The 57,671-nt window shown below is 46.2% G+C and carries 50 protein-coding genes and 2 pseudogenes (1 of these 52 running past the window's edge); 37 read left to right on the top strand and 15 right to left on the bottom strand.

Features of this window, described 5'->3' with window-relative positions; genetic code table 11:
- Nucleotides 1-2,895: the 3' portion of an efflux RND transporter permease subunit gene (locus QT984_RS12910; protein ID WP_333051505.1), read on the top strand. Its footprint begins 309 nt before the window's first position; 2,895 of the gene's 3,204 nt are visible here — the last part of the coding sequence; its start codon lies off the left edge, out of view; its stop codon occupies nucleotides 2,893-2,895.
- A gap of 286 nt (nucleotides 2,896-3,181) precedes the next feature.
- A complete protein-coding gene (locus tag QT984_RS12905) occupies nucleotides 3,182-4,210 on the top strand; it encodes a hypothetical protein (protein WP_333209264.1) in 1,029 nt (342 codons plus the stop codon).
- 161 nt (nucleotides 4,211-4,371) lie between these two features.
- Here the strand turns inward: QT984_RS12905 and QT984_RS12900 are convergent.
- The 3 genes and pseudogenes from QT984_RS12900 to QT984_RS12890 all read right to left on the bottom strand — a co-directional run.
- A pseudogene (locus tag QT984_RS12900) lies at nucleotides 4,372-4,518 on the bottom strand (transporter suffix domain-containing protein); the annotation flags it as partial.
- Nucleotides 4,519-4,761: 243 nt separating this feature from the next.
- On the bottom strand, nucleotides 4,762-5,580 hold the full coding sequence (locus tag QT984_RS12895; RefSeq protein WP_333051507.1) for a carbohydrate ABC transporter permease: 819 nt from the start codon (nucleotides 5,578-5,580) through the stop codon (nucleotides 4,762-4,764).
- 263 nt (nucleotides 5,581-5,843) lie between these two features.
- Nucleotides 5,844-6,011 carry a hypothetical protein gene (locus QT984_RS12890; protein WP_333051509.1) on the bottom strand — a complete coding sequence of 56 codons (168 nt, stop codon included), beginning with the start codon at nucleotides 6,009-6,011 and terminating at the stop codon, nucleotides 5,844-5,846.
- A 64-nt stretch (nucleotides 6,012-6,075) separates the two neighbouring features.
- Between QT984_RS12890 and QT984_RS12885 the strand changes: the two genes are divergently transcribed.
- The 8 genes from QT984_RS12885 (at nucleotide 6,076) to rdgB (ending at nucleotide 14,153) form a co-directional block, all read left to right on the top strand.
- Entirely contained in the window at nucleotides 6,076-6,768 is a 693-nt protein-coding gene (locus QT984_RS12885) for an aldehyde oxygenase (deformylating) (RefSeq protein ID WP_333051511.1), read from the top strand.
- Nucleotides 6,769-6,917: 149 nt separating this feature from the next.
- Nucleotides 6,918-7,943 carry a long-chain acyl-[acyl-carrier-protein] reductase gene (locus QT984_RS12880; protein WP_333051513.1) on the top strand — a complete coding sequence of 342 codons (1,026 nt, stop codon included), beginning with the start codon at nucleotides 6,918-6,920 and terminating at the stop codon, nucleotides 7,941-7,943.
- A 255-nt stretch (nucleotides 7,944-8,198) separates the two neighbouring features.
- Nucleotides 8,199-9,179: an acetyl-CoA carboxylase carboxyl transferase subunit alpha gene (accA, locus tag QT984_RS12875; protein WP_333051515.1), complete on the top strand. Its 981-nt coding sequence runs from the start codon at nucleotides 8,199-8,201 to the stop codon at nucleotides 9,177-9,179.
- 241 nt (nucleotides 9,180-9,420) lie between these two features.
- A complete protein-coding gene (locus QT984_RS12870; RefSeq protein WP_333051517.1) occupies nucleotides 9,421-10,146 on the top strand; it encodes an SDR family oxidoreductase in 726 nt (241 codons plus the stop codon).
- Between the two features lie 218 nt (nucleotides 10,147-10,364).
- A complete protein-coding gene (gene folE / locus QT984_RS12865) occupies nucleotides 10,365-11,099 on the top strand; it encodes a GTP cyclohydrolase I FolE (RefSeq protein WP_333051519.1) in 735 nt (244 codons plus the stop codon).
- Between the two features lie 244 nt (nucleotides 11,100-11,343).
- A complete protein-coding gene (locus QT984_RS12860) occupies nucleotides 11,344-12,771 on the top strand; it encodes a phosphoglucomutase/phosphomannomutase family protein (protein ID WP_333231306.1) in 1,428 nt (475 codons plus the stop codon).
- A gap of 158 nt (nucleotides 12,772-12,929) precedes the next feature.
- Nucleotides 12,930-13,550 carry a hypothetical protein gene (locus QT984_RS12855; RefSeq protein WP_333051522.1) on the top strand — a complete coding sequence of 207 codons (621 nt, stop codon included), beginning with the start codon at nucleotides 12,930-12,932 and terminating at the stop codon, nucleotides 13,548-13,550.
- Between the two features lie 15 nt (nucleotides 13,551-13,565).
- Nucleotides 13,566-14,153, top strand: a complete 588-nt coding sequence (gene rdgB, locus QT984_RS12850; protein ID WP_333051524.1) for an RdgB/HAM1 family non-canonical purine NTP pyrophosphatase — start codon at nucleotides 13,566-13,568, stop codon at nucleotides 14,151-14,153.
- A gap of 140 nt (nucleotides 14,154-14,293) precedes the next feature.
- Here rdgB and QT984_RS12845 read toward each other — a convergent pair whose 3' ends face one another.
- Nucleotides 14,294-14,632 (bottom strand): P-II family nitrogen regulator, encoded by a 339-nt coding sequence (locus tag QT984_RS12845; protein ID WP_006633346.1) that lies wholly within the window; start codon nucleotides 14,630-14,632, stop codon nucleotides 14,294-14,296.
- 350 nt (nucleotides 14,633-14,982) lie between these two features.
- Here QT984_RS12845 and QT984_RS12840 point away from each other — a divergent pair, with 350 nt between their 5' ends.
- The 8 genes and pseudogenes from QT984_RS12840 to QT984_RS12805 all read left to right on the top strand — a co-directional run bounded on the left by QT984_RS12840 (nucleotide 14,983) and on the right by QT984_RS12805 (nucleotide 23,264).
- Nucleotides 14,983-16,281, top strand: coding sequence for an MFS transporter (locus QT984_RS12840; protein WP_333051525.1), 1,299 nt, complete (start codon nucleotides 14,983-14,985; stop codon nucleotides 16,279-16,281).
- A 353-nt stretch (nucleotides 16,282-16,634) separates the two neighbouring features.
- Nucleotides 16,635-16,808: pseudogene (locus QT984_RS12835) on the top strand (RNA-guided endonuclease TnpB family protein); the annotation flags it as partial.
- Nucleotides 16,809-17,020: 212 nt separating this feature from the next.
- Complete coding sequence (ilvB, locus tag QT984_RS12830; RefSeq protein ID WP_333374138.1) at nucleotides 17,021-18,856, top strand: biosynthetic-type acetolactate synthase large subunit; 1,836 nt, start codon at nucleotides 17,021-17,023, stop codon at nucleotides 18,854-18,856.
- Nucleotides 18,857-19,195: 339 nt separating this feature from the next.
- Nucleotides 19,196-20,650: a serine/threonine-protein kinase gene (locus tag QT984_RS12825; RefSeq protein WP_333374136.1), complete on the top strand. Its 1,455-nt coding sequence runs from the start codon at nucleotides 19,196-19,198 to the stop codon at nucleotides 20,648-20,650.
- Nucleotides 20,651-20,936: 286 nt separating this feature from the next.
- Entirely contained in the window at nucleotides 20,937-21,146 is a 210-nt protein-coding gene (locus QT984_RS12820; protein WP_333241137.1) for a type II toxin-antitoxin system HicB family antitoxin, read from the top strand.
- Nucleotides 21,147-21,342: 196 nt separating this feature from the next.
- Nucleotides 21,343-22,617, top strand: coding sequence for an FGGY-family carbohydrate kinase (locus QT984_RS12815; protein ID WP_333374134.1), 1,275 nt, complete (start codon nucleotides 21,343-21,345; stop codon nucleotides 22,615-22,617).
- Between the two features lie 105 nt (nucleotides 22,618-22,722).
- Nucleotides 22,723-23,067 carry a hypothetical protein gene (locus QT984_RS12810; protein WP_106146328.1) on the top strand — a complete coding sequence of 115 codons (345 nt, stop codon included), beginning with the start codon at nucleotides 22,723-22,725 and terminating at the stop codon, nucleotides 23,065-23,067.
- A complete protein-coding gene (locus QT984_RS12805; RefSeq protein ID WP_333051533.1) occupies nucleotides 23,064-23,264 on the top strand; it encodes a hypothetical protein in 201 nt (66 codons plus the stop codon). Before QT984_RS12810 ends, QT984_RS12805 begins: the two co-directional genes overlap by 4 nt.
- 355 nt (nucleotides 23,265-23,619) lie before the next feature.
- On the opposite strand, the gene pcrA is transcribed toward QT984_RS12805, so the two are convergent.
- Both pcrA and QT984_RS12795 read right to left on the bottom strand, forming a co-directional pair.
- The gene (gene pcrA, locus QT984_RS12800) at nucleotides 23,620-25,968 is read right to left on the bottom strand and encodes a DNA helicase PcrA (protein WP_333231297.1); all 2,349 of its coding nucleotides are present in this window, start codon (nucleotides 25,966-25,968) and stop codon (nucleotides 23,620-23,622) included.
- 209 nt (nucleotides 25,969-26,177) lie between these two features.
- Entirely contained in the window at nucleotides 26,178-26,561 is a 384-nt protein-coding gene (locus QT984_RS12795) for a YkvA family protein (protein WP_333374132.1), read from the bottom strand.
- A 166-nt stretch (nucleotides 26,562-26,727) separates the two neighbouring features.
- Here QT984_RS12795 and QT984_RS12790 point away from each other — a divergent pair, with 166 nt between their 5' ends.
- Nucleotides 26,728-27,468: an SIMPL domain-containing protein gene (locus QT984_RS12790; protein ID WP_333374130.1), complete on the top strand. Its 741-nt coding sequence runs from the start codon at nucleotides 26,728-26,730 to the stop codon at nucleotides 27,466-27,468.
- A gap of 295 nt (nucleotides 27,469-27,763) precedes the next feature.
- Here the strand turns inward: QT984_RS12790 and QT984_RS12785 are convergent, their stop codons facing one another.
- Nucleotides 27,764-29,020, bottom strand: a complete 1,257-nt coding sequence (locus tag QT984_RS12785; RefSeq protein ID WP_333374128.1) for a hypothetical protein — start codon at nucleotides 29,018-29,020, stop codon at nucleotides 27,764-27,766.
- Between the two features lie 785 nt (nucleotides 29,021-29,805).
- On the opposite strand from QT984_RS12785, the gene QT984_RS12780 reads away from it, so the two are divergent.
- Together QT984_RS12780 and QT984_RS12775 are read left to right on the top strand one after the other, a co-directional pair.
- Nucleotides 29,806-30,105, top strand: coding sequence for a DUF1778 domain-containing protein (locus QT984_RS12780; protein ID WP_333051545.1), 300 nt, complete (start codon nucleotides 29,806-29,808; stop codon nucleotides 30,103-30,105).
- A complete protein-coding gene (locus tag QT984_RS12775; protein ID WP_333051548.1) occupies nucleotides 30,089-30,607 on the top strand; it encodes a GNAT family N-acetyltransferase in 519 nt (172 codons plus the stop codon). Before QT984_RS12780 ends, QT984_RS12775 begins: the two co-directional genes overlap by 17 nt.
- Here QT984_RS12775 and QT984_RS12770 read toward each other — a convergent pair.
- Entirely contained in the window at nucleotides 30,597-30,722 is a 126-nt protein-coding gene (locus QT984_RS12770; RefSeq protein WP_333231292.1) for a hypothetical protein, read from the bottom strand. The two genes, QT984_RS12775 and QT984_RS12770, sit on opposite strands and share 11 nt — an antisense overlap.
- Nucleotides 30,723-30,803: 81 nt before the next feature.
- Here QT984_RS12770 and QT984_RS12765 point away from each other — a divergent pair, with 81 nt between their 5' ends.
- The 7 genes from QT984_RS12765 to proB all read left to right on the top strand — a co-directional run bounded on the left by QT984_RS12765 (nucleotide 30,804) and on the right by proB (nucleotide 38,525).
- Nucleotides 30,804-31,985: a F420-0:Gamma-glutamyl ligase gene (locus QT984_RS12765; protein ID WP_333051551.1), complete on the top strand. Its 1,182-nt coding sequence runs from the start codon at nucleotides 30,804-30,806 to the stop codon at nucleotides 31,983-31,985.
- A 191-nt stretch (nucleotides 31,986-32,176) separates the two neighbouring features.
- A complete protein-coding gene (locus QT984_RS12760; protein ID WP_333051554.1) occupies nucleotides 32,177-33,502 on the top strand; it encodes a GNAT family N-acetyltransferase in 1,326 nt (441 codons plus the stop codon).
- A 278-nt stretch (nucleotides 33,503-33,780) separates the two neighbouring features.
- A complete protein-coding gene (gene ruvX, locus QT984_RS12755; protein WP_333051557.1) occupies nucleotides 33,781-34,239 on the top strand; it encodes a Holliday junction resolvase RuvX in 459 nt (152 codons plus the stop codon).
- Nucleotides 34,240-34,552: 313 nt separating this feature from the next.
- Nucleotides 34,553-35,131 (top strand): DUF3727 domain-containing protein, encoded by a 579-nt coding sequence (locus tag QT984_RS12750; RefSeq protein ID WP_333051560.1) that lies wholly within the window; start codon nucleotides 34,553-34,555, stop codon nucleotides 35,129-35,131.
- Between the two features lie 247 nt (nucleotides 35,132-35,378).
- Nucleotides 35,379-36,503, top strand: coding sequence for an endolytic transglycosylase MltG (gene mltG / locus QT984_RS12745; protein WP_333051563.1), 1,125 nt, complete (start codon nucleotides 35,379-35,381; stop codon nucleotides 36,501-36,503).
- Between the two features lie 149 nt (nucleotides 36,504-36,652).
- Nucleotides 36,653-37,174 carry a YqeG family HAD IIIA-type phosphatase gene (locus QT984_RS12740; RefSeq protein WP_333051566.1) on the top strand — a complete coding sequence of 174 codons (522 nt, stop codon included), beginning with the start codon at nucleotides 36,653-36,655 and terminating at the stop codon, nucleotides 37,172-37,174.
- A 241-nt stretch (nucleotides 37,175-37,415) separates the two neighbouring features.
- On the top strand, nucleotides 37,416-38,525 hold the full coding sequence (proB, locus tag QT984_RS12735; RefSeq protein WP_333051567.1) for a glutamate 5-kinase: 1,110 nt from the start codon (nucleotides 37,416-37,418) through the stop codon (nucleotides 38,523-38,525).
- 1 nt (nucleotide 38,526) lies between these two features.
- On the opposite strand, the gene QT984_RS12730 is transcribed toward proB, so the two are convergent.
- Nucleotides 38,527-39,285, bottom strand: coding sequence for a hypothetical protein (locus QT984_RS12730; RefSeq protein WP_333051569.1), 759 nt, complete (start codon nucleotides 39,283-39,285; stop codon nucleotides 38,527-38,529).
- 866 nt (nucleotides 39,286-40,151) lie between these two features.
- On the opposite strand from QT984_RS12730, the gene ndk reads away from it, so the two are divergent.
- On the top strand, nucleotides 40,152-40,601 hold the full coding sequence (gene ndk / locus QT984_RS12725) for a nucleoside-diphosphate kinase (RefSeq protein WP_333051572.1): 450 nt from the start codon (nucleotides 40,152-40,154) through the stop codon (nucleotides 40,599-40,601).
- A 153-nt stretch (nucleotides 40,602-40,754) separates the two neighbouring features.
- Here the strand turns inward: ndk and QT984_RS12720 are convergent, their stop codons facing one another.
- Nucleotides 40,755-41,501, bottom strand: coding sequence for a creatininase family protein (locus QT984_RS12720; RefSeq protein ID WP_333051575.1), 747 nt, complete (start codon nucleotides 41,499-41,501; stop codon nucleotides 40,755-40,757).
- Between the two features lie 535 nt (nucleotides 41,502-42,036).
- On the opposite strand from QT984_RS12720, the gene QT984_RS12715 reads away from it, so the two are divergent.
- A complete protein-coding gene (locus QT984_RS12715) occupies nucleotides 42,037-42,777 on the top strand; it encodes a response regulator transcription factor (RefSeq protein ID WP_333051578.1) in 741 nt (246 codons plus the stop codon).
- Nucleotides 42,778-43,156: 379 nt separating this feature from the next.
- Here the strand turns inward: QT984_RS12715 and QT984_RS12710 are convergent, their stop codons facing one another.
- From QT984_RS12710 to QT984_RS12700, 3 genes are all read right to left on the bottom strand, one after another.
- Nucleotides 43,157-43,912, bottom strand: a complete 756-nt coding sequence (locus tag QT984_RS12710) for a 4'-phosphopantetheinyl transferase superfamily protein (RefSeq protein WP_333374125.1) — start codon at nucleotides 43,910-43,912, stop codon at nucleotides 43,157-43,159.
- A 193-nt stretch (nucleotides 43,913-44,105) separates the two neighbouring features.
- Nucleotides 44,106-45,419 carry a dihydroorotase gene (locus QT984_RS12705; RefSeq protein ID WP_333374123.1) on the bottom strand — a complete coding sequence of 438 codons (1,314 nt, stop codon included), beginning with the start codon at nucleotides 45,417-45,419 and terminating at the stop codon, nucleotides 44,106-44,108.
- 234 nt (nucleotides 45,420-45,653) lie between these two features.
- Nucleotides 45,654-47,015: a histidine phosphatase family protein gene (locus QT984_RS12700; protein ID WP_333374121.1), complete on the bottom strand. Its 1,362-nt coding sequence runs from the start codon at nucleotides 47,013-47,015 to the stop codon at nucleotides 45,654-45,656.
- A gap of 215 nt (nucleotides 47,016-47,230) precedes the next feature.
- On the opposite strand from QT984_RS12700, the gene QT984_RS12695 reads away from it, so the two are divergent.
- The 7 genes from QT984_RS12695 to QT984_RS12665 all read left to right on the top strand — a co-directional run bounded on the left by QT984_RS12695 (nucleotide 47,231) and on the right by QT984_RS12665 (nucleotide 55,442).
- Entirely contained in the window at nucleotides 47,231-48,823 is a 1,593-nt protein-coding gene (locus QT984_RS12695; protein WP_333051590.1) for a CPBP family glutamic-type intramembrane protease, read from the top strand.
- Between the two features lie 352 nt (nucleotides 48,824-49,175).
- Nucleotides 49,176-49,388 (top strand): hypothetical protein, encoded by a 213-nt coding sequence (locus tag QT984_RS12690; protein ID WP_333051592.1) that lies wholly within the window; start codon nucleotides 49,176-49,178, stop codon nucleotides 49,386-49,388.
- Between the two features lie 94 nt (nucleotides 49,389-49,482).
- Nucleotides 49,483-49,830 (top strand): NINE protein, encoded by a 348-nt coding sequence (locus tag QT984_RS12685; RefSeq protein ID WP_333035309.1) that lies wholly within the window; start codon nucleotides 49,483-49,485, stop codon nucleotides 49,828-49,830.
- Between the two features lie 184 nt (nucleotides 49,831-50,014).
- Nucleotides 50,015-50,719, top strand: coding sequence for a helix-hairpin-helix domain-containing protein (locus QT984_RS12680; RefSeq protein WP_333209923.1), 705 nt, complete (start codon nucleotides 50,015-50,017; stop codon nucleotides 50,717-50,719).
- 140 nt (nucleotides 50,720-50,859) lie between these two features.
- Entirely contained in the window at nucleotides 50,860-51,342 is a 483-nt protein-coding gene (locus QT984_RS12675; RefSeq protein WP_333051598.1) for a DUF29 domain-containing protein, read from the top strand.
- A gap of 294 nt (nucleotides 51,343-51,636) precedes the next feature.
- Nucleotides 51,637-52,647 carry a chlorophyll synthase ChlG gene (gene chlG, locus QT984_RS12670; protein ID WP_333051601.1) on the top strand — a complete coding sequence of 337 codons (1,011 nt, stop codon included), beginning with the start codon at nucleotides 51,637-51,639 and terminating at the stop codon, nucleotides 52,645-52,647.
- Between the two features lie 239 nt (nucleotides 52,648-52,886).
- Entirely contained in the window at nucleotides 52,887-55,442 is a 2,556-nt protein-coding gene (locus QT984_RS12665; protein WP_333051603.1) for a penicillin-binding protein 1A, read from the top strand.
- A gap of 334 nt (nucleotides 55,443-55,776) precedes the next feature.
- Here the strand turns inward: QT984_RS12665 and QT984_RS12660 are convergent, their stop codons facing one another.
- Together QT984_RS12660 and QT984_RS12655 are read right to left on the bottom strand one after the other, a co-directional pair.
- Nucleotides 55,777-57,117 carry a 16S rRNA (cytosine(967)-C(5))-methyltransferase gene (locus QT984_RS12660; RefSeq protein ID WP_333051606.1) on the bottom strand — a complete coding sequence of 447 codons (1,341 nt, stop codon included), beginning with the start codon at nucleotides 57,115-57,117 and terminating at the stop codon, nucleotides 55,777-55,779.
- Between the two features lie 116 nt (nucleotides 57,118-57,233).
- On the bottom strand, nucleotides 57,234-57,581 hold the full coding sequence (locus QT984_RS12655) for a hypothetical protein (protein WP_333374118.1): 348 nt from the start codon (nucleotides 57,579-57,581) through the stop codon (nucleotides 57,234-57,236).
- Nucleotides 57,582-57,671: the final 90 nt, after the last annotated feature.

The raw sequence follows: 57,671 nt of genomic DNA, 5'->3' as shown, positions 1-57,671 counted from the left end.
GCCGCCGTCGATGTGCAGAATCGAGTTGCAGTCGCTCAGCCACAACTCCCCGATGCCGTACAACGCACAGGAGTTACAGTTACAAAACAATCTAACAGCCTACTGCTGGCTATAGGATTATTTACCGAAAATAAAGAATACGATACCATATTTTTAAGCAACTACGCCGACCTCTATTTAGCAGACACTTTAAAGAGAGTAAAAGGCGTGGGCGACGTGCGAATTTTTGGGGAAAGACGCTATGCTATGCGCCTGTGGATCGATCCCAATAAATTAGCGGCTCGTAATCTAACAATGCAAGATGTAACAAGAGCAATTAACGAACAAAACTTGCAAGTTGGAGTAGGAAGAATTGGTCAAGAACCCGCCCCAGAAGGGCAAATGTATCAGATTGATTTGAGTGCAGAAAGTCGTCTCAAAAGCCCCACAGAATTTGAAGACCTAGTTATTAAAAGCGAAGCAAATGGAACTTTAGTTAAGTTAAAAGATGTCGGTAGAGCAGAATTAGGAGCAGAAAATTATAACTCTTTTCTGCGATTTCGAGGGAATGACGCGGTGGGTTTAGGGATTTACCAATTACCCGGAAGTAATGCTCTAAATGTTGCCCAAGCCGTCAAAGCAGAAATGGAGAAATTAGCGAAAAACTTCCCTCCGGGGGTGATACATAGAACCGCACTAGATACGACTCAATTTGTCCAAGAGTCAATGGCAGAAGTAGTCAAAACTCTGTTTGAAGCAGTCTTGCTAGTGGTGATAGTTATTTTTGTTTTCCTGCAAGATTGGCGCACTACGATTATTCCCACCCTCACAATACCCATTTCCTTGATTGGGACATTTGCTTTTATCAAAGCATTCGGATTTACGATTAACAGTTTGTCTCTATTTGGTCTTACCTTAGCAACAGGTTTAGTGGTTGATGACGCTATCATCGTAGTCGAAAATATTGACCGTCTAGTCCGCCAAGGTATGAATGCCCGCCAAGCAGCTTCCGAGTCAATGCGGGAACTTTTTAGTGCTGTAATTGCCACTTCCTTAGTATTGATGGCCGTGTTCGTACCCGTGGCATTTTTCCCTGGGACAACGGGAGCACTCTATAAACAATTTGCCCTGACAATTGCTTTTTCAGTGCTGCTTTCTACCTTTATGGCGGTTACTCTTACTCCCTCACTTGCCGCTATATTACTGCGCCCAGGTAAGAAGTTTGGCGGCCCGTTGGGTTGGGTTTTTAACCGGATTAATATTTTTCTTGATTGGATGCAAAAGAAATATAGAGAGTCCTTAATATTCTTAACACGATTTAAAACCCTTGTTACCCTGTTGTTTATTGCTTCTCTGGGATTCACCGCTTGGCTTTATTTAGCAGTACCAACAGCATTTATCCCAGAGGAAGACCAGGGCTATTTTCTGACAATTATTCAAGGGCCTCAAGGCGTTTCGCTGCAATACACCCAGCAGGTGATGGATGGAGTTGAACAAGAAATCCTCAATGTTCCTGAAGTGGTGGGTACTTTTTCGGTAGGTGGCTTTGGTTTTAGTGGTAATAGTTCCAACCAGGGGATTATATTTACTACCCTTAAACCCTGGAAAGAAAGGAAAGGTGAAGCTCAAACCGTACAAGCGATTATTGGTAAATTGCAGGGTAAGTTTTTCGCGATTCCAGAAGCGAGAATTTTCCCGGTGAATCCGCCGGCTATTCAAGGTTTAGGTCAATTTGGCGGCTTCCAATTTCAATTGCAAGACCGCAAAGGGAACAGCGGTTTAGATTCTCTAGTTCAGGCGATGGGCGGGATTTTAAAGCAGGCGAATCAGACGCCCGGATTGCAGGCGGTATTTAGTACGTTTGCTGCGAATACGCCTCAGTTACTTGTGGAAGTTGACCGCAATCGAGCTAAGGCTCTAGATATTCCGATTAATGATGTTTTCAGTACGTTACAAACGGCTCTTGGTTCTCAGTATGTGAATGATTTTAATCTGCAGCAGCGCAATTATCGGGTGTATGTTCAGGCGGATAAACAGTTTCGTGATAACCCTGAAGATATTGGGAAATTGTATGTCCGCTCTGGAAAAAATGAAATGATTTCTTTGAGCAATTTGGTGAAAATAACTCCGGTGGTGGGAGCGCAAACTGTTAACCACTACAATTTATATAGGTCAATTGAAATTAGTGGCTCCCCGGCTCCGGGATCGAGTTCTGGACAGGCGATAAAATTGATGGAAAAGGTGTCGGCTGAAGTTTTGCCGTCGGGTTTTGGATATGAATGGTCGGGGAGTTCTTTAGAAGAAATTGAGTCTGGGGGTCAAGCACCAATTATTTTTGGTTTGGGACTGATTTTTGTGTTCTTGGTTTTGGCGGCTCAGTACGAAAATTATGTCGATCCTTTCATTATTTTGCTATCGGTTCCTCTGGCGATTTTAGGTGCACTTTTAGCTCAGTCGTTGCGGGGGTTGGCGAATGATGTTTATTGCCAGATTGGTTTGGTGATGTTGATTGGATTGGCAAGTAAAAATGCGATTTTAATTGTGGAGTTTGCTAACCAGTTGCGGGAGCAGGGATATTCAATTACTAAGGCAGCAGTTGAGGCTTCTCAAGAGCGTTTACGACCGATTTTGATGACTTCTCTATCATTTATTTTGGGGATTGCTCCCCTAATTAACCCGGAAGGTGCGGGGGCTGCAAGTCGTAGATCGCTAGGGAATGCGATCGCGGGGGGGATGGTTGTTTCTACTTTCTTGAGTTTGTTTATGGTGCCGGTGCTGTATGTGGTCATTGTCTCGACTCGCGATCGCTTTCGGAAGCGCGATCGATTAACAAATCTACCCGGTGATGGTACAACTTTGAACGGCAAAACGACTCCAGGCGAGGAGGTTGAACGCGATAAAGTATCGCCGCTGTAGTGGGTAATTAGTTCCTTTAACTATCCGGTTAGTGGTTATTGTTGCAAAATATCCGACTATCTGTGCCACGGGCTTTTTGATTGTTGCGACGCTGTGCGGTAACTCTCGGAGAAGATTTTTTGTACAGGTAGCGATCGCCCCCCATCGTGCAATAATGATATGACTTGCACAAAAGCTCTATTAGTAGGTAAATCTTGCCTACCTTACCGCTACATATAGCGTCTCAACTGTCAACCCGTGCTAGTTATCAATTAAACCGGCTGTTGCACTACACAAATTTTTTCTAATGGCTGAAGTCCCCCTAAATCCCGCAGAACTTGCAGAAGCCCTCAACGGCTTTACCGATATCAATTTCCAATTGCCAGACCCCGAAGACGAACAAATACCAGACTTTGATTTTGACAATCAGGTTGACAATGCCTGGAAAGTGTGCGATCGCTTCGACTTGCAAACCGACATTTGGCGGGGACGCATTCTCCGAACAGTCCGAGACAGAGAAAAAAAAGGCGGCGAAGGACGCGGCACAGGGTTTTTGAACTGGCTCAAAGAAAGAGAAATTGGCAAAAGTCAAGCGTATTCTTTGATAGAATTAGCTAATAGTGCCGACACTCTGATCCAGCAAGGAGATTTAGACCCAGATTCCATTAGAAACTTCAGCAAAAGAGCCTTTGTAGAAACCGCCAAAGCATCTCCCGAAGTCCAGCAAATGGTAACAGATGCCGCAGCAAATGGCGATCGCATCACCCGCCGCGAAGTCAAACAACTCTCCGACGAATGGATGGCAATGAACTCAGATTTATTGCCAGAAGAAGTCAAAGAAAAAGCATCTACAGGTTCTCTACCTTCCCGCTACCTCGCTCCTTTAGTGAAAGAAATGGAGAAACTCTCTCCATCTCACCAAAGCGAAATTCAAAAAGAAGTAGCAGAAAATCCCGACGTAGATACTGTTAAACAGCTAACATCCGACGCCAAGAACTTATCAAAATATCTCGACGCCGCCGCCCAAGTGCAAGCTCTCAATCAGTCTCACTTAGATATGGAAATGGCCTTAGAAGAATCTTTGCGAGTAGGCTGTTTGGGAACCACCGCCGACGTTGTAAAACAAGCCGCACAGCTAGAACAAGCAGTAGTCAAACTCTACACCATTTGGAAACGCTTAGGCAGTTTGGCAGATAGATTGTACGTGGATACAGGAGCAAGCACACCCAATTTGCGGTTGCTTTTGGGATGCTTGGACAGTCTTTCGGGAGAAAAGATTGAAGTGGATTTCGGAGACGGAGAACGCTCTATTCGCTTGCAAATTTTCAGCGAATAGCTCAACTTTGACCGCAGATAAAAGCCAACATCACGGCTCATTATCTGCGTCGATTCCTGTTCATCTGCGGTTAAAATTTTTGATTTTTTCCAAAGATATCGGGGATGCAAATAACGCCGATATTTGGTAACTACTTCTTTCCCCAACAGCACTACGCTAATCCAAAAACAAACTTCCGCCCCAACAGCCAGAACGAAAGATAAAGTAGTTTTTTGGGTAATGTCCAGCCCCAGGAAGGGCACAACAAATAAGACTGCCAGCCAGGGCAGAAAAGATAGGACAAATAAGAACAAACCGAGCTTTTGCATAGATTCACATAATACAGCTTTGATCTGCCCTTTATCTGTTAGTCCGCTTAAAGTGGACTTCGTTTGTATAGTAGCGATTTCAATCGCCTCCTTCACTACAAACTCACCTCTGGAACCAATGTCAGCAACAGGCTTTCCGGCCTGTTCCACAAGAACATTTAGTATTGGTGGAACAAGCATCTTGCCTGTTCTTGAGAATGGTTCAACCTCTGACTACAAACTTAATTGCCAAGCATTTCCAACTCAATTCTTAATCCCCGTTGCCGCAATCCCTCGAATAAACTGTCGCTGACCGGCCAAAAACAGCAACACCACCGGCACTGTTCCAATTACCACCGCCGCCATCAACAACTGCCAACTGCTAGTAAACTGTTCCTGAAATTCGGCCAGAACCAACTGCACAGTCCGCAACTGGGGCCGCGTCGTAAACACCAGCGGCTTAAACAAATCGTTCCACTCCCCGATAAACGTAAACAAAAACAGCGTCACCAAAGCAGGGCGGGCTAAAGGTAACATCACCTGCCACAAAACCTGCCAGCGGTTAGCCCCATCCAGCATTGCCGCCTCCTCTAACTCCGCGGGAATTGTCATAAAATACTGGCGCAGCAGAAAAATCCCAAAACCGTTAGCCGCCGTCGGCAAAATCAGCGCCCCGTAAGTATTCAGCAGATGGCCCCACTTCAAAACCAAGAAAATCGGAATCACCAAAAGCTGAAACGGAATTACCAGCGTCGCCAAAACCCCCAACACAATCGCCTGTCGCCCGCGAAACTTCAGCCTGGCCAAGGCGTAACCGGCCAAAGCAGAAGTTACAACCTGAAAACCCGTCACTGCGATCGCCACTAGAGTAGAATTAAGGAATGCCAACAAAAAATTGCCCCGTCGCCAAGCCTCCTGATAGTTTGCAAAAGTCAGGCCTGCAGCCTTGACACCGACACCAGATGGTGATAATGAAACCCAAAATACAGCAGCCAGTGGCAGCAGCACCAGCGCAGCACCCGCCAGCAACAAAATAAAACTCAGCAGTTCCAGCGCATGAGACCTGTCAAAGGATTTACCCATAAATTTGTGAATTAACCTAAAATAATAAGCCTGTGACGTTCTCCAACCCGATCGCATCCCCGATTCCCATACAACAACATAATAGTCGTAGAAGGAAAGAAGGAGTACCTAGGGAGGAAGTTGTGATTAGGATATAATGTTATAGATAGAGTTGGTACTGTAAAACCCTGAAAGGTGGAGACATAGACCGTATTTCTATCATCTATTTCCGGGCAAAAGATCGACTAACGACTAATTCAAGTAATTAGTAAATAGATAGCATTCTAGCGATAGTCTTTCTGGAGTGTTCGACGGCAAAAGTCCGGCAAACACGCACGCTTGACGCCAGTTTTTCCCGGAACGTCAAAGAAAAGTTCTTTGTCGAAAGCATCCTCAGCTATAATCTGTGATTTAGATGGGGTGCGTTCAAAATAGGTAAAGTGTACTGTCACTGACCCCCCATTTTAAAGGGGTTTCCCAACATCCCGCAAGCTTATATAAGGAGACTACATATCTATGCCCCAGCTTGAGGCCAGCCCAACAATTGACTTTCAAACCGAAACTTACAAAGATGCTTACAGCCGCATCAACGCCATTGTGATTGAAGGCGAACAAGAAGCTCACGATAATTACCTGACACTGGCCGAACTGTTGGCGGACAAAAAAGCAGAGTTAGTTGGCTTGTCCAAGATGGAGAACCGCCACATGAAAGGCTTCCAAGCTTGTGGCAGGAATCTTAAAGTCACGCCCGACATGGCATTTGCCAAGCAGTTCTTTTCGGAATTGCACAGAAACTTCCAAACGGCAGCGGCCGAAGGTCAGATTGTAACTTGCTTGTTGATTCAATCGCTAATTATCGAGTGTTTTGCGATCGCAGCTTACAACATCTACATCCCCGTCGCCGATGACTTTGCTCGCAAAATCACCGAAGGCGTCGTCAAAGAAGAATACAGCCACCTCAACTTTGGGGAAGTCTGGCTGCAGGCTCACTTTGAGGAATCCAAAGCCGAACTCGAAGCTGCCAACCGCCAAAACCTGCCCATCATCTGGAGACTGCTAAACTCTGTCGCAGACGATGCCCGCGTCTTGGGAATGGAAAAAGACGCTTTAATCGAAGACTTTATGATTGCCTACGGCGAAGCCCTAGGCAACATAGGCTTTAACAACCGCGATATCATGCGGATGTCAGCACAAGGCCTCGCAGCCTAGTTAACTTGGAAATAAGGAATGGGAAAAAAATTAAAAATTAAAAATTAAAAATGGGATAACTCATTTTAAAATATAAATTTTTAATCTTCCCATCTTCCATCTTCCATCTTCCATCTTCCACCTTCCATCTTCCTTCATTTGACAACTTAATGTTTGGTCTAATCGGTCACTTAACCAGCTTAGAACACGCCCAATCAGTAGCTAACGAGCTGGGCTATCCAGAATATGCCGATCAAGGTCTCGATTTTTGGTGCAGCGCACCGCCCCAAATAGTTGATCAGATCACGGTAACAAGCATCACTGGACAAAAAATAGAAGGTCGCTATGTCGAGTCCTGTTTTTTGCCAGAAATGCTAGCAACTCGCCGGATTAAAGCAGCTACTCGCAAAATCCTTAATGCGATGGCACACGCTCAAAAAAACGGGATTAACATCACTGCTTTGGGCGGCTTTTCTTCGATCATTTTTGAGACTTTCAACTTGCAGCAAATTAAGCAAATTCGCAATCTCAAGTTGGAGTTTGAACGCTTCACCACTGGTAACACTCACACAGCTTACATCCTCTGCCGCCAAGTAGAAGAAGCAGCCCCTAAATTGGGGATTGAACTTTCAAAAGCCACGGTAGCGGTTTGTGGTGCTACTGGCGATATTGGCAGTGCTGTGTGTCGCTGGCTCAATGTTAAAACAAATGTAGCAGAATTGTTGCTCATCGCCCGCGACAAAGAACGATTGCAAGATTTGCAATCAGAATTGGGTCGAGGGAAAATTATGGACTTGGAAGAAGCCCTGCCCCAAGCGGATATTGTAGTCTGGGTAGCCAGTATGCCCAAGGGAGTAGAAATTGACCCTAAGACATTGAAGCAACCATGTTTATTGATTGACGGTGGCTATCCGAAAAATTTGGCAACTCAGGTTCAGCATCCCGGAATTTACGTACTCAATGGCGGCATTGTGGAGCATTCCCTCGATATTGAGTGGAAAATCATGAAGATTGTCAATATGGATGTGCCGGGCCGACAGTTGTTTGCCTGTTTTGCTGAATCAATGCTGCTGGAATTTGAAAAAATGTATACCAATTTTTCTTGGGGACGGAATCAAATTACTGTGGAAAAGATGGAGCAAATCGGTCATATTTCTGTCAAGCACGGTTTCAGACCTTTATTAATGTCAGTTTGATGTTAAAAGTCAACTGTTAAATTTGAAAATTTAATAGTTGACTTTTTATTTGGCATCAGAATAATATTTTTCGGAGTGCAGCGCTAGCTTCCGGCTCGCGCTATATGATAATGATGATGTGACCAAATTTGATCTCATACAAAATTTAAAATTCAAAACTTCCAAATTTCCTCTCTTTTTCAGCATCCCCTGACAGGGTAGGATCGGGAAATAGTCGATCGACTTTCACCTTAAAACCTTATAGAAATTATCAGCGTGCCAAACCCAGACCGTAAACCCTTACTCTTAGATTTTGAAAAGCCCCTGGCCGAACTCGAAACCCGAATTCACCAGATTCGCGAACTCGCCGCCGAAAACAGCGTCGATGTCACCGACGAAATTCGCAAACTCGAAGCGCGTTCCGCCCAACTGCGACAAGAAATTTTCAGCAGCTTGTCCCCCATGCAGCGGCTGCAACTGGCCCGTCACCCGCGCCGCCCCAGCACCCTCGATTACATTCAGGCAATTAGCGACGAGTGGCTCGAGCTTCACGGCGATCGGCGCGGCGGAGACGACCCGGCCCTCGTCGGCGGAATTGCCCGCATAGACGGGCGTCCCACAGTCATCATCGGCCATCAAAAAGGGCGCGACACAAAAGACAATATCGCCCGCAACTTCGGCATGGCTGCTCCCGGCGGCTACCGCAAAGCCCTGCGCTTGATGGAACACGCCGATCGCTTCTCCATGCCAATTTTCACCTTTATCGACACTCCGGGGGCTTGGGCGGGCTTAGAAGCAGAACAGCTCGGACAGGGAGAGGCGATCGCCTGTAACCTCCGCGAGATGTTTCGCCTCGACGTTCCCATTATTTGCACCGTCATCGGCGAAGGCGGATCCGGCGGCGCATTGGGTATCGGCGTCGGCGAGCGGCTGTTAATGTTAGAACATTCCGTCTACACCGTCGCCACCCCCGAAGCTTGCGCGGCGATTCTCTGGAAAGACTCCGGTAAAGCTAACTTGGCCGCAGAAGCTCTCAAAATCACTTCCTGGGATTTGAAAAACCTCGGCATTCTCGATCAAATAGTACCAGAGCCGATCGGCGGCGCTCACTCGAATCCCCTCAAAGCTGCCTCCATACTCAAACAAGCTTTGTTAGAAAACTTAGCAGAACTAACCCAGCTTACGGGTCAGCAGCGACGCGAACTCCGGTATCAAAAATTTCGCCACATCGGTGTATTCACTGAAATTGCGGCTTGAGCCGATCGATTCAGAGTTATCAGTTATGAGTTAAAAATTCTTAACTTTAAACTCATAACTCACAGCTCATTATTCTGCGGATCTGTCAGCAGTGTTATAATTTCTCAGGTGACACGGCTTAACAGTTCTTAATGTTTATCTCATAATTAACTGTTATCACCCGCAGCAGACAGTTGTCTAATTTGCCGATGAAGGCTGCAACGCTGTAGGGAGTTGCCGAGGGAAAGTATTAGGACATTGAATGAACCATCCAACAACAAAGCAGGCTCTGATTACCGGAGCCAGCAGCGGTATTGGCAAAGCGACGGCTCTAGCGTTCGCCGCCGAAGGCATAAATCTGGCCTTAGTTAGCCGAGAGTCGGAAAACTTAGAAGCCGTTGCCGCAGCGGCCCGAGCAGTCGGAGTGAAAGCAGAAGCTTATCCCTTAGACTTGGCAAAAATTGAGCAAGTGCAAAGCAGCATCAGCGCGATCGCAGCTCAATTGGGTGCCGTAGATATCCTGGTAAACAGCGCTGGCATGGGCTACACCGGCTCCTTGACGGAAACTTCCCTAACCGACTGGCAAAGCGTTCTAGACCTCAATCTGACTAGCGTTTGGCAGTGCATTTTAGGAGTTTTGCCCTCAATGCGCGATCGCCGATCGGGAATCATCATCAACGTTTCCTCGATCGCCGGCACCCAAACCTTCCCCAACTGGGGAGCCTACTGCGTTAGCAAATTTGGTCTCATGGCTTTGTCTAAAACCTTAGCCGCCGAAGAACGGGCTCACGGAATTCGCGTAACAGCAATCTGTCCGGGTTCTGTCAACACTCCTATGTGGGACACAGACACCGTGGACGCCGACTTCGATCGCAGCGCCATGTTAACCCCAGAAATCGTCGCCCAATCAATTCTGCACGCAGTTCAGTTACCAGCGAGTGCAGTAATTGAAGAAATCACGCTCATGTCCAACGCAGGAGTTTTGTGAACTTGAGATTTTAGACTGCTGGATTTTTCTCGAATTCAACAATCTTTGAATCTCTAGCTATAGCGGTTCTCAGATAAATGAGGTATACAGAAACCCTGTAATGTCAAGCTTTCCAGGTCAAAATTCGTACCTCACATTTTTGAGAAAGGCTATATATCCCCCAATCGAAAATCTAAAATCGAAAATCGAAAATCGATTCACCCTCACACCAACTTGTTATGACAATTGCATCTTCCGCCGATTCCAATGGGTCGAACTCTCTCTCGACTGACAGCATGAAACTGTTACAAACCGCAGACAACAACACCCCGCGCATCCCAACTCGACCCGATCGCAATTCCTCCCACGGTCAAGAATCCAGCGTGCCCAAACCATCAGAAGTAGGCATGGAAGAAATGATGGAGGCTGTTCGCACAATGCTGCTGGGAGTAGGAGAAGATCCTGAACGGGAAGGATTGCTCAAAACCCCAAAACGGGTAGCAGAAGCAATGCGGTTTCTCACCAGCGGTTACAGTCAATCCCTAGAAGAACTCCTCAACGGCGCTATCTTTGACGAAGGCCACAACGAAATGGTACTGGTACGAGACATCAGCGTATTCAGTATGTGCGAACACCATATGCTGCCGTTTATGGGTAGAGTTCATGTCGCTTACATTCCCAACCAAAAAGTAGTGGGATTGAGTAAATTAGCCCGAATTGCTGAAATGTACAGCCGCCGATTGCAGGTGCAAGAACGTTTGACACGCCAGATTGCTGAAGCAGTTCAGACAATATTGGAACCGCAGGGAGTAGCTGTAGTAATGGAAGCCAGCCATATGTGCATGACGATGCGGGGTGTGCAAAAACCTGGTGCTTGGACGGTTACGAGTGCCATGTTGGGCGTGTTTCAAGAGGAACAGAAAACTCGCGAAGAATTCCTGAATTTGATCCGCCACCAACCGGCATTCTTTTAGTCATTAGTTATTAGTCATTAGTCATTAGTCATTAGTCATTCACTTTTTTCTTGGTGGCTGTAATCAAGCATGAGGTCCAGAAACCGGGTTTTTTTTACGATATATTTCGTTACGCACCGTAAATTCGGTAAAAAACCCGGTTTCTTTGTCGGAGTGCGTCCAGGACCGATCTAAAATCTAAAATCGGATGACGATCGACTGATAAACCCATAAAATAGACGGGTGACTCATGACTTGTGACTAAATGAATCCTCCTATCAAATTCGGTACAGATGGCTGGCGCGGCATCATTGCTGACGATTTTACATTCGATCGCGTAGCGTTAGTCGCTCCCTTAGCGGCACAAGTTCTCGCACAAACCGGCAGCAGCGATGGCAGCAGCGGTACCGTAATTGTCGGTTACGACCGCCGATTTCTGGCTGAAGAATTTGCCTTCACAGCGGCTGTTGCCGTCCAAAACGCAGGATTTGACGTGCTGCTGAGCGAATCCTACGCCCCCACTCCAGCTTTCAGTTTAGCTGCCAAACAATTAAATGCTTTGGGTGCGATCGTCCTGACAGCCAGCCACAATCCCGGTGCATATTTAGGGTTAAAAGTCAAGGGCGGATTTGGCGGTTCAGTTTCGCCCGAAGTTACTCAACAGATAGAAGCAAAACTCGAAAATCCGGCGGCAATTTCAGCAACTCCCGGCAAATTGGATAATTTCAATCCTTGGCCAGCTTACTGCAAAACCTTGCGGGAAATGGTAGATATTGAGGCGATTAAAGAAGCGATCGCCAGCGGCAAAATTACAGTATTTGTAGATGTAATGCACGGGGCCGCAGCAGGAGGACTAGCTCAAATTTTAGAAGAAACAGTACATGAAGTCAACAGCGATCGAGATCCGCTGTTTGGTGGCGGTGCACCGGAACCTTTGCCGCGCTACCTGTCGCAGTTATTTCGGGTGATGCGTACTCACCAGCGAAAAAGTTCTGGTTTGTCCATTGGATTTGTATTTGACGGAGATAGCGATCGAATTGCAGCCGTTGACTCTAGCGGCAACTTCCTCAGTTCACAAATCCTAGTTCCCATCTTAATCGAACATTTAGCTTCACGGCGCGGCTGGACCGGGGAAGTCATCAAAACAGTCAGCGGTTCAGACATAATTCCTAAAATTGCCAAGCTGTACGACTTGCCATTATTTGAAACGCCGATCGGTTACAAGTATATAGCCGATCGAATGTTGACCACCCAAGTCTTAGTCGGCGGCGAAGAATCGGGAGGAATTGGCTACGGTACACACATACCCGAACGAGATGCTTTGCTGTCAGCGCTGTACTTATTAGAAGCAGTTGTCAAATCCGGCGAAGACTTAAGCGAAATTTACAGCCGACTGCAACAAGAAACAAGCTTTACTTCAGCGTATGACAGAATAGACTTGCACCTAGCAAACATGGAAGAAAGGTCGCGTTTGCTGTCCCTGCTGCAAAATCAACCCTTAACAGAAATCGCCGGCAAAGCAGTTGTAGATTGCAACAAAGTGGACGGATATAAATTTCGTTTAGCAGACGGAAGTTGGCTGTTAATTCGGTTTAGCGGAACCGAACCAGTGTTGCGGCTGTATTCAGAAGCAGCGACATTGAAAGAAGTCATGAAAAACTTAAACTGGGCGAAAAATTGGGCGCATAATTAATCGGACTTTTCCACCGCAGATCAACGCAGATGAACGCAGATGACTCGATCTCAAATCTCTCTTTCTCTGCGTCCTCTGCGCCCTCTGCGGTCAAAAAATCTTGTTCAGAAATCAAATAGTATGGCGGCTATATCAGGTTAATTTTAGGATAAAAGCAAATGGCATACAGCGATTTCAGCCTTGCGAGAGTCAAAAAAGATTTTGGATTAACCTTAGATGAAACTCGCAATTTATTTGCCGACACAAAACCAGTTTCACCATCAGAAATTTTAACAACAATCCTGATTGATTATGTACCGCTAGCAACTTTTATTTCCACAGAAAAAGCTCGTTCAGAATTTTTGATTGCGCCGATATTAGCAGAAGTCCGGCGATTGTTAAACAAACGAGTTTCTCTTTTTTCCGGTAAGGATTTTACTGTCGATCCAGAAAGAGGTTTGCAAGGATTTTGCGATTATATTATTAGCGGTTCTTCAGAACAATTGTTCATCAGTGCTCCGGTTATAACAATTTTTGAGGCAAAAAAGGAAGATATCATTGGGGGTTTGGGTCAATGCGTAGCGGCAATGGTAGCGGCCCAATGTTTCAATCAAAACCAAGACACTGAGGTCGATCGCATTTACGGCGCGGTGACGACGGGAACTAACTGGAAATTCTTGATTTTGGAGGAAACTACTGTTTATATCGATCCGATTGAATACTATATTCAAGATGTTGATAAGATTTTGGGAATTTTGTTGCAACCATTTTTCCAATCTTTTGTTAATATAGAGCCGTAAGTTTTAATAGAAATAATGACCGATCGCAAATTGCTAGTTGTCGCTACGGGCAATCCGGGTAAACTCAAGGAAATGCAAGTTTATCTTCAGGATTTGGGATGGAAATTGGATCTCAAACCGGAAGAGTTGGACATCGAGGAAACAGGCGAAACTTTTATTGCTAATGCTTGCTTGAAGGCGTCTGAAGTCGCAAAAGCAACGGGCAAATGGTCGATCGCCGATGATTCTGGTTTAATGGTAGATGCACTCAACGGCCAACCTGGGATTTACTCCGCGCGCTACGGGAAAACCGATGCTGACAGGATATCTCGACTTCTCAAAGAATTGGGAAGCGAACAAAACCGGGAAGCACAATTTGTTTGCGCGATCGCGATCGCCCGTCCCGACGGTACAATTGCCCTGCAAGTAGAAGGAATTTGCCGAGGCGAAATCCTGCACACTCCTCGCGGTACGGGAGGTTTCGGATATGACCCCATTTTCTACGTACCCGCACAGCAACAGACTTTTGCCGAAATGACACCGGATATCAAGCGATCGCACTCTCACCGCGGCCGAGCCTTCCACGCTCTCATACCACAAATGGCGAACCTTGTCAACCCCTAACGAGTAAAAAAGCCAAAACCGGGGGGAACTGTGGCATTGGATATTGACACTTAGGTATCAGAACTAAACAGGAAATAGGTTTTTCCTGGGCAAAGACCAGTTACCAAAGACCAATGCCCAATGCTCAATGCCCCAGTATCTTAGATAGCCTCCAAGTTCTTTTCTCCAGTCCGAATCCGAATAATTTGTTCTACAGGAGAGATGAAAATCTTGCCGTCGCCAATCTCGCCCGTGCGGGAAGCCGCGATAATTTTATCAACCACCATGTCAACCTGATCGTTTTCCACAACAATCTCGACCTTGAGCTTTTGCAAGAACTCAACGGTGTACTCAGAACCGCGATAGCGTTCTGTCATGCCCTTCTGACGGCCAAAACCTCTAACTTCAGAAACAGTCATCCCCACAATACCAGCATTGACGAGTGCGATTTTCACTTCGTCTAGTTTAAAGGGGCGAATAATAGCTTCAACCTTTTTCAAGTTTTTCACTCCTAACAGTTAGTACCTTCGTTATATTACTTAAATCGCGTGACATCTTTTAATATCACTGCTAGTATTAAGTATTTTGTAAAATATACTACCTTATTTTGTACTCGCGATGAGAGGCACGCCAATCTTTAACAATATTCTCCCATTGGCCCGAGGCGCGGGCTCTCCGCTCCGATAGATCGCGGTAGAGTGAAAAAGACCCAAGCCCTCCGCCACGGATCTGCTAAAACAGAAAAAGAACCCAGGAGACAGGAGTTTTCCGAGTTTCCGCTTTGCTATGTCAGATTTGCACATATTGCTGAAAACTATAATTGCCAGAGGCGGTCAGTTAAACTATTCTTATGCACCCAGCCAGCCCTCCCCCTGACCGCAGCGGGCTTGATGCCCTACTGAGAAATCGCCCCTTCCTCGCCTTGTGGACGGGCCAGTTATTGGCCCAAGTGGCGGATAAAATCTTTTACGTATTGCTGATTATTCTGCTGAAAACCGGCGACTACCGACCCTGGCCGGTTTCTTGGCAACATTCGGAAAATTCTATGCTGTCAGCGGTGATGATCGCCTACACCGTGCCAGCGATCGTCTTTGGTTCCGTAGCCGGTATCGTGGTAGACCGCTTTTCCAAAAAGCAAATGCTGGTCGCCTGCAACGTGATTCGAGCCGGGTTGATTGTAGCTTTGCCGTTTTTGCCCAAAGCTTTTGTGGTTTTGTTGACAATGACGTTTTTAATCTCTACCGTAACGCAATTTTTTGCTCCTGCAGAAGCGGCCGCCGTCCCCCTGGCTGTGGGGCGAGAGGGACTGATGTCGGCAAATGCTCTGTTCGCCTCGTCCACAATGGGCGGGATCATTATTGGGATGACGATCGGCGAACCGCTGTTTAGTTGGGTCAAACACAGCTTCGGATCAGCTTCTCAAGAGTTTTTGCTGGGCGGGTTGTACCTGATATCAGCAGGTTTGATCTATGCCATGCAGATCAAAGAAGGTCATGTCGGCAGCAGTGGCAAAAACGTCCATCCTTGGCAAGACCTCAAGGAAGGTTTGCGGTATGTGAAACACAATCACCTTGTCAGCAACGCGATGGTGCAGTTGACCATTTTGTATTCCGTGTTTGCGGCGCTTCAGGTGCTGGCGATCGCGCTTTCAGGCAAAATAGGTCTCAAAGAAACTCAATTTGGCTTTTTACTCGCTGCAGCGGGAATTGGAATGGTCTTCGGCGCAGCCTTTTTGGGACATTGGGGTCATCGAATGCACCACAAACCTCTGCCTTTAATCGGTTTCTTGATGATGGGTTTTGTATTAGCAATGTTTGCCTTTGCCAGACACCTTTGGGTGGGATTCGGATTGAGCGCTCTGTTCGGTTTTGGTGCTTCCTTAATTAACGGCCCGATGCAGGCTCTGATTCAAGAAAAAACTCCCGAATCTATGCGGGGTAAAGTCTTTGGATTTGAAAACAATGCGATTAATATTGCTCTGAGCCTGCCTTTAGCACTGACTGGCCCGCTAACGGATGCTGTCAGTAATGCCGTCGGCGACGATGACTTGGGCTTGCGGATCGTGTTGCTGGGTTTGGGCTTTTTGGTCTCGGTGATGGGCATGGCAGCTTGGAAACATACTCGCAAAGTCTTGCAGGATGTTCTCTGAACTTTGCCAAGAAGGAAGAAGCAAGAGGGCTTGGTTTTCGCGATCGATCCATAACATAGCAACCGCCCTGATGATTAGGACGTTCTTAATTGCTCAAACGATTAGTTTTTCTTGTCGAATGCCGAATCAAGAATGCTATAGAAGCGTCATATCACGGTAAACCGACATAGAGGCAGCGATTTCCTCTGTGTCTTTCTTCCTCTGCTGTTCCACAATTTATCGCTCGGACACCGCCCGCTCGCCAAACTTTTTGTAAAATATCAGCAGTCAAATTTTCAGAATTTGACTATTGAGATTAAAGTAGTATTATAAAACATCATTAAGATTGTAAACATCAATAGACAATGGTAGTATCATATAGTCAGATGATTAATGCCGATGCTAACGGGTCTTATAATATTTTGAGAAAAGCAATCCCAAATGCGTTTAGCGATGGGATAGGGAGCTGCGTAGTTCAGCCGAGGCGGGTTAATCCGCTTAAAGTAAAAGCGAAAGGGGAGGGACTTCATGCCTCCCACGTCATGTAATATAGCAATCCTCGCATCAGTTGTAAAAATATGTAGGGGTAGTGCTACCCCTACTCCCCGTGCCTACCCCAGCCTGCATCGGTGCAACCGGGCGTGGGGAGATCCCCTACAAGAATTACACAAATCATTTAGGATTGCTATAGATGACTATAGTTTTACAAGCTATAAAAGCTTTCATTAAAAAACATAATTAGTTTAAGGAAGGAAATACTGTGCAACTAAAAACTAAAGTGACAATCAGGCGTGCAACTGGTGGATTTGCTCTGATTGACAGCTTGATCCGCCACGGTGTCAAGCATATTTTTGGTTATCCCGGCGGCGCAATTCTGCCACTTTACGACGAACTCTACCGCGCCGAAGAAACTGGCGCTATCAAACATATTCTGGTGCGCCACGAACAAGGCGCGGCTCACGCGGCTGACGGATACGCCCGCGCTACGGGCAAAGTTGGAGTTTGTTTTGCTACTTCGGGCCCCGGCGCAACTAATTTAGTGACGGGGATTGCGACGGCCCACATGGATTCGATCCCGATGGTAATTATTACCGGTCAGGTGCCCCGTGCGGCGATCGGCACTGATGCGTTTCAGGAAACAGATATTTACGGGATTACCCTGCCAATTGTCAAGCATTCCTATGTAGTACGCGACCCCAGAGATATGGCGCGAATTGTGGCAGAAGCTTTCCACATCGCCAGTACAGGGCGGCCGGGGCCAGTCTTGGTTGATGTACCCAAGGATGTGGGTTTAGAAGAATTTGACTATCTGCCCGTGGAACCCGGATCGGTGAGAATTCCGGGCTACCGCCCGACGGTGAAGGGAAATCCTCGGCAGATTAATCAAGCAATCTATTTGCTGCAGGAAGCAAAGCGTCCTTTGCTGTATGTGGGCGGCGGGGCGATCGCAGCGGGGGCCCACGAGGAAATTAAGGAACTCGCCGAACTTTTCCAATTGCCGGTGACGACAACGCTGATGGGCAAAGGTGCCTTTGACGAAAACCATCCTTTGTCGGTGAAAATGCTGGGGATGCACGGCACTGCTTACGCTAATTTTGCCGTTACCGAGTGCGATTTGCTGATTGCTGTGGGGGCGAGGTTTGACGATCGCGTGACGGGCAAATTAGACGAGTTTGCCGCGCGCGCTAAGGTGATTCACATCGATATCGACCCGGCGGAAGTCGGCAAAAATCGCGGCCCTGACGTGCCGATTGTCGGAGATGTCCGCCAAGTTTTGCTCGATTTGCTGCGCCGCTGTCGGGAAACTGGAGTTTCGGGGAAGGCCGGACAGACTGCGGAATGGCTGCACAGGATCGATCGCTGGAAACAGGACTATCCGTTAGTTGTGCCTCATTACCCAGACATTTTGTCTCCGCAAGAGGTGATTTCTCAGTTGGCTACTCAAGCGCCGGATGCTTACTACACAACAGATGTCGGTCAACATCAAATGTGGTCGGCTCAATTTTTGAACAACGGGCCGCGCCGCTGGATTTCGAGCGCTGGTTTGGGCACGATGGGTTTCGGGGTGCCGGCGGCGATGGGCGCGAAAATGGCGCTACCCAATGAGCAAGTGATTTGTATTGCTGGCGATGCTAGCGTGCAAATGAATATTCAAGAATTGGGCACTTTAGCACAATACGGCATTAATGTCAAGATTGTGATTGTAAATAACGGCTGGCAGGGAATGGTGCGGCAGTGGCAGCAGGCGTTCTACGGGGAGCGTTATTCGTCGTCGAATATGACCGTGGGGATGCCGGATTTTGTGATGCTGGCTGAAGCTTATGGCGTGAAGGGGATGCTGGTTTCGCGGCCGGAGGAACTCAAAGATGCGATCGGTCAAATGCTCGCTCACGAGGGCCCGGTGCTGATGAACGTGAAGGTGACGAGGGACGAAAACTGCTATCCGATGGTAGTTCCAGGTAAGAGCAACGCTCAAATGGTTGGTTTGCCCGATCGTAGCAAGTTGCAATCTGCGGAGTTGATTTATTGTCCAAGTTGCGGCGCGAAGAATGTTTCGACGAATAAGTTTTGTCCTGAGTGCGGGACAAAAGTTTAACGAGTTTTGAGTGGGGACTTAGGCAGTGCCTATTAGTCTCAACTTAAGGTCAAACGTAGTCATAGACTGCTGTTTATCATCGAGGCCAGATCCCCCCTAGCCCCCCTTAAGAAGGGGGGGACAAGAGTCCGATCAAAGTCAACCCCTACTCCCCTTTTTAAGGGGGATTTAGGGGGATCTGGCCTCGGATAAAAGCGAGAGATATCAAAGGTTTCAGACTTAAGTTGACACGATGAAAGGCAATGCGATGTCCTTACCCGGCTCTGCTGTTTCACGTTTAACACCATATCCGCTGGCATCGCATCGAGAGCTTTAATCTCTAATCTCTAAGCATATTTTATGAGCCAGTGTCTCAACCCTGATTGCCTATTCCAAAACCCGTCTGGCTATACAAAATTTTGTCAAAAATGCGGGAATAAACTGCTATTGGGCGATCGCTACGGAGCCCAAAAAATTATTGGACAAGGGGGATTTGGGCGCACTTTTCTAGCTATTGACGAGTATAAACCATCAAAACCTCCCTGCGTTATTAAACAATTCTACCCCCAACTTCAAGGCACTTCTAGTATCCAGAAAGCTGCTGAGTTATTTGAGCTGGAAGCAGTACGCCTAGAACAGTTGGGTAAACATTCTCAAATTCCCGACTTATTAGCATATTTTAGTCAAGATGGACGGCAGTATTTAGTCCAAGAATTCATCGACGGTGAAAATTTAGCCCAAACACTAGAATCTAAGGGATATTTTAGCGAAACGCAGATTCGCGACTTGCTTAATAATTTATTGCCAGTATTAGAGTTCATTCATTCCCGCCAAGTAATTCACCGGGATATCAAGCTAGAAAATATTATTCTCAGACAAGATGGGCAACTGGTTTTAGTTGACTTTGGAGCCGCGAAATATGCGACACAAACTGCTTTATCTGTAACGGGAACGGTGATCGGGACTGCTGGATATACGGCACCGGAACAAGCAGCGGGCAAAGCCATTTATCCTAGTGATATTTATAGTCTGGGTGTCACTTGTCTGTATCTGTTAACTCAGGTTGAACCGATTGATTTATTCGATACAAGTGAGATGGAGTGGGTGTGGCGACAACACTTAAAAGCATCTGTCAGTTCGGAACTGGGTCTGATTTTAGATAAAATGATACTACCTGCTAGTAAGCGACGTTATCAATCTCCTACTGAAGTTTTGCAGGCTCTTGGTACTCAATCACCTCAACCATCACCTCCAATACCTCCACCGCCACGTCACACATCACCTCAGCCATTACCTCAACCATTACCAGACTCCCTTAAATCGGCCCGGGGTGTTGACTATACTGATCTGCGGGATTTATTGGCGGCGGGGGAGTGGGAAGAGGCGGATTGGGAAACGCTGAAGGTGATGCTGAAAGCTGCTAGACGGGAGAAGGAAGGTTATTTGGAGCGGGAATCAATTGATAATTTTCCTTGCGATGATTTACGGACGATCGACCAGTTGTGGGTAAAATACAGTCAGGGTCGTTTCGGCTTTAGTGTCCAGAAACAAATCTGGTGGGAAGTACGCGGTAAAGAAGATTGGGAGGTTGAAGACGACCTGGCCGATCGCCTCGGTTGGCGAAAAGGAGGAACTTGGTTGGACTTAGAGTACCTGACCTTTAATCTCAGAGCAGAGCATGGCCACCTCCCGACGGGGTTGGCGGTCTGGGCGGTCCGGCCGTGGCAGGGCGGCGTGCTCGTTGGGCGTACGTTGATGGTAGGGTTATTGGATTGGGAAGGATTCTTCTCTCGCGTCGAGAGTTGTAATCTGTAACCTATAACGATTTCAGCCCCTTGTCAAGTCTTTTTTATCGAACCTTTTTTTACGAAGTTATAGGCTTTTCGTCATTTCATTACCTGCTACGTCACTCGTATAACTGTACTCATCTATTGAATTACCTGAAAGAGGGTAAGGTAGGCTCACTCATCAAACAACAGAGTCGCGAATTTTGGGTCATAGCAGTTAGCCAAAGAAACCGGGTTTTTTACCTAATTTGTGGGTGACAACGAAAGATTTTCGTAAAAGAACCCGGTTTCTGACCACCCGTGGGTATCAACTAATGCGCTATGCCATTGTGATTGAAAAAACACCCAATAATTATTCAGCTTACGCACCCGATTTGCCCGGATGTGCAGCCACAGGCGCTACCCTTGCGGAAGTACAGCAGCAAATTAAAGAAGCAATCGAATTTCACTTAGAAGGATTGCGAGAAGAAGGTTTACCGATTCCCGAACCAACTACGCTTTGTGACTATGTAGAAGCACGGTAGTAGGGCACAATATTTCATAAATTAAGCAGAAATAAAAGCTGATTTAGGCGCAAAACAAGCAGCGCAATAAATCCGAGGACTTGCATTCCTCACTACAAAAGTTTTTTATTAATAGTAATTGACCGAACATAAAATCAAACATAAGTATTTGATGCCAATAAAGTTTTTATATGAAAAAAAAATGCAGGAGTAACAAATGAATCTTTATTTGGGAATAGATTTCGGCACGAGTGGCGCGCGATCGACTGTCATAGACTCCCACGGTACAATACATTGTGAGACAGAATATACTTTTGCCAACAACGGGCAACAACAGCCTGAATTGCCCTCGGTGTGGCAAAATGCGCTGTGGGATTCGATCGAGCAAATTCCCCCAGCAATCCGCAATCAGGTAAGGGCGATCGCCCTTGACGGCACATCTTCCACTGTCATGCTGTGCAATACCGACGGTATACCAGTATGCGAGCCGATTTTATACAATGATGCGCGCGGTGCAGCGGTGACAGAGAGGTTGCGGGCGATCGCCCCCGACAACCACACAGTAATAAGCGCTACATCGAGTCTGGCAAAACTCCTGTGGTTGCAGGAGGGCGGGCACGGGGGCACCGCCCCTACATTTTTCCTGCATCAAGCTGACTGGCTGGCCTTTCTGCTGCACGGAAAATTGGGAATTAGCGACTATCACAATGCTTTGAAACTCGGTTTCGATGTTGATACTTTGTGCTATCCGAATTGGCTGATAGAGGGAATTGCGGGCGCTGCAACTCCTGAATTGCCACAAGTTGTCGCACCGGGCACGCCTGTGGGGGAAGTGAGTGCTCAAGTGGGCGATCGCTTCGGTTTTTCCCGCGATTGTATGGTTTGTGCTGGTACAACCGATAGCATTGCCGCATTTTTAGCAAGCGGTGTCAATTTACCAGGGGAAGCAGTAACTTCTCTCGGTTCTACACTAGCAGTCAAACTGTTAAGTCATACCCGCGTAGATGATTCTAGATACGGGATTTACAGCCATAAATTAGGCGATTTGTGGTTAGTTGGAGGTGCTTCTAATACCGGAGGTGCGGTGCTGCGACACTTTTTTACTGATGTTGAGTTGGATAATTATAGCACACAAATTGATCCAGAACAAGAGAGTTTGCTGGATTATTACCCATTGTTGAAAAAGGGCGATCGCTTTCCGATTAATGACCCGAATTTGCCGCCACGACTCGAACCGCGCCCAACTGATTCAGTGGAATTTCTGCACGGTTTGCTAGAAAGCATAGCGCGGATTGAAGCGCGGGGATATCAATTATTGCAAGAATTGGGTGCAACTCCTTTAACAAAGGTTTATACTGCTGGCGGCGGGGCGAAAAATTCGGTTTGGAGTGCGATTAGAAAGCGTTATTTAAAAGTGCCTGTAGTAACGCCAATTCATACTGCGGCTGCTTATGGAAGTGCGTTATTGGCGAAGCAGGGAACGCAAATTTAAAGGTGGTAAATTTGGACTGATATCGCTATCGATTAAAACTAAAATGAGAGGAAGCAAACATTCTGATATATTGTTTTAAGTTGTTATCCCTAAAAATTAAGGACAATGGCAAAGCTACCTGATGACATCCTGAACACAATTTTCACATTGCAGCGGCGGCTAGTGGAAATCCTCAACGAAACAACCGCCACAGAATATATATTCATGCAGCAGTTTGGCGAGACAGAAGCGACACTCCCCGAACTAGAATCCCTGGATAATATTAAGGAAAGGTTGAGAACCTCTTACAATCGTTTGTACAGGCTTTTGCAGCAGGTGGCAGAATCTCAACCCGCTGCGACTGCGGATACGTTAAACTTTCTGTATGGAACGATAGAAGACGGAGAGGCAATTGTCGATGCCTCAGCAGCAAGCATTCAAGAAATCAAAATGGATTGGAACTTACGATGAATCAACAACCTAGAATCCCCGACGCTGAAACCAGAAAGCGACACGTTGAAAAGATGCGTGAAGTCTGCCGACAGTTGGACGCTTTCAATTTGAAGTTAGATGAAGCGATTGCCATATTTGAAGCTGATAACCGCCGCCAGCGTCGAGAACGTTTGGCGGGTAAATACAGGCGTGTGGAATCTCAGGTAGTCGAATAAGATATGAGATGTTGCATCATTGTTAATAAGTCTTTTATGAACAGGCTTTTCGGCCTGTTCCACAAAGAGTGAATTTTCTTGTGGAACAGGCATCTTGCGATGTTGCATTATTGTTAATAAGTCTTTTATGAACAGGCTTTTCGGCCTGTTCCACAAAGAGTGAATTTTCTTGTGGAACAGGCCGAAAAGCCTGTTCTTGAAAATGGTGCAAGATGTGAGATAAGATCGATCGAGGGGCGATTCCCTACGGGAGAGTCTTGAATCATTTCTTTTGAGTCCCCTCTGTTCGGACGCAAGGTTGTGTAGTAACGGTTTTAACCGCCGACTCCTATCGGGAGTTTTCAACACTTTTTTATTACACTCGCTGCAACTTAGCTGTTCTCGGATCGATGATTTTTCGACCCAAACCCGAAAACTTAATTGCCAGATTAGTTCTCTCGCCTTCCCCCAAAACATGGGTAATTTCTCCAACTCCAAAAGCATGATGAAAAACCCGATCGCCCGTTTTCCACTCTGCCGATTGAGAATTCCCAGAATTAGCTGCTGAATTATTAGTTTTTCCCTTGGAAACAGCCGTTTTCCCCGCTTTAGTTTTCTTCGCACTTCCCGCCAGCAAATGTGTCGGCAATTCCCCTAAGAATAGCGAAGGGGTGCAGTGTTCCCGGTAGCCTCCCCAGAGGCGGCGTTCGCGAGTGTGGGTAAGAAATAGCAATTCCTGGGCGCGAGTGATGCCGACGTAGCACAAACGGCGTTCTTCTTCGATCGCTTTCGGGTCGTCCAAACTGCGGAAATTCGGAAATAAACCCTGTTCCATCCCGACTAAAAATACCACGGGAAATTCTAATCCTTTTGCGGAGTGCAGCGTCATCAGCGACACGCGGGAATCTTCTTCCTGCAAGTCATCTAAATCGGATGCTAAAGATGCTTTTGCTAAAAACGATGTCAGCGTCGGTTCTTCGTTTTGTTCTTCAAATTGCAGCACTGCATTGTACAATTCTCTGACGTTTTCTATGCGATTTTCTGCTTCCTCGGTTCCTTGATTTTTCAAATCTTGAATGTAGCCTGAATCTTGGATAATTCCTTGGACAATTTGCGAAGCCGGCAGAGTTTCAACTTGCGATTGCCAACGACCAATCATTTCGGCAAACTTAATAATAGCTTTTGCCGATCGCCCTGCTAGAGTATTGACAGAAGATTCATCGCTGAGGATTTCCCACAACGGAATGCCCAATTGAGTTGCAGCGTCTTCGATTTTGGAAAATGTGGTATCACCAATGCCGCGACGGGGAGTATTGATGATGCGTTTGAGGCTGACGCTATCGTCGGGATTGGCAAGCGCCCGCAGGTATGCTAGGATATCTTTGATTTCTTTGCGATCGTAAAACTTGAGACCGCCGACAATATTGTAAGGAATGTCTAAACGCATTAACGCTTCTTCAAAGGAGCGAGATTGAGCGTTTGTGCGGTAGAGAATCGCAAAGTTACTGCCGTTTTCGTATTCGGAGTTTTGGCGCTTTAAGGAATGAATTTGACCTGCTACAAATTCCGCTTCATCTAATTCGTTGTCGGCGCGCCAGACAACAATCGGAGCTCCCGGTTCGCGAGTCGGGCGCAGAATTTTTTCGATGCGTTCGGTATTGTGTTCTATCAAGTGGTTTGCGACTTGCAGGATGTTTTCGCGCGATCGATAATTTTCCTCTAATTTTACCATCGTCTGAGTTTTCTCGTCAGACAAACCATCTCCAAAATCCTCTTGAAATTCCAGCAATATGGTATAATCTGCCATCCGAAAGCTGTAAATTGATTGATCGACATCGCCCACGACAAAAATCGAGCGGTTTTGCCATTTATCGAAGTTTTTCGGGTCGGCGTTATTTGTCACCAACATCCGAATCAAATCGTATTGAGTGCGGTTGGTATCTTGGTATTCGTCAACTAAAATATGGCAAAACTTTTTATGCCAGTAACTTAATACTTGCTCGTTTTGGCTCAAAAGTTTAACGGGAACGAGGATTAAGTCGTCAAAATCAAGGGCATTGTTGGCTGCTAAAGCGTCTTGATAGCGACTGTAAACATCCGCAATCACCCGACCTCGATAATCCGGTTCTGCTGCTTGGTACTCTTGAGGCGAAAAACCTTTATTTTTAGCGTTGCTGATGATATAGCGGACTTTTCGAGGGTCAAATTTCTTGTCGTCAAGGTTCAGGATTTTGGTGACGATTTGTTTAACGAGACTTTGAGCATCTGACTCGTCAAAAATCGAAAAGTTTTTCTTCCACTGCCGGCCTTTTTCGTCTTGGTATTTTTCAATATCGTAGCGGAGAATGCGGCCGCACAAAGAGTGAAAAGTCCCCATCCAAATGTGTTTGGTAATTCTTTGGTAAATTTGCGATCGCAATTTCGTTTGCACATCCGGTGCTAAGTCTACCAAAGGTTTGCCATATTCCGCTTCAGCTTGCTGAGTTGCCAGCAATTTCTCAATTCTTTCTTTCATCTCCCTGGCGGCTTTATTTGTAAATGTCACCGCCAGAATATTTTCGGGATCGACTCGATGGGTGCGAACTAAGTTAGCAACTCGGTAAGTTAGAGCTCTGGTTTTGCCGGAACCAGCGCCCGCTACTACTAACAGCGGCCCGTTATAATGGGCGACTGCTTGGCGCTGAGATGGGTTGAGGTGGCTGAGGAAATCAGTGGTTTGAGTCATAGCTAGAAAGTTAGTTTAATTTTTTAAGGGGTAAATAATACTTGGTATGCGATACCGCGAGTTCTTTTAACCTAATGTGTACCTAGCGCACCCTATATTATAACTAGAATGGTAATTTTTAAAACTTTAAATATTTTTGGAGCCAGCGAGTTGTTTCAGGTAAGGTGCTGGGCGCGCACGCTACACAATAACTAGATAGGTAATTGTTTTTAACGTTTAAATATCCGTGTCAGCCACATTGCTGCTAATATTCCTAAGCCAATCCAGATGGCAATAATTACAACAGCGGCCGCCCTATTTATCGGTTTTCCTCGCTCTATTTCTGCGGCTGCTTTTTCCCGACACTCTGCTAAAACCTGTGGCGGAATCATCTTGAGTACCAGCCAAATTCCCAAAGGTACAATTATCAAATCGTCTAAGTAGCCGAGAATCGGTATGAAATCAGGAATTAAGTCGATCGGGCTAAAAGCGTAGGCCACCGTAAGCCCTGCTAAAATTCTGGCGTACCAAGGTACTCTCTGGTCTGTACTGGCTAAATAAACAGCGTAAGTCTCTTTTTTGAGTCGGCGGGTACCTTGTTTTAACCATTGCATATAATGACTAATGACTAATGACTAATGACTAATGACTAATGACTAATCACTAATCACTAATGACTAATACTTTTTTAGTTGCTAAAAATGTAACAACCCGGATATTTAGCACTTTCAGTGGGAAGGTAAAGTATAGCATCTGTTGTATGTGAGGAGAATCAAGTTTATGAGTTCAAATTTGCAACGTGGCGATCGCATTAATTTCCGCAGTCTGGTAACAGCGTTGTGTTTAACCTTAACTCTCGTTAGTTTTGTGAGATTAGATCCGGCGGTGGCTCAAGAACAGCGGATCAGAACGCTGAGTGTTACTGGGCGGGGTGTGGAAGCGATTCCCACAACCCAAACGCAAGTGCGGCTGGGGGTTGAGGTGCAGGGGAAAACGGCTGCCGAGGTGCAGCAGGAAGCGGCGAGGCGATCGTCCGCTGTGGTAGAGTTGCTGCGATCGCGCCAAGTCGAAAAACTCGAAACTGCCGGCATCACCCTCAATCCCATTTATAACTACGACAACAACCAACAGCGCTTGACAGGTTATACGGCGACGAATACCGTCAGTTTTCGGATTAATACTGCATCTGCCGGCACTTTGCTCGACGATGCGGTGAATGCCGGAGCCACACGCATCGACGGCGTGAGTTTTGCCGCCACCGAAAGTGCGATCGAATCTGCTCGAAAACAAGCACTCAAAAAAGCCACTCAAGATGCTCAAGCCCAAGCGGATGCAGTCTTTAGCGCCCTCAACCTGAAGCGGGGAGAGATTCTGGGCATTCAAGTCAACGGTGCGATCGCGCCGCCTCCTATGTACCGGCAATTGGCTGGTGATCGCATGGCTGCTGCTGATGCTACAACGCCTGTGGTGGGAGGGGAACAGCAGGTAGAAGCTTCTGTGACTTTGCAATTTGGATATTAATAATATAGTTAGGGGTTGAACTGGCCACCTCAGCTTGACCCTAACTATTTCTCGATTTATCAAGCAGCTTTTTCTACAAAAAACTTTAGCCGTTTTAACCACTTCTGCCAGTAGTCTAGAAACGAAATCTCTCCTTCTTCAGGGGGAGAGTTCCTCAATAAATAGACTCTCTGTTAAACCGTAGGCGATCGCATTTCTCATACACAGAAAAGAGTGGACTCTTTTCTCAGATCCACTCTTTGTTAAACTCTCTTAGCCCTAGCTTTAACAAGCTAGAGTTAAGTCCTTACTTTACCTAGTCCTTAATGATTCTCTTGTCATGAATGACCACTTGATCCTTGAGTTTAGGAGTGCCGGAGATGTGAATATCCGTATCCATATTTTCCTCGGTGGATTCGGCTAGATATTGGGCAGATGACTTAAAATCGTGCGCTGCACGTTTAGCAGATTCGGCTGCATTTTGGGCCGATGAGTTAAAACCATGCCCTGCACCTTGAGGAGATGGGGTTGCATTTTGGGCAGAGGACCTAAAATCAGGCACTGGAGGTTTAGCAGATTCGGCTGCATTTTGGGCAGATGATTTAAAATCATGCGCTGCATCTTTAGCAGATTCGGTTGCATTTTGGGCAGATGACTTAACATCCTGCTTAACATCCTGCGCTGCACGTTTAGCAGATTCTGCAGCATTTTGGGCAGATGACTTAACATCCTGCGCTGCAACTTTGGCAGATTCAGCGGCGCTTTGAGCAGATGACTTCATTGATTCCGCTGCACTCTTACCAGATGACTTAAGCGATTCGGCTGCGCTTTTTATAGATGGCTCAACTGCTTTCGCTGTATCTTTTACAGTCGATCTCAGATCCTTAGTTGCCCCCTCAATTTCCTGAGCTACAGCTTTGGCAGAAGGCTTAACTTCATCAGCAGTACTCTTAATAGAATCCGCTGCACTTTGTATAGAAGGCTTGATACCTTCGACTGTCTGCTTGACTGAATCTTTTACTTCTCTAATCGTAGGTTTGACTTCCTCGGATGCGCTCTTGACTGCATCTACTACAGAAGGCTTGGCTTCCTTAACTGTCCGATCGACAGATTCGGCTATACTTTTAATCGAAGGCTTGGTTTCCTCAACAGTCTCCTTGACTGCTTCTGCTGTAGCTTTGATAGATGGTTTAACTTCCTCAGCCGTTTCCTTTACGACTGTCCCTAGGTCTTCTACAGTGTGTGTAATACCGTCTGCTACAGCGTGTGCTGCATCCCCTAAATTATCTACAGCACGGTTAACAGTATCAGCAGTACCTTTACCAATCATAGCGCCAGCAACTGAGCCTGCTACAGCACCAACAATGCCTCCAGAGCGAGCACCGAGTATACCACCGACTGCTGCTCCAGCTATCCTCGCACCAAGGCCTGAGCCTGATGATTGCTCTTCCTTTGATTCTGAATTTTCGTTAGTCTGAGCCTGAAGCTGCGCGTTTTCGCTATTGTCAACATTCTTTTCCCGGAAGTCAGGATTTGCTTCAGGTTGGTTAAAAGGCTGCTTATTATCAGTCATAGATATCCTTGGGTCTTACTGCTACATTTACTAGGCTAACTATATACTTCTCAGAAAATCTACTGCCTGAGAACTAGATTTGGACTGTTACTTAAGAAGTAGATTCTTAAAGGTATTGACCGCTAGCGCGGTAGCGGCTCGCAGGGTAAGCTCATCTAATTTGGTATAAATTGTACTTGACAAAAAGGGCAAGATATAAAGGAATATCCTGTCAATAGCGGTTCTTTTTAACTCATTTGAGATATTTTGACGATGGGCAGACAACGAGCGAAAATAACTCATGTATACAGAGTTGTTAAGAGATTAAGTATTGATATGTAAAACTAAGGAAAGTTTATGAAATATCTATTATAATGACAGGTGTAAATGCTTAATAAGTATTGGATTAAAAAGTTGATTGTCGATTATAAATTAACGTTTAAAAAAAATAAAACTATATTTGTTATAAAAAATAATCATAATAAATGATTTAATTAACAGATTTGTTTTGTAGACGTTGCTGATTTACGGTAGGAAAGGCTAAATATGCAAGCCAGAGAAACCAGTATCCACAAAGCTTCGTGATTTTCAACTTATTTTTTTCATACCCTGATTAAGCAAGGCCAGATTTTGGAGTGATCTAACTCACGAGGAGAGCTCTTTGAACAGCAACTTGACCGCTTTAGCCGCCAGAGGCGATCGCACTTACGTGTAATTGGGCATAAGTGCGATCGATCCCTAACTTTTAGCGTGACATACGGCACTTTGCCGTATATAATGGATAAATGAGATAAACCGTATTTTGTATGACTAAAACTACTAAATCGGAACCGTCAGCCCGATTGGAGGCTCGTATCAGTCCAGAGATTAAAGCCCTTTGGCAAAAAGCCGCTGACTTAGAAGGACGTACATTAACAGATTTCGTCATCGCCAGCGTTCAAGCAGTCGCTTCCAAAGTTATTGAACAGCACCAAAGACTGAAACTTGACCTTGACGACAGCGAGGCTTTCGTAAATGCCCTCCTGAATCCAACCCAGCCGAATCAAGCTCTCAAAGCAGCAGCCTTGCGCTACAAACAAGTGATGGGCGATGGTACTCACAATTGAACTCTTAGATAGCAGCAGACATCACAGAGAGCTTTTTTGTTGTGGACAAGATAGTTTGGACAACTACATCCGTAAACAAGCTTCTCAGGATCTCAAAAAGAAAGTCGCAATCGTATTCGTTTTAGTGGAGTCTCCAAACACTGATGTGATTGCCTATTATACGCTTTCTGCATACACCATTGAACTCGCAGATTTGAATGAATCTTTTGCAAAAAAGCTGCCCCGCTATCCCCTTCTACCTGCTACATTGCTAGGTCGTTTGGCAGTCGATCGTACTTATCAAGGTCAACATCTCGGCGAGTTGATTCTGATAGATGCTTTGAGAAAAGCACTCTTGGCAACTGCACAAGTTGCATCTCTCGCTGTCATTGCAGAAGCTCTGGATGAGCCAGCAGCCAATTTCTATCAAAAATATGGTTTTCAAAAGTTTAAACAAAACCCGATGAAGCTTTATCTACCAATGAAATCGGTTGAAGAACTTTGTCAAACTTCTAACATTTAGTTGATTTTGTTAAAAACCGATCGCCAATCCCACTCTCCAACCCCGCCACCGCAGACGCGCGATCGCACTTACCTGTAATTGGGCTAAGCTCGATCGCCCCCAACAAACTCAACACAATCCAATTACTACCGGATCAGCGCTCAAAGTACCCGATATCGACTACAGTAAACACAAAATATTATTGGCGGTGATTTGAGTGATTGAGACTTTAGCAACAGGAATCGCAGCAGCCGGTTCGCTGCTAGCATTGGGCGGATTGGGCCTAGAGTTGAACTATCGCCGGACTGGGAGTGCAAATAAACTAGAACTAACAGCCGGAGAATGGCACTTAGCCATCTCCGAACCCAACCGCTATCTTTTAGTCGGGGAAATGGAGTTCCGCAACCTGACACAGCGGTTTGAGATTATGTTGCCGGAAGTGCGGGCACAAGTGAAACTGCTGTCAGACGGAAGTTTGGATGGCGTTACCTCCGAGACAAAGGTGATTCCTTGCCACAAAGACGCAGCAGCCAGAGCAGACGATTACTGGTTCGGCTATATTGTTAAAGCCCAAAAAAACACGAAAATTAAAGTTTCTGTAGACATTCAAGGGCAAGATTTAACCAAATTGCAGTCAGCTTGGGTGCAAGTACATTACGTCACCTACGGCCCGGGCGGCCGCATCCCCAAAGTCCGTAACGTAGTAGTTCCCCTGCAATTTCCCAACTCGGAGACAGTACCTAATGCCCGAAATGTAGGAGTTGCCGAAGTTTTGCCGATTCGCACCCACATCCTGACGGAATTGGACAATCCCGTCGAAATTGTCAAGCGGTACGTGCTGCCACGCGCCCAGAAAGGCGATATTGTCGCCCTCGCAGAGACTCCCTTGGCTTTGATGCAGGGACGCTATCGCCATCCCAGCGAAGTCAAACCCGGATGGGCGGCAAAGCGAGTGTGCTTGTTTTTCTTGCCGATGTCGAGTTTGGCCACGGCTTGCGGGATGCAGACGTTGGTTGATGTAGTAGGCCCTTGGCGCGTAGTCGCAGCATTTGCGATCGGCGCTGTGGCTAAAATATTCGGTAAACCGGGAGTCTTTTACCAACTTGCAGGGGAACAAGCCAGACTGATTGACGACGTTACCGGGACTTTGCCTCCCTTCGACCAATTTATTGTCCTAGGCCCGGACAATCCCCAGCAAGTTGTAGAAGAAATTCAACGAGAAACCGGACTTGCGGCGGCGATCGTAGACGCTAATGACTTGAAAGCAGTTAAGATATTAGCAGCGACCTCCGATTTATCGGTAACATTCTTAGAGCAAGCCTTGCGAAGCAACCCCGCCGGGAATGCTGACGAGCGCACACCAGTCGTTGTAATTCGACCTCTGCCACAAAAATCTTGAGTTGAAAACAGAAAATTAAAAATTCAAAAAGATGATTTGCAATTTTTAATTTTCGATCGAGCAAGAAAGGGAGAAGAATCAAAAGTTATAAGTTTTGAACTCAAAATTTACCCATTCAAAACTCAAAACTTCTCTAACTCTTCCCCTTTCTGAATTTTTATTTTTAAATTTCCATTCTCCACTTTTATGCTATGACTTCATTTCCCTCCCAAAACCAAAACCAGGTTGTGATTCGCCCGTTTCAGTATCGCGACATCGAGGTGATGGAACAACTGTGCGCGGAAACAGCCGAAGAGCCAGAAAACCGCAAGGGCGCAAGCTGCGACGTGGTACTAGGTAGAAAGTTGCAGCAGATACGTCGCTGGTACGGACTACTAAAGATTTTTAGCTTGTTTCCCAACCCCTGTCAGTCCCTGTTCCGGGCCCACGTTGCCGAAGAAGAGGGGAAAGTTAAGGGCATAATTCAGATTTCTCCTTTCAACCGCACCCGCAGCACTTGGCGGATCGATCGCATAGGAGTAGACCCGGAAGCCCGCAGCAAAGGAATTGGTTCCATGCTGCTGCGGTACTGCTTTGAGGCAGTCTGGGAGGCGCGGACGTGGCTGTTGGAAGTGAATGTCGGCGACAAAACTTCCTTGGCTTTGTATCGGCAAAACGGGTTTCAGCCTTTGGCCCAGATGACTTACTGGACGATCGCCCCAGAACGCCTGCAAGAAATGGCTTCCTCGACGCCAGATTTGCCCAACCTGCTGCCGGTGAGCAACGCCGACGCTCAGTTGCTATACCAACTGGATACCGCGTCTATGCCGCCCCTGGTGCGCCAAGTATTCGATCGGCACATTCAAGATTTCAAAACCAGTTTTTTCGGCGCTTTAGTCGAAGGTGTCAGACAGTGGCTGGCCAAAACCGAGGTAGTCAGCGGTTACGTGTTTGAACCGCAGCGCAAAGCCGCGATCGGCTATTTTCAGGTGCAGCTATCCCGCAACGGCCAGCAACCGCACGTCGCCCAGTTGACTGTACACCCGGCCTACACTTGGCTTTACCCGGAACTGCTGTCTCAGATGGCGCGCCTTGTTCAAGATTTCCCGATTCAAAGCCTGCAACTGGCTTCCGCTGACTATCAGCCGGAACGGGAAGCTTATTTAGAGCAATTTGGAGCTGTGCGCGTGGAACACAGTTTGCTGATGTCTCGATCGGTGTGGCACAAATTGCGCGAGTCCAAGTTGGTCTCTCTCGAAGGACTCCAGCTATCAGAAATGCTGCAAAGCTTCCAGCCAACTCGCAAACCCGTACCGGGCCGGATGTCCTGGCTCGGCCCGATGGCTGGGGAAGCAGCAGCAGGGCCCGCATCCTCCGAGATAAAACCCCTCTTGACTGACTCAGGAAACAGCCAAACGAATCAAGTTAACCCCTTGAACTTCCAAAATTCCGAATCCTCGGCAACAGATAGCAGCAGCATTTTGCCTCTAAAATTGCCCGAATTGCCTCTAGACGAAGGCTCCCAAGACAAAAGTTAATACTTAATAGTTAAAAGCAGAAGGTAAAAGGTAGAAGGCAGAAAAAAAGAGAATTAATCATCAAAGAAATTCCTTTTTTCTGTCATAATTCCAAAACCTCCCTTCTGCTTTTAATCTTTTAATTATTAATATCAACCTAAGATTACCTATCTTATTCTTACTTTCTTCACTTCTTCCTTCGCGTCCTTCGCGTCTTCGCGGTTCGTTAAATAAGATTATTTCCGCAAAAAAATAGTAAATCTAAAATCTAAAATCTAAAATCTAAAATCTAAAATTGAATGTCCAACGATAAATTATGGATTTCAGCACTGGGATTAGATATCGGCCTCAAACGAGTCGGCATCGCCGGATGTGACGGCACCGGTTTAATAGCTACGGGAATTACAACACTGGTACGATCGTCCTTCGATCGAGACGTAGCTTATCTCCGAGAACTCGTGCGAGAGCGGAGAGTGCAAATTTTAGTGGCAGGCTTGCCCTACTCCCTGAGCGGAGAATTGGGTGCTCAAGCCCGACAGGTGCAGAAATATGCCAATCGCATCGCCACAGCCTTAGAGCTCCCCCTAGAGTACGTGGACGAGCGCCTGACTTCGGTTGAGGCAGAGGAATTGATGAAAACACAAGGGATTTCGGTGTCGCAAAATAAGGGTGCGATCGATCGCAAAGCAGCAGCCCTGATTTTGCAGCAGTGGCTAGACGAACGGAGGCAAAATATCTCCGCCCTTCCCAATCCTTGATAGCTGGTAACAAAGGCGTGATATCCTGGTTGTGCAAGTTTGCTACGCACACCTGTAACCCTTGACAAACTGGAGAAAATTCTGCTGTACCCTCGGTACTGAAGAAGCACAAAATCGTGATTTGTCCTCAGTGTCGCTTGCTGACTCGACTGAGATTTAAACGCTGCACTCGGAGCCTGTCGAAAAGGCAGCGAGTCTCGCGGTTTAAGCTGGTGGACTGGCGATCGCCCATTTAGCCAGAATATCGCCACGAAAATTCCCAATTGTCAAGCCAACGTTACTGAATTATTGACGGAAAACTAAGATACACGCGATGTCCTCATCCCCATACCGCAAAAAAGAGAATGGCAATTCCAACGAAGAGTCCGTCACCTTGACGGATGAAGTTGGGCGATCGCTAACTTGCAACATAGAATATTCTATGAACCTAGAAGGTCAAGAATACGCTTTGCTGCTTCCAATTGACTCACCCGTAGAAATTTTTACCTGGCAGGGAGACGAGACGGACGAAGCAGCAATTCCTGTAGAAGACGAGACCGAAATTGACAAAATTTTTGAGACTGCTAAAGTTGTCCTGCAAGAGCAGAACTTGACGCTCCGACGCACAGCGGTGACGCTGACTGTAGTTGGCGAATTGCCGGAATTTCCCGAAGAGGATATGGCATCCGATGTCGATCCTGATGAGGAGTCGGAGTTCGAGGAGCTGATGTGGCTGACCAGTTTCTACCACGAAGAACAGGAATATGCGATTTATACGCCTCTAGACCCGTTCTTTATCTTGGCTAGAATGGATGATGACGGCAAGCCAGAATTGCTCTCGGAAGAGGAGTTCCAAAGGCTGGAACCGATGTTACCTATGCTGGAAGACCAGTTTTTTGACGAGCTTGATTAGATATGAATTGCAGGCAAAAAACCTGATGGCAAAAAGCAGAATTTTTTACTATTTTATAAAACAGTAAACTGCTCGCCCGATCGAACTTTTTCGAGGTGGCAGCTTCTGCCTTCGCGATCGGGCTTTTGAATTGGGCCGCGTGGATTGGGTCTTTTAAAGGGCTTGTATTCGTAACTTTTCGGTCATCAATCGCAGGTCATCAGTCATTAGTCGCTAGTTAACCGCCGCTTATCCAGGACAACGGACTATGAATAAAGAACAAATGACAAAAGGCAGCGCGCGCGAGAGCCGAAAAGGTACTCCGCAAGTCTCTAAATGGTTGTTTTATCTGGCTTTGCTGCCGGTAATCTGGGGAGTTTGCGCTTGGCAAGGCTGGGCTTGGTGGAGCTGGGCTTCGGCGCCTCCTAAAATAGCTGAAACGTCAACTTCCACGGCAGAGGAGGATGCTGTTTCTATCCAAATCCCGGAGGGTACTCCCAGTCAAAAAATCGGCCGGGATTTAGAGGCTGCGGGGTTGATTCGATCGAGCTCGGCATGGAATATGTGGGCCCGCTGGATGACTCTGCAAAACCGCGAGGGAGGTTTTCAAGCAGGAACTTACCAACTGTCGCCGACTCAGCCTCTGAGTGCAGTTGCTGACAAAATTTGGAAGGGCGAAGTCGCACAGCAGAGTTTCACGATTCCCGAAGGGTGGTCGCTGCAACAAATGAGCACTTATTTTGAAGCGCAAGGCTTTTTTCCGGCTAAAGAGTTTATGGCGGTCGCGAGTCAAATTCCTTACGCTCAATACCCTTGGCTGCCGAGCGGATTGCCTCATTTGGAAGGTTTTTTGTACCCGGATACTTATCAGCTAGACGGCGATAGAATTACTCCTCAAGCTGCGATCGCACAAATGCTCACCCGTTTCGAGCAGACAGCTTTGCCGGTATATCAAAAAAATCAGAATAATACAACGCTATCTCTCAAAGAATGGGTGACTTTGGCCAGTATTGTAGAAAAAGAAGCTGTGGTTGCTTCCGAGCGGAACCGCATTTCTGGAGTGTTCAACAACCGTCTGAAAAAGGGTATGGCGTTGGGATCTGACCCGACAGTTGAATACGCTCTCGGTATCAGGCAAACTAAGGAAAAGCCTCTGACTTTTAAGCAAGTAGAAACGCCTTCTCCTTACAATACTTATATAAATCCAGGACTACCCCCAACTCCGATCGCATCTCCGGGAATAGCAAGTTTGGAGGCGACTCTGACTCCAGAAAATACAGAATACCTGTATTTTATGGCGCGGTATGACGGCACTCACATTTTCAGTCGCACTCTGGCCGAACACAATGCTGCTGTGGCTCAAGTTGACCAAAAAGTGCGATCGGGTCAATAGATGGGCAATGACTAATAAAAAAGTAAAAAGTCAAAAGTAACCCAGGAAAAGCAATAATTATTCACTTTTGATTTTTTACTTTTTCAATCTTTAACTCCCAATTTCTTATTTCTCAATCTAAAATCTAAAATCTAAAATCTAAAATCATTATGACTTGGGGTAAATTACTACAGCCTGACTTAGTTCTAGGCGATTCAGTCATGAAGTTAACGGCTGATATTCTGCAGAAATATCAGATAAAAGGATTAGTATTGGATGTGGACGAAACTCTGGTTCCCATTACGGCAATGAATGCTTCTCCTGAACTCAGCTTGTGGGTACAAGAAATTAAACCGGTGGTATCCCTATGGTTGGCGAGCAATAATTTAAGTCAAAATCGGATCGGTCGAATTGCTGAGTCTTTGAATTTACCATACATCACTGGTGCGGCTAAACCGTCCCGCCGCAAGTTGCGAACAGCAGTGACGGCGATGAATTTGCCGGTGGAACAGGTGGCGATGGTGGGCGATCGACTTTTTACTGATGTTTTAGCAGGCAATCGTTTGGGTATGTTCACTATTTTAGTGGAACCAATGGTTGATGCTGGGTATGCGCTTCGCAAGTATCCGGTGCGCTCTTTTGAAGTTTGGGTTTCTCAAGCTTTGGGGGCTTCTCTGAAAATTAAAGATTAGTCATTAGTCATTAATGCGGAGGGGGGGTTTATAAATATCCAGGACGTGAATCATAGAAGTTGGTGAACCCGCCCCTACAGTATTTGTTATAATCAACTAGACATTTCCCGAAAAGCCAGCTTTGAACAGGCAGGATGCCTGTTCCACAATAATAATTATTGGAGATGTCTACTGGAAATGATATTATCACTAATAACTAATAACTACTGACTGCTGACTACTGACTATTGACTACTGACTAATGACTAAAACTATTGTTGTTAAAATTGGAACTTCGACTCTGACTCGATCGACTACAGGAAACTTAGCTCTTTCAACTATTGCTGCATTGGTCGAAATTTTAGCTGATTTGCGGCAGCAAGGCCATCGAGTAGTTTTGGTTTCTTCGGGTGCGGTTGGGGTTGGCTGCGCCCGCTTGGGTTTGACGGAACGCCCGCGAAATATTGCTATGAAACAGGCTGTGGCGGCTGTGGGCCAAGGGCGGCTGATGCGGGTGTACGATGACTTGTTTACTACTCTACAACAGCCGATCGCTCAAGTATTGCTCACCAGGGGTGATTTAGTGCAGCGTAATGGTTATGTTAACGCTTGCAATACTTTTCAACAACTGCTCAGATTGGGCGTGATTCCGATCGTCAATGAAAACGATACAGTAGCGGTAGACGAGCTTAAATTTGGCGATAACGACACGCTTTCGGCGCTAGTAGCGAGTTTGGTAGAAGCAGATTGGTTGTTTGTACTCACAGATGTCGATCGGCTGTATTCCGCCGATCCGCGCAGCAATCCCGACGCGCAGCCGATCGCCCTAGTCCAAAGTATGGCACAGCTCACAGAATTTCAGGTGCAAACAGGAGATTCCCGCAGCGGTTGGGGAACCGGCGGTATGGTGACAAAAATTGAAGCAGCCAGAATAGCAACTGCATCGGGAGTACGGACTGTCATCACTGACGGCTGCTTTCCTGGTAATATCGAGAAAATACTTAACGGAGAGTCGATCGGTACTCAATTCGAGCCTCAACCGCGCCCTGTAAACGCTCGCAAACACTGGATAGCTAACGTGCTAATTCCCGCCGGAAAACTATATTTAGATGCGGGTGCTGTCAAGGCAATTTCCCACGGCGGAAAATCGCTTTTAGCTGCGGGTATTGCTCAAGTAGAAGGAGAATTTCAAGCTGATGATTCCGTGCAGTTGTGCGATGCAGCCGGCAAGCAAATTGCTAGAGGACTTGTGAATTATAGCAGTTTAGAACTGAGACAAATCCAAGGCTGCAAGTCAGAGAAAATTGCTGAGATTTTAGGCTATGCAGGCGTCGAAACGGCGGTACACCGAGATAATTTAGTGATTGTTTAAACTAACAAATATCGAGAAAGTCGATCGGGCAATGAGCAAAGGCAGAAATTGAGGATATTTGCAGCACAGTCTTGCAAGAATTTGTTTGGCTGTGTCTGAACAGCTCGTTCATCGCTTCTGTAAACAGTTCAAATACATTTTGTGCTAATTCTAAAGCTGCTTGGCATTCCGCATTAGTAAGTTTAATCTCTGCTAAAACTTCCAACATCTCTGGCGTGTTTAAAAGGTGATAATTTTCTAAACCCCCATAAGATCCTCCAAAATCAACAGATTCTTTTTTGTTAATTTGCTGTAATTCCATTACCACTGCTAGCGCCGCTTCAAAAAAAACTTGGGCCGTTCCTTCGAGGGCTTCCACTAACACCAGTTTCTGAATAGGAGAGGCTTTCCAAGCGTAGCGTTCGATCACTGAACATAGCGATCGAGTTTTTTTAGTTTCTTCACCCCAAAGCATTCTGAAATCGCCGCAACTCATTAATTGGTTTAAGCCCAGCTCATCTAAGTATTCTAGATAGTCGTGCCAGTAATAGTTTTTTTTATACGTATATTTATTAATTAGTTCCTGAACTTGGCTATTACTAGAAGATTCTCGCAATACATATTTATTTAAATCGCTCAATCCTACAGCCAAAGGAGCGAGTACAGGTGCAAAAATTAGTCGTTGATTCGCGTGAATGTGTTTATTGGCTAGAAAGTCAAACAAGGGCAATTTGGCAAACTCTTGCTTTTTGGGTTCAATGAATGCTACAATGGCTTTCATACTTTTTTCGCCTGAATAGTTGCTGTCAAGATAATTTTCATACCTCTGTTAATTATCTATATTTTTGAGCATAAATAATTGTGTTTCTTATCATACATATTTGTATTTAAGATCGTAGGTAAGAGTGTTTGCAGTCACAGCAAATTGTGACCGAAAGCATACATGATACAAGCCCCCGGATTCATCCGTGGAAAAATAAAAAACCTGTATCCGATAAAGGAGCCCCGAATTTATCCGTGGGGTCGATGGCTTCAATTCTAAAATCTAAAATCTAAAATCTAAAATCGCGCAATCGATTGACTTGTATCATGTTGTGCCAGAAGTTCGAGCATATTGTTCCCTAGACATAAAATGTTCTAGATTTAAATTGGGTATTTCTGGCGTTGCTCAAAGCCACCCCACAAGAGTTTGATTATTTATTGACCGATAATTTAAAGACTGATTAACTTAATATAGGCAAATGAGCATTCTGCTCAAAGTCCTAAAAAATGCTGTTTACAAAATCGGGATGCTCCCTGCAAATCAGTCCTAGACGCATAGGAGTCTCGAAACCAGGTTTCTTTGCAGATTCATCCCTGCTCAACAAAAATTTATCGTAGAAACCCGGTTTCTTTAACCCTTGCTTTTATTAGACCTCTTGCAAAAATAGCTGGGCCGGAGATCCCGTCCGAAAATTTGCTTAAAAGGACTTTTGCAAAAAGTCTATTGCTTCTTCCCTCTTTTCTCTTCCCTCTTCTTATTCCTTCTTCCTTCTTCCTGCGGCAATAAGCCTCCAAATGACAATTTCCAATTCTCAGAATTGCCTTTAGGTGCGTTGTGAGTTACTCTATCTTTTGGATCAGTTAACACAATTATAGGAGTTAATCTTGGAACGGACTTTTTTAGCGATTAAGCCCGACGGCGTACAACGCGGACTCGTCGGCGAAATTATCGGTCGTTTTGAAGCCAAGGGCTTTAAGCTAGTTGGTATGAAGCTAATGACGGCGAGTCGCGAACTAGCGGAACAACATTATGATGTTCACAAAGAAAAACCCTTCTTTGCTGGATTGGTAAACTTTATCACTTCAGGCCCTGTTGTGGCGATGGTGTGGGAAGGCGACGGCGTTGTGGCATCGGCGAGAAAAATCATTGGTGCTACAAATCCTCTGAATGCAGAACCTGCGACAATTCGGGGAGATTTTGCCGTGAATGTCGGCCGTAATCTCATTCACGGTTCTGATGCTGTCGAGACTGCCCGCTCGGAAATTAGCCTTTGGTTCAAGGAAGAAGAATTGAGTGCTTGGACACCTTGTTTAACTCCTTGGATTGTGGAATAGTTTTGATATTCTCCCGATGGTTAATCGGGAGATATAACCTTTCTCAGACAGATGAAATATCCTGTTGCGGACTCACTCATAACTGTAAAATATAGAAGAGTTTGACAGTTTTACTCGTTACCAAGCTATTTCTAGTAACGAGAATAAAAAACGTTAATCGGAACTTAAAAACTCCAAATAATTATTAGTCAATTCTTTGACTGCTAATTCGTAAAACTGTTGACCGTGTTCGGCGGTTGCTAAGCCCGGATTTGAACCCATTCTCCCGTCGGGAAATCGGCGACGGAAGTCAGCGGCACCGTAAATTTTGTGCCCGGAAGCGACTTCTTCCGAAAGCGGAGCTTGCTTGATTGCTTCTGGATAAAGGTACTGGGTTAAGGCGATTTCGCTGGGGGTGGCGTGGGAGCCTTCTTGGTTTCCGTACAATTCTTTTGCTAGTTTGTAGACTGATCCGCACATAAACCAGTTGCCGATTTGACACTGGATTCGATCGGCATTCGGTAAATTTAAGTCAGACAAATGCGCGTAAGTCTCGGAAAATGCTGCTTTCATCGTGGCAATGTTGCCGCCGTGACCGTTGATGAAGAAATATTTCTCAAATCCCGCTTTTGCCAAAGATGTGATGTAATCCCGGATTACCAGTATCAGCGTCTGCGGTCGGAAACTGATTGTGCCGGGAAAGCTGGTGTGGTGCAAGGCCATCCCGACATTAATTGTCGGGCCGATTAAGGCATTGGCAGCTTCGCCGACACCGTGGGCGATCGCCTTGGCAGCAATGGCGTCAGTGCCGATCAAGCCGGTGGGCCCGTGCTGTTCGGTGGAGCCGATCGGGATAATTATGCCTCGCGAGCTTTCGAGATAAGCTTCTACTTCGGGCCAGGTACTCAAATGCAGCAACATGATAGGCAGTCTACAGAATTTTTACTTGCTATCGTCGATCGTAGCCGGCACGGGAAGAATAAGGAATTTGGAGCAACTTATTATTGTATTCTTAAAAAAAGCTCTTAAAGTGCGATCGCTACTTTACTGTTATATTACTTAACGTTAATAATTTAACCAATTGATTACCAAAATTTTACCTTTTAATAACCTTTTAACAGTAGTATAACAAGCATATCCCTCTAGATTGGGTGTTACGTGGTCAATTAACAGCGGGCAATGTTTTATGAAATTAACACCGACCCCGAAAAATGACCAGACTTCTGTGGCCTGGACGCAGGCAGACAGCGCGGTTCCGGCAACTGCTCTACGGCTGTATTCCTTACACGAGCAAGTAGCAAAGGTCGAGCGCGTGTCTGTGGGATGGACTGGCGAAGGATTCTAAGCGATCGAACTTTTTGGCGATCGTACAAGCGATCGCAGCGCGAGAGTGCCTCAGCTACTGAAGAAGGTACCTCGCGCTAGCCACATACAAACATCACTCCCACTTATATTTATGTCTTCTGCTGAATTAAGCGAAAGTCCTTCAAGGTTGGCTGTTGGACAAGCCGGCCGTATCTTGTTATTGGAAGGTGAAGATCTGTTGCGGGAAATGCTAGCTTTAGCCCTTAAAGAACAGGGCTATGAGGTGGTGGTTACTAGCGACGGGCGCAACGCGCTGCCTTCTGTACAGGCTGCTTCGTCATACCACGGTGAATTTGCCTTCAACCTGTTAATTATGGATTCAATTAACGGTTTGGATCTGTGTCGAATGTTACGGCATCAAGGAAATCCCGTCCCTATTTTGATTATCGGTGCTAGAGGAAGTGCCAACAATTGCGCTTTTTACCTAGAAGCCGGATCGGATGATTATCTGACTAAGCCTTTTGGAATGCGGGAGTTTATCGCTCGCTGTCGGGCGCTGATGCGACGCCAGCGCCTCGGTCAGTTGCGACAACCGATGATGCTGCAATATAAGAGCATAACTCTGTATCCTGAAGAGTGCCGCGTGTTGGTTCGTGGTCTGGAAGTGAAATTTTCTCCTAAACAGTTTCGCTTACTAGAACTATTTATGAGTTATCCCCGGCGAGTTTGGTCTCGCGATCAGTTGCTGGAAAAAATTTGGGGTCAAGATTTTATCGGAGACAGCAAAACAGTTGACGTTCACATCCGCTGGCTGCGCGAAAAGTTGGAAATAGATCCGGGCCAACCGGAATATATCATTACAGTACGCGGGTTTGGCTATCGATTTGGTTAAATTATTAAATCAGTTGTAGGGTGGTAAATTGCAGTCGAATAGACAAATAAGGACACAAAAATGTTGTGTCCTTCTTTGTCTATGGAGGGTGGGCTATACAATAGCTTGGAGGTGCAACCAGTAGAGCTATTGTAGCGACTGTTGCCGTTTTCTTTTACTCGCTCGCGATCGGTATAAACTCACATATTGCAGCATTTTCAAGAACAGGCAAGATGCCTGTTCCACAAATAGTGAATTTTCTTTCTTGTGGAACAGGCATCTTGCCTGTTGCTGATGCAAAATGCCTGTTCCACAAATAGTGAATTTTCTTTCTTGTGGAACAGGCATCTTGCCTGTTCATAAAAAGCTTATTGAGAATGCTGCAACATCTCAGCATAAATCAAAACTCCCCTGTCCACTCCCAACAATCAAGTTTAGAGCAATCTCCTGGAACCGCAACAGCCGCCACCATATCTGAACTGGGAATTAATTCAATTAAAGACCATCTCGATGCTTCTTCGGGGTTGTCTTCAACATTTAACAGCGCGGCAGGTTCTCCTGGTGCGAGGCTGACATCAAACTGATTCAGGGGAATAGAAAGTCCTTTGCCGACTGCTTTGATATAGGCTTCTTTGCGAGTCCAGCAGGTGAAAAAAGCGCGGGGTTGGAGATGTTCGGGGAGCGAACGCAACACAGAATATTCTAAGGGTGAAAAAAACTTTTCTGCAATTTCCAGGCAAGTAAAGTTGGAATTTATGCCTTCAATATCGACACCAATATCTCGGTTTTTGGTAATCGCAATTAAAGCCATGTTCCCTGAGTGAGACAAATTGAAACGGAGGGTATTTCCACCTTGGGCGGCGATGAGAGAGGGTTTGCCGTAGGGATTGTAGTCAAAGCGCAAAATGTGAGAATTTATGTTAAGATAGCGGCTCAGAATCGCTCTGAGTGCGCCACGACTCACAATAAATTGCGATCGACCTTTGGGAAACACAAAACGATCGGCTTTTGTCCGCTCGTCGGTAGAGAGAGTCTGTTGTAAACTCTGCAAGCAAGATTCTGTTTGAGTCAGAGACACGCGCCAAACATGAATTTCGCCCAGATCCAATATCAGGTTTTGCGGTGGGGACTTCCACGAATCAAAAGCAGCAATCATGTATTTATCTTTTTTTCTGAGTCACCTCATTCAGCATTCCCAGAAACAGGCAAGATGCCTGTTCTACTTTTGTTCTACTTTGAGAAACAGGCAAGATGCCTGTTCTACTTTGAGAAACAGGCAAGATGCCTGTTCTACTTTGAGAAACAGGCAAGATGCCTGTTCTACAATAGATAAATTTCAATCCCAAGAATCAATTAATCCAGGTTTGTACAACTTTTCCTGCTAATTGCTGTCCCAACCAAGGCGTATTTGCCGATCGCGACTTCAGACTTTGCCCGTCAACAGTCCAACTCATTTCCGGGTCGAACAAAATCAACTCAGCAGAGACTCCCGGTGCAACCGTGAGGGGGGTTTGTCCGAGACAAACGGCAGGGCCTGCGCTCAAAACTCGCCACAGTTCCAAAGCTGAAAATTCGCCCGTTTCTACGAGTCCGTGCCACAGCAAAGGCAAAGCTAATTCCAAGCCGATCGCCCCGGGCGGACTATCAGCAAAAGCCACAGTTTTCTCCTCATAAGTATGCGGGTTGTGGTCGATCGCGATCGCATCAATTACACCATCTTTCACAGCTTGAATCAGCGCTAATTGGTCGCTGAGATTGCCCAACGGCGGTTCTAGGTGTAAATTCGGATCGTAGGCCAACGAAGCAGTCAGAGCATTTTTCCCGCCGGAATCTTGAGAGTTTCCTGAAAGTGCCCCGACATTCAACAGCAAGTGCATCCAAGTCACACTCGCAGTCACCGGCAAACCTCGCGCCTTCGCATCTCGAATCAATTCCACGCTGCGCGCCGTAGAAACGCGCATAATGTGAACCGGAGTGCCCGCAGATGCCACCAACTCCAGGATTGCCGCCAAAGCCGAAGTTTCCGCACTCGCCGGAATTCCCGGTAAACCCAAGCGCACCGACACCGCACCCTCCCGCGCCGCGCCTTTTCCTGCCAAAGTTCGATCGCACGGCCACAAAGCCACCGACTTGCCCAAAGGCTGGATATACTCAAGCAAACGCCTCACCAGAGCCGGATTAGACAGCGGCAAACCGTCCGCAAAACCCACCACTGCACAGGAGGCCAGCTCGCCCAACTCTGCCATCTGCTGACCTTTAACGCCCGCTGTCAGCGCTCCCCAAAAATACAAGCGGGGCAGCCCGATCGGCAAATTGCGGATATGTTGCTGCAACAAAGCTAAACCGGCTAAATTGTCAACAGGCGGCGACGTATCCGGCAAAATCGCCAGTCGCGTAAAACCCCCAGCCGCCGCAGCCTGCATCAAAGATTCCAGGGTTTCCCGATCCTCAAAACCCGGTTCTCCGCTGTGGCTGTAGATATCTGTTAATCCCGGCCCCAAAATCAGTCCCTGGCAATCCCGCACTTCTGTGTCAGCGGGAAACTCAGCAATTTTGTCCTCAACTGCTTTGATATCACCTTCAGCAATCAGAATATCAGCGATGCGATCGCTCCCTGAAACTGGATCTAGCACTCGTACATTTTGTAGCAGTTCGCGGCTCATATAACAGAAGGAAGTTCGGCAACGGATTATGTAACGGATGTAACGGATGTAACGGATGTAAAGGATAGAAAGAAGAAGGAAGAAGGAAGAAGCAATCCAGCGCATTAGTTTCAGGAATTAAGAACTTCCTAAGCGTCGGGCGCGGTTGTTATCAAAATTCAAACTTTTTTCAGGCGCGAACCCGTAGCGGTGGGCGTTCCTTCCGCTACGGGTTCGGGCCCAGCACTTTACTAATTACAGTGCTCCGGCTGCTGTTTGGTCAAAAACGCCGCCGCTCAAATGAGTTGTCACATTCATCGCCTGCAATACCGGCAAACCATCGGGGCCGTGGGGATAATCTATCACGCTAACGGCTCCGTTTCCTTGTTTGAACTTCCAGAAATGTTCGGGTTCCAAACCGAATAGGTGGCAGAGAATTGCTTTGTTAATGGCATCGTGAGCAACGACAATTCCAGTACCTGAAACAGAATGTACAATTTCTTGCCAAGATGCGATCGCCCGCGTCCAAACTTGCTGCAAATTCTCTCCTTCGGGCATTTGGACTGTTTCTGGAGATGTTTTCCATTCCTCTAGCAAACCCGGATAGGATTCTTCTATTTCTGATTCAAACTTTCCTTCCCAAAGTCCGTGGCTGATTTCTCTCAACTCATCCCGGAGTTCGAGTTGCAAACCGCCGTGATATTGGAGAATAATTTCCGCAGTCTCTTTCGGGCGCAGCATGGAACTGCTGATAGCAAAATCTAATTTTACGTCCTTGAGAAATTCTGCTGCCCGCCTGGATTGTTCGCGGCCGTTATCGTTGAGAGGTACGTCTATTTGCCCCTGAAATTTACCTGCTTTATTCCAGTCTGTTTCGCCGTGACGCACCAGCAACAAGCGGGGGCCTTGGTGTCCGTCCCTCGGTTTGGGAAAAATTTCCCCGGTATGGGAAGTTAAATTCACTGACTCTAATTGAACTGCAACTTTCTTTTTTGGCTCTCCAAGTGCGTCGTTGGTAACAGGGTAAGTTCCAAAATTAATGACGCTAATTCCGCAATTTGACTGTTGAATTGATTGATAGTAATCAGGGGTAATTTCCGACGCGGTGGCGATGAGAGCGCGGTTGATTCCGTTGTGACCTACTACTAGAATTGTGCCGTCTTGGTGGCGCGATAAAAGTTCTTGCCAAAAATGACGGGCGTTAGCAAAAATTGCCAATACGGGAAAGTGTTCGATTTCTCCGTCAGCAGATGGCAGTTTCATGGAAAATTTGTCGGGCTGTTTTTGCCACTGCTGATATGCTTCGGGGAATTTGTCGATCGCATCTTGGCGCAACATTCCTTCCCACAGAGGCAAATCGATTTCCATCAAATTATCAGTTGGCTGGAGTTGTGGCGGATTTGTCAAGCGCGACAGGATGATTTCCGCTGTTTCTTTGGCTCGTTGCAGGGGACTGGTATAGGCGGCATCAAAGGCGATACTGCTGAGTGTGTCGCCTACTTGCAGGGCGGCGCTGCGGCCTGCTTCTGTCAAAATTGATTTATCGAGGCGGCCTTGGATGCGGCGTTCTTGATTGTAGGTGCTTTTGCCGTGACGGACTAAGATAATGCGAGTCATTCGATTTTAGATTTTAGATTTTAGATTTTAGATTTAGCCTGTTACCGCGCTTCGGGTGTGCGGTGCACGCCTTACCCAGTCTTCGGGTGCGAGACGAGTCAAAAAGATGAGCCAGTGAAATTTTACCAGTTGTCGGGATACTCTCGTCTGCAACGACCTATGATTAAAGACGGAAAAGATTTAGCCACGGATTCGCGCGGGACGGAAAAGCAGGAATGACACTGAAGCGGGTTATTTTAGGTATTTTAACGGCGATCGCGATCGCCCTGGTCGGTTTATCTTTACTTGCTAGTTGGAATCAGCCGCAAATTCAAAGCCGGCTGGAACTCTACCAGACAAATTTGCTGCTGCACGCCTCGGAGTGGCAAGGAGAAAATAATCAGAGTGCTAATTTAAGTTCGGCGCGCAACAATATTGTCGGTGCAGATCCTTTAAATACGGCTTTGACGCAATATCAAGAAGCGCGAGACTCGACTCGCAAAACTCTCGAAACATCTCAAGCACAAGTTAAAGAAATTCAGTCGGCAATTGCCTCTAAGTCTGAGGATAATACTCTGAATTTGGCTCAAAATAAGGCGGCGTCCGAGTCGATCAAGCAACAGTCAGTGCTGCTAAACGAACTTGACTTGCGATTGGGAATTTTGCAGGCAAGCAGTGGTAAAACTGAGGCGGCGATCCAAACTTGGAAAAATTTAGTTGAGCGGTACAACACTCAAATTGATTACGATCCTGCGGCGGTAACTGCTAAAGTTTTAACTGGAATTTGGAGCAATCCGGCTCAACTTCTGCCGGATGCCGAGCAGAACATTCAAAAGTCTTTGGATGGCTGGTTTCGCTATCGCGCTCTCGCTCAACTTTACAAGCTGCAAGAACGTTCTAAAGAGCTGGTGGCGCTGCAAGCAGCAGAGCAAGTAACAGCCCAGCAAGCTGTAGAAAAGTTGGCAATTATTGTCGGCGTTCCGGCTATTTCGCTTTGTATTGGTACGGTTTTGCTGGTTGGTTTGAGCCTGCAGTGGCTGTTGCAGCGGCAGCAGTTAGATACAGCAGGTTCCGGCCCGGTGTTGGCGCGAAATGCAAGCTTGACTTGGGATGTGCCTTGGGATGGCGAGATTGTTTGGCAGGTGCTGGTGGTCGGCTTTTTCTTTGTCGGGCAAATCTTGATTCCCTATTTGCTGCTGCCTGTTTCTCTGGCTGTTTTAAAACTGAATCCTGCTACTTTTGACCCGCGCGAGAAGGCTTTTTATATCTTTGCTACTTATTTGTTGCTGTCGGCGGGGGGGCTTTCGGTACTGTATTTTTCGGTGAAGTCTTTTTTGCCTTTGCCTGATGGTTGGTTTCGGATTAATTTGCGGGGAAATTGGTTTTTGTGGGGTTTTGGCGGCTATTTTGCGGCTTTGCCTTTGGTGGTTTTGGTGTCGCTGATCAATCAGCAGTTATGGCAGGGACAAGGTGGCAGTAATCCGATTTTGCCGATCGTTCTCGAAGGTAGGGATAACGTGGCTTTGGCGGTGTTTTTCGGCACTGCTGCGATCGCGGCTCCGGTTTTTGAGGAAATTGTGTTTCGGGGCTTTCTACTACCTTCTCTGACTCGCTATTTGCCTGTTTGGGGGGCGATCGCAGCTTCTGCTTTCTTGTTTGCTGTGGCTCACTTGAGTGTGTCTGAGATTCTGCCTTTGGCGACTTTGGGTGCGGTTTTGGGGTTTGTGTACACGCGATCGCGAAATCTCCTTGCTCCTATGCTTCTCCACAGTCTTTGGAATAGCGGTACTCTCTTGAGTCTGTTTCTTTTGGGCGGCGGCGCGAGTTAATTGGGGCGGTTGTTAATAATTGTGAATTAACCGAGTTTTTTTGACAGTTTTCGTGCGGGCGATCGACTCTTGCCAAAAACAGCAGTAGGCTGTTCGCTGCGCCCCTGATATCTAGGCCGGTACAATAACCGGAACTCCCATAGGGGCGGGTTCACATTAATCTGTAATATTAGCCACAGATCCAGATAGACCCGCCCCGCTTCCTTACTTTAGCGGAAAAACAGGGTTTAAGATGGAAGTAATATCTTGTCGGCTGTTGATTGAGAGACTCACGCGGGCGATCGCACCCAGCGGAAGTTGACAATCCGGCTAATTTATAGCTAAATTTTAATTTAGGATGAGGCTTAAACCCATGAGCAATTTGAACAGCCGCAACTTAGAGGGAACGCCGAGTTGGATGCGTTTCGCACCCTACGCAGCCTTGGGTCTGTTAATATTTTCTTTCAATTCAGGCAGCGAACTCAATTATTTCTTGAGAGGCTACTTGGTCATTATACAAGCTCAAGCCGGTATTGTTCTGCTGTATTTTGCGATGTCTAAGTTTCGCAAAAACCCAAATAAATGAGTAAAAATTAGTAACATTACTTAGCTCGATCGTTCAAGGTCGTGCATTCAAAGTCGATGGCGGAAGTTAAAATAAAAAACTGGGGAAAGTAAAAATGGTAAAAGATAAAACCGTAGCAGTTCTGTTAGCTTTCTTTGTAGGAGGTTTCGGAATTCACAAATTTTATTTGGGCAATAACTTAGCAGGGGTATTATACTTGCTATTTTCTGGGACATTAATTCCGTTCGTGATCGCATTTTTCGATTTTCTGGGACTGCTGCTGATGTCGGAACAAGCTTTTCAGGTTCAGTACAATGGCGGCACGTTGCCGTCGGGCTATGTCCTCAGAGCGGCAAAAGATGTAACCGGGGCGATCGGCGAATTGAAAAAACTTTACGATATGGGCGCAATTACCGCCGAAGAATATGAGGAAAAACGCCAAAAACTGTTGCGAGAATTGTAATTAAGAAGGAAGTTCGGCAACGGATTATGTAACGGATGTAACGGATGTAACGGATGTAACGGATGCAACGGATGCAACGGATGTCAGTCCGATGGAAGAAGGTAGAAGAAAGCCCACTATTAAAAAAGTGGGAGTGAAATAAGTAAGTGTGAGATCACAACTATTATTTAAGGATAAAATTAAAGTGTCTCAAGATTTATACTGGCTACGTCAAACTCCAAATTGGGTGTGGTATTCTTTTATTCCCTACTTCGGCGGATTGGCGATCGCCTATGCCGGCCAAAAATCAAATATTCGTAGTTGGATGGGATGGGGTGTTGGCATTACTTTAGCAGCACTCGCGGTATCTTCTTCAACTAATTTGGGTACGATCGTGTGGATTGCTCAAATTGTTACTGCTTTTAGTTTGAAAAAGCGCTATCTCATCAAAACCGCACCCAGAGGTTTACTGGTTCCGGCGAGTGCGACGAATGCCGAAGAATTGGCAAACGTGCGCGGCAAAATAGATATTAATGAGTGTACCAAAGACGATATGGTCAGAATCTTGGGTTTGCCGATCGTCTACGCCAACGATATTGAATCTCTGCAAAACGAAGGCTACATTTTTACCTACGCCGAAGAGTTATCAGAAATAGCAGGAGTTCCCGAAAGTCACGTCAGACGCATCGCCCCGATGATTTGCTTCAGCTACAATTATCAAAAAGAATCGCAGTTTACTTGGAAACGGTTAAATATTCTTTCGCCGGAAGAGTTAATCGCCAGCGGTTTAGATCGATATGTTGCGGAAAAAATAGTTAGAGAAAGGCAGAGAAAAGGCGCTTACAAATCAGTTGTCGAAGTCAAGCGGCGGACGGGACTGCCTTTTGATTCATACCGCCATATTTGTTGATTTACAGTTGTTAAGTAAGTCCAAAGCAAAAAAAACAAACAATAATATGCGATCGAACCTTGTAGGGCCGGGTTAGACCAACAATAATTGCCTAAAACTAATCATCTCGTAAACCCGCCCCGGCCCAACTAAAAAGTATTATGACGACAAAATTAGAAGTAGAACGACAAAAATTGTATGATACAGATTACCTGAGATGGATTGAAACTACTGTGGAAAAGTTGCGGGATCGCGACTATTCAAACATCGACTGGGAAAATCTGATTGCAGAAATAGAAGACATGGGGCGAAGTGAACGCCGGAGTTTAGAGAGTAATCTGGTGGTAATTCTCCTGCACTTGCTTAAGTGGCAATTTCAACCGGATCAAAGAAGCGGTAGTTGGAAAGGCAGCATTGCCGAACATCGCAGACGCATTCGCAAAGCTATCAAAGATTCCCCCAGTCTCAAACCATATCTTGAAGAGGTATTGACTGAATGCTATGCGGATGCAGCAGAACAAGCAATTGCTGAAACTGGATTGCCTGTAGAAACGTTTCCGCAATTATGTATCTACACTTGGGTCGAGGTTCTAGATTCTGAATTTTTGCCAGATTTTCTGGCAGATGAGATGATTCAAGGGTAGTATGGCAAAAAACTCGATCGCCTCCTGGTAATTGACATTCAATGCACCGGCTGGCAAAAATCTCCCCAAGCAGGCGGGCCCAGCAAAATTATTAAAAAAAGTATTTATCCTCTTGACATTTACACAGAATAATGATATTAAAATAAGTTGATGAAACCCGTACTTTTCCCTAGCATTAACTCCAAGACGGGGTAAGTTTTCAAGACGATGCCTTAAATATCAGTGGTATCCTATCAGAATTATTATTGAAACGCAGAACGACACAATAGTAGCAGTACCGCTAACATCACACTTATGTCTGACTCTCCTCCCTCCCCAATCTCCCCAGAATCTGCACCGGAAAGTGCTGCTACCGAAAACCGCAGTTCCAAAACTCGGCAACTGTTGGGCATGAAAGGGGCCGCTAGCGGGGAAACTTCCATCTGGAAGATTCGCTTGCAATTGATGAAACCGATTACCTGGATTCCCCTGATTTGGGGCGTGGTGTGCGGGGCGGCCTCTTCTGGAAACTATGTTTGGAATCTAGAGAATTTCTCGATCGCAGCAGCTTGTATGTTGATGTCAGGGCCGTTGCTGACCGGGTACACTCAAACTTTGAACGATTTTTACGATCGCGAAATCGACGCCATTAACGAGCCCTACCGTCCGATTCCCTCCGGTATCATCTCGATTCCCCAAGTAGTAACGCAAATTTTGGTATTATTAGGCGCTGGCATTGGGGTGGCTTATGCTCTAGACTTGTGGGCGGGTCATGAATTCCCGATAATGACTGTTTTGACTCTCGGCGGCGCGTTTCTAGCTTATATCTACTCTGCGCCCCCGCTGAAACTCAAGCAGAATGGCTGGTTGGGAAATTATGCCCTGGGTGCTAGCTACATTGCCCTGCCTTGGTGGGCGGGTCAAGCTTTGTTTGGTACACTAGATCCGACCATTATGATCTTGACCCTGTTTTACAGTTTGGCTGGGCTGGGAATTGCGATCGTCAATGATTTCAAAAGTGTTGAGGGCGATCGGCAATTAGGGTTAAAATCTTTACCAGTGATGTTTGGCATCAGCACCGCAGCTTGGATTTGCGTTTTGATGATCGACATCTTTCAAGCTGGGATTGCAGGCTATCTGATCAGCATCCACCAAAACCTTTACGCTGTCATTCTGCTGCTGCTGATAATTCCCCAAATTACTTTTCAGGATATGTACTTTTTGCGTAATCCCCTGGAAAATGATGTTAAATATCAGGCAAGTGCTCAGCCTTTCCTGGTTTTGGGTATGCTGGTAGCAGCCTTGGCACTAGGTCATGCGAATTAAGCAGAGTTTTGAGTTTTGAGTTAAAAAATTTTGAATTAAAAAAATCTAATTCACTTCTCAAAAAAATACCAAGTTCTGCAGCGTTAAGAAAAGTTTTGAATTTTGAGTTTTGAATTAAAAACTTTTTAATTCAAAAAAACTAATTCAAGGCAGCGTGTTATTCAAGAAAAAATGTCGAATTAAAAATTAAGAATTGAAGAAGGCTAGCTTTTTTAATTTTTAATTTTTAATCGGACTTGATGAGGTTTGAAGGTCTGATCGTGGCAGAATTTTTCTCAAATATCAAAGATACATTGAGCAAAGTCACTAACGCAATAAGCGGTAATTCCGATCGAGAACCGCCGAAGGCAGCGAAGGGCAATAAGCTCAACTCGCCGGAATCCGAGGCGGAATTTTCTACACGGACAAGGGATGAGCGCTCCGAGTATGTGGTATCAGAAGATGCTGCATCTCTAGAAGAGTCAGAATATTTAGACTCAGAATATTTAGACTCAGAATATTTAGAGTCAGAATATTTAGAGCCAGAATACGCTCGATATCCAATAGTCAAACGCAATTGGCAAGGGTTGAAGCGCTTAATTGCTTGGTTGGAAATTGAACCTCAAGTTACCAGCTTGCAAACCAAGGGAAAAGAATTGTTGGGGCCGGGATTAAGTTTGCTGGGAACTAAATCACCCCAAAAATCCGATAGTAGCGAATTGCCGGAAAATAGCGAATCGCAGAACACCCAACTGCAGAGACATACGGAACTACAGGAAATTAGCACACCGCAGGAAAATAGCGCACCGCAGGAAAAAACTAAAAAACGGATCTCCCGCCGCCCTAGATTTTGGATAAGTTTAGGTGTGGTAAGTATAGGCGGGGGCGCTTTAATCTACGGTTTATGGATTTTGTACACCTTAGACAAAGGTTTGCCAGATGTTAACGATTTGTCAGCGTTTAACCGCGACGGAACGCTGACAATTAAGGCAGCAGATAATACGATTTTGTTGCAGTCGGGGCCTGCAACTAGAGATAAACTGAAACTTAAAGAAATTCCCGAACTCTTGGTTCAAGCTTTTATTGCCATAGAAGACCGCCGTTTTTATCAACATCGCGGGGTGGATTATCAAGGTATTGTGCGATCGATTGTTTCTAATTTGATCGCGCGAGATTTAGTGCAGGGCGGCAGTACAATTACGCAACAATTGGCTCGCGTTGTTTTTCTCAATCAGGAAAGAAGTATTAGGCGGAAAGTTCGAGAAGCTCTTTTAGCTCAAAAAATAGAGCGGGAGTTGAGTAAAGAGCAAGTTTTAGAAAGATATTTAAATCTGGTTTATTTGGGTTCAGATGCCTACGGAGTGGCAGATGCAGCGTTGGTTTTCTTTAGCAAAACAGTCGATAAATTAACTTTGGCAGAGATGGCAACTTTAGCGGGTTTGCCCCCGGCACCGAGCGAATATTCGCCTTTGGTTAATCCCGATATTGCTAAGCAACGCCGCAATCTTGTGCTGCAACAAATGCAGGAAGCGAAGGTAATTACAGAGGCTGAGGCGAAGGCGGCGATGGCGGAACCTATCGCCGTTAAACCAAGTCCGCCGAAGCGATTTAAAGTGGTCGCGCCTTATTTTGCTAGTTACATTCGGAAGGAATTGCCACGCTATGTTTCTCAGGATGCTTTGGAAGCTGGCGGTTTGACTGTTGAGACGACGGTGGATTTGAAGTGGCAGAAAATAGCGGAAAAGGTGGTTAAAGATGCGATCGAAGTTGATGGCCGCCGTCAGGGTTTTGAACAGGCCGCTTTAGTTTCTATGGACACTAAGACTGGGGAAGTTAAGGCCCTGGTAGGAGGTGGAAATTTTAAGGAAAGTGAATTTAATCGCGCTACGCAGGCTTTGCGGCAGCCCGGATCGACGTTTAAAGGGTTGGTTTATGCCGCGGCGATGGCGGCTGGTTTTTCTCCCTATGACGGTTACGAAGACGAACCAATTATTATCGACGGCTATCAACCGAATAATTATGGCAAAAAATTTAGCGGTTGGCGATCGATCTCTGATGCTTTGACGCGTTCGGTGAATGTCGTAGCTGTGAAGGTGTTGATGGATGTGGGGTTTGAACCGGCGATCAAAGTAGCCAACGATATGGGAATTAAGTCGAAATTGAGTCCGATTTATTCCCTGGCTTTGGGATCTTCAGAGGTGAATTTGCTGGAGTTAACCAATGCTTACGGTACTTTAGCAGCGCAAGGGAATTTTATTGAAGCCCACGGAATTAAGCGGGTGATTAATCAGCGGGGAGATGTGATTTATCAGGCTAATTTTAAACCGAAGCGGGTTTTGGATAAGGATAGTGCTGCGATTACTACTTGGATGTTGGAGGGTGTTGTGCAAGACGGTACGGGGGGGCCTGCGGCTTTAAACGATCGCGCTGTAGCAGGCAAAACTGGTACTTCGGAAAATGTCCGGGATTTGTGGTTTATTGGTTACATTCCACAGGTTGTGACTGGAGTTTGGCTAGGAAATGATGATAATTATCCCACCTGGGGAACTAGCGGTACGGCGGCCTACAATTGGCGCGATTTTATGAGTCAAATTGTTAAGGGAATGCCGGTAGAGAAGTTTCCTAAGTTGCCGGAGTTGGAGGGCCGCAAAGGCAGTATTAAGGCTAAACCGGTGGAGCCTAAGAGGATTATTCGGGGAATGATTGTGAATGAGGATGGTGCGATCGTACCTTACAATCCCAATCCTCAACCCCGGTATCGCCAGTGGGAAGAGCCTGCTTATCAAGAGCCTGCTTATCAAGAGCCGGGATATTAAGCGGGTTTTACCAACAATTGCCACCCGTAGGGGCGGGTTTCACGAACAATAATCGCCTAAAACCAATAATCTCATAAACCCGCCCTCACCCAACGGCAAATTTCAATATACCTCTCCCATAATTATTGTGGAACAGGCATCCTGCCTGTTCAAAACTGGCTTTTCTGGAGATGTCTAATATCATGTCCGCTCGATTGACCATAATATCCCGGCCGGGCGGGTTTTTGAGATTGTCCATTATTGGCAGATATTATTGGTGAACCCGCCCCTACCTAATTTCGGGCGAAGCGAAGCGGAGGGAATCGACCGGACATGATATAATGTACAAAAAAATCTAATCTCGTTTGATCCGCACCATAAAAAAGCCGTCCATGTGATGTCTGTGCGGCCAAACTTTCACCCATCCTTCGGGTGATGGCTGTACTGGTAAATCAATTGTTGGCGGTTCGATTTGCCAGTGAGGATTGCTGTCTAAGAACGATCGAATAACTGTTTCATTTTCCAAGGGATGAATTGTGCAAGTTGCATACACTAATACGCCGCCGGACTTGACAAATGTCGCTGCATTTGCTAGCAATTCCGATTGCAGTTGAGATTGTTGTTGAATGTTTTCGGGCGTGTGGCGCCAGCGGGCGTCGGCGCGGCGGTGGAGGGTTCCGAGGCCGGAACAAGGTGCGTCTAGTAAAACTCTGTCTGCGAGGTTAACAAACTCTGGGAAATGGCGGCTGTCTCCGGTATGAATTTTAATGGATTTCATCTGGAGTCTGTCTGCATTTTCTTTAAGTTTTTTGAGTCTGCTGGCGGTTTTGTCGCAGGCATAAATAGTGCCTTCATCCTGCATTAATTCGGCGCTGTGGGTGGTTTTTCCCCCCGGCGCGGCGCAGGCGTCGATGATAGTTTCCCCTGGCTGGGGCGCTAGTAAATGGCTGACTAATTGAGCGCTGCTGTCTTGGATTGTCCACCAACCTTCGCTGTATCCGGGGAGGTTTTGAATTGCGCCGATGCTGCCATTTAGTCTTAATGCTTGTGGCAAGTTGGGGATTCTGCTAACCCTAATGTTGTGGGATTTGAAGGCCGCTTCGATTTGGGCGATCGAGCTTTTTAAGGGATTGATTCTCAGGTCAATTGTGGGGGATTGGTTGAACCATTCACAGAGTTGTTCGGTTTCGGTTTCGCCTATTTGTTCGATCCACAATTCTATTAGCCATTCGGGGAAGCTGTGCAAAATTCCTAGGCGTTCAACGGGTGATTTATAATTGGTAACTGTTAATGGGTTTAAGTCGTTATCTGTTAAACGGATGTATTGGCGCAACAAACCGTTGACAAAACTGCTGAGTCCTGAAAATCCGTTTTCTTTTGCTAGTTGAACGGTGGTGTTGACGGCGGCGGAGGGGGGAATCTGGTTGAGATATTCGAGTTGATATAACCCTAAATGTAAGATTGTGCGGAGTTCGGGCGGTTGTTGGGAGGATTTCTTTGTCGCTAGTTTGTCGATGATGAAGTCGATCGATCGCATTCTCCTGACGCTACCGTAAACTAATTCTGTGACTAAACGCCGATCGAGGTCGTTGAGTTGAGAATTGCTGAAAGCGCGATCGAGTGCGGCATCTGCGAATGCACCGCGGCGGTGGACTTCGCGGAGTGCGAGAAAAGCTATTTGGCGGGGATTTTGCATGGTTAAGATATGGAGACCTAGAAACCGGGTTTTTTACGATAATACTTCGTTACAGCCCGCAGATTCGGTGAAAAACCCGGTTTCTGACCACCCGTGCGTCCAGGACTCTAAAAGTTTCAAATTTCCTCTGGATTTATCCCCATTTCTCGGAGTTTTTCTGAAAGGCGATCGGCTTTTTGCTGTACTAACTCTTTCTCCTCTCGTTCTTGTTCCATTTGTCTTGATAACTCCACATAAGACAAAAACTTGAGTCCATCGGGACGATAAATTTCTAAATCTCCCGATGCAGTTTCAAAACGTGTCTGCAAACGCGGACTTACCCAACCCTCCATTGATTCAATATAGTTGAGTTCTCCGTCACTTCGCACCCAACCCATTAACTCATTATCCTTTAAATCGTAGAAATAACATTCTTCAACCCCATAATTATCGTAAAACTTAAAAAGCTTAAATATTGTTCCCATGCGGTTGCCAGGGGGTAAGGATTCAGGTCAAAAAAACTTCAGTGTCAAAAGCTGGTAAAATAAACGAATGAAAAAGCCCGCAGCCACCAG

Origin of the sequence: Microcoleus sp. Z1_B2, assembly GCF_036700325.1 — a bacterium.
In the GTDB taxonomy this organism is placed as follows: Bacteria; Cyanobacteriota; Cyanobacteriia; order Cyanobacteriales; family Microcoleaceae; genus Microcoleus.
The sequence above is the reverse complement of the archived record's forward strand: the minus strand, read 5'-3'. Positions and strand labels throughout refer to the sequence as shown.

Bases quoted from the DNA above. Each gene is read 5' to 3' on its own strand.
- QT984_RS12905 (WP_333209264.1), top strand. From the start codon at position 3,182: ATGGCTGAAGTCCCCCTAAATCCCGCAGAACTTGCAGAAGCCCTCAAC.
- QT984_RS12895 (WP_333051507.1), bottom strand. From the start codon at position 5,580: ATGGGTAAATCCTTTGACAGGTCTCATGCGCTGGAACTGCTGAGTTTT.
- QT984_RS12885 (WP_333051511.1), top strand. From the start codon at position 6,076: ATGCCCCAGCTTGAGGCCAGCCCAACAATTGACTTTCAAACCGAAACT.
- QT984_RS12880 (WP_333051513.1), top strand. From the start codon at position 6,918: ATGTTTGGTCTAATCGGTCACTTAACCAGCTTAGAACACGCCCAATCA.
- QT984_RS12870 (WP_333051517.1), top strand. From the start codon at position 9,421: ATGAACCATCCAACAACAAAGCAGGCTCTGATTACCGGAGCCAGCAGC.
- folE (WP_333051519.1), top strand. From the start codon at position 10,365: ATGACAATTGCATCTTCCGCCGATTCCAATGGGTCGAACTCTCTCTCG.
- QT984_RS12860 (WP_333231306.1), top strand. From the start codon at position 11,344: ATGAATCCTCCTATCAAATTCGGTACAGATGGCTGGCGCGGCATCATT.
- QT984_RS12855 (WP_333051522.1), top strand. From the start codon at position 12,930: ATGGCATACAGCGATTTCAGCCTTGCGAGAGTCAAAAAAGATTTTGGA.
- rdgB (WP_333051524.1), top strand. From the start codon at position 13,566: ATGACCGATCGCAAATTGCTAGTTGTCGCTACGGGCAATCCGGGTAAA.
- QT984_RS12840 (WP_333051525.1), top strand. From the start codon at position 14,983: ATGCACCCAGCCAGCCCTCCCCCTGACCGCAGCGGGCTTGATGCCCTA.
- QT984_RS12825 (WP_333374136.1), top strand. From the start codon at position 19,196: ATGAGCCAGTGTCTCAACCCTGATTGCCTATTCCAAAACCCGTCTGGC.
- QT984_RS12820 (WP_333241137.1), top strand. From the start codon at position 20,937: ATGCGCTATGCCATTGTGATTGAAAAAACACCCAATAATTATTCAGCT.
- QT984_RS12815 (WP_333374134.1), top strand. From the start codon at position 21,343: ATGAATCTTTATTTGGGAATAGATTTCGGCACGAGTGGCGCGCGATCG.
- QT984_RS12810 (WP_106146328.1), top strand. From the start codon at position 22,723: ATGGCAAAGCTACCTGATGACATCCTGAACACAATTTTCACATTGCAG.
- QT984_RS12805 (WP_333051533.1), top strand. From the start codon at position 23,064: ATGAATCAACAACCTAGAATCCCCGACGCTGAAACCAGAAAGCGACAC.
- pcrA (WP_333231297.1), bottom strand. From the start codon at position 25,968: ATGACTCAAACCACTGATTTCCTCAGCCACCTCAACCCATCTCAGCGC.
- QT984_RS12795 (WP_333374132.1), bottom strand. From the start codon at position 26,561: ATGCAATGGTTAAAACAAGGTACCCGCCGACTCAAAAAAGAGACTTAC.
- QT984_RS12790 (WP_333374130.1), top strand. From the start codon at position 26,728: ATGAGTTCAAATTTGCAACGTGGCGATCGCATTAATTTCCGCAGTCTG.
- QT984_RS12785 (WP_333374128.1), bottom strand. From the start codon at position 29,020: ATGACTGATAATAAGCAGCCTTTTAACCAACCTGAAGCAAATCCTGAC.
- QT984_RS12780 (WP_333051545.1), top strand. From the start codon at position 29,806: ATGACTAAAACTACTAAATCGGAACCGTCAGCCCGATTGGAGGCTCGT.
- QT984_RS12775 (WP_333051548.1), top strand. From the start codon at position 30,089: ATGGTACTCACAATTGAACTCTTAGATAGCAGCAGACATCACAGAGAG.
- QT984_RS12760 (WP_333051554.1), top strand. From the start codon at position 32,177: ATGACTTCATTTCCCTCCCAAAACCAAAACCAGGTTGTGATTCGCCCG.
- ruvX (WP_333051557.1), top strand. From the start codon at position 33,781: ATGTCCAACGATAAATTATGGATTTCAGCACTGGGATTAGATATCGGC.
- QT984_RS12750 (WP_333051560.1), top strand. From the start codon at position 34,553: ATGTCCTCATCCCCATACCGCAAAAAAGAGAATGGCAATTCCAACGAA.
- mltG (WP_333051563.1), top strand. From the start codon at position 35,379: ATGAATAAAGAACAAATGACAAAAGGCAGCGCGCGCGAGAGCCGAAAA.
- QT984_RS12740 (WP_333051566.1), top strand. From the start codon at position 36,653: ATGACTTGGGGTAAATTACTACAGCCTGACTTAGTTCTAGGCGATTCA.
- proB (WP_333051567.1), top strand. From the start codon at position 37,416: ATGACTAAAACTATTGTTGTTAAAATTGGAACTTCGACTCTGACTCGA.
- QT984_RS12730 (WP_333051569.1), bottom strand. From the start codon at position 39,285: ATGAAAGCCATTGTAGCATTCATTGAACCCAAAAAGCAAGAGTTTGCC.
- QT984_RS12720 (WP_333051575.1), bottom strand. From the start codon at position 41,501: ATGTTGCTGCATTTGAGTACCTGGCCCGAAGTAGAAGCTTATCTCGAA.
- QT984_RS12715 (WP_333051578.1), top strand. From the start codon at position 42,037: ATGTCTTCTGCTGAATTAAGCGAAAGTCCTTCAAGGTTGGCTGTTGGA.
- QT984_RS12710 (WP_333374125.1), bottom strand. From the start codon at position 43,912: ATGATTGCTGCTTTTGATTCGTGGAAGTCCCCACCGCAAAACCTGATA.
- QT984_RS12705 (WP_333374123.1), bottom strand. From the start codon at position 45,419: ATGAGCCGCGAACTGCTACAAAATGTACGAGTGCTAGATCCAGTTTCA.
- QT984_RS12700 (WP_333374121.1), bottom strand. From the start codon at position 47,015: ATGACTCGCATTATCTTAGTCCGTCACGGCAAAAGCACCTACAATCAA.
- QT984_RS12695 (WP_333051590.1), top strand. From the start codon at position 47,231: ATGACACTGAAGCGGGTTATTTTAGGTATTTTAACGGCGATCGCGATC.
- QT984_RS12690 (WP_333051592.1), top strand. From the start codon at position 49,176: ATGAGCAATTTGAACAGCCGCAACTTAGAGGGAACGCCGAGTTGGATG.
- QT984_RS12685 (WP_333035309.1), top strand. From the start codon at position 49,483: ATGGTAAAAGATAAAACCGTAGCAGTTCTGTTAGCTTTCTTTGTAGGA.
- QT984_RS12675 (WP_333051598.1), top strand. From the start codon at position 50,860: ATGACGACAAAATTAGAAGTAGAACGACAAAAATTGTATGATACAGAT.
- chlG (WP_333051601.1), top strand. From the start codon at position 51,637: ATGTCTGACTCTCCTCCCTCCCCAATCTCCCCAGAATCTGCACCGGAA.
- QT984_RS12665 (WP_333051603.1), top strand. From the start codon at position 52,887: ATGAGGTTTGAAGGTCTGATCGTGGCAGAATTTTTCTCAAATATCAAA.
- QT984_RS12660 (WP_333051606.1), bottom strand. From the start codon at position 57,117: ATGCAAAATCCCCGCCAAATAGCTTTTCTCGCACTCCGCGAAGTCCAC.
- QT984_RS12655 (WP_333374118.1), bottom strand. From the start codon at position 57,581: ATGGGAACAATATTTAAGCTTTTTAAGTTTTACGATAATTATGGGGTT.